Below are 54,573 nucleotides of genomic sequence, written 5' to 3'. Positions count from 1 at the left end.
ACGCCCGGTTACATTCCGAACCCGGAAGCTAAGCCTTACAGCGCCGATGGTACTGCAGGGGGGACCCTGTGGGAGAGTAGGACGCCGCCGAACAAATCTTGAAAAGGGTTGGACCCCGAACTTCGGTTCGGGGTCCAACCCTTTTTTGTTCTGCGTCACTTGAAGTTCACGTTGCGCAACGAGCATCGTTCCCATGGGTACTGCTGCACTGCTCAGGGCCGCCGGTGTCGGAATCGGTGACGAGGTGGTCGTGTCCGCCTTCGGTAACGTGGAAGTCGCCGAGGCCGTCACTCTCGCAGGTGCGTTGCCGGTGTTCGCCGAGATAGATCCGGCGACCTACTGCCTCGCGCCGGCCGCCGTGGAAGCGGCCCTCACCCCCCGCACGGCGGCCGTCGTCGCCGTGCATCGCTTCGGCAGGCACGCCGACCTCGCGCGGTTGCACGCTCTCGGACAGCGACACGGCCTGCTCGTGCTGGAGCTCGGGGAGTCCGAGGCTCCGTACGACGAGGTGGCCCGGCGCAGGGAGCGGGCAGCCTACCTCGATGCGAAACTGCGGGGTGTGCGGACGCCCGACGGGGGCGACGGGCACACCTACCAGCAGTACGTCGTGCGGATTCCAGGAAACGGACGACCTGACCGGGACGCCTTCGCACGAGCCGTGCGGGCCAAGGGAGTCGAATGCAGGGTGCCGGTGAAGACGCCTGTGCACCGGCTGCCGGAGTTCCGGCGGTGCGTGTCCCTGCCCGAGACCGAACGGGCTGCCGATGAGACGCTCGCCCTGCCCGTGGACGCTTCGTTGACCAAGCGGGACATGCAGCGCGTCGCGTCGGCGTGCAACGCACTGGGCGGGCTGCTGCAGCCGGCTGTCTGAACCGCGGCCGAGGACCGGCCGGGGACCGGTGGTTGGGAGCACGGGCTGCTCAGGGTATGATCTACTCCGTTGCCAGGCGGGAAACCGCAGACAGCAACAGGCCCCTATAGCTCAGTCGGTAGAGCGTCTCCATGGTAAGGAGAAGGTCAACGGTTCGATTCCGTTTGGGGGCTCCGAACAGAAAGGCCCCGCCCTCCCGGGCGGGGCCTTTCTCATGCCCGGATCCGATCCGGCACGGCAGGTCTGATCCAGCTCACTCCTGGTGGAGTTCCGGGACGCGCATGGCGAGGATCGCCATGTCGTCGGAGGGGGCGTCGGAGGCGAAGCGTTCCACCGCGCGCATGATGCGGGCGGCGACCGCGCCGGCGGTCAGACCCGTACAGGTCGTCAGGACGTCGGCGAGGCCGTCGTCACCGAGCATGCGCGAGCCCTCACGGCGCTCGGTGACACCGTCGGTGACACACAGCAGGACGTCGCCCGGATCGAGCGTGACCGTCTGCTCGTACAGCTCCAGGTCCTCCAGGACGCCGAGGAGGGGCTGGGGCTCGGCTGCGGGTTCGACGGTGCCGTCCTGGCGCAGGCGCAGCGGCAGCGGGTGGCCGGCGCACACCACTTTCAGGTCCGCGCTGCCGTCCTCCCGCGGGCGCAGCTCGCCGTAGAGCAGGGTGAGGAAGCGGCTGCGGGCGCCCTCGTCGAGGATGGCGGAGTTCAGGCGCTCGAGGACCGCAGGGCCGCTGAGGCCCTCGCGGGCCAGCAGTCTCAGGGCGTGCCGGGCCAGACCGGTGACGGCCGCGGCGTTCGGACCCGTACCGCAGACGTCGCCGATGGCGAAGCCGTAGGTGCCGTCGCTGATCGGGAACAGGTCGTAGAAGTCGCCGCCGACCTCGTTGCCCTCGCCGGCCGCGCGGTAGATGACCTCGACCTCGACGCCGTCGATGTCGGGGAGCTCCGGCGGCAGGAGACTGCGCTGGAGGGACTGGCTGATGGCCGTGCGCTCGGAGTAGAGACGGGCGTTGTCCAGGGCCAGGGCGGCCCTGCGGGAGAGGTCCTCGGCGAGTTCCAGGATCTCCTGGCGGAAGTGTTCGTCGGTCGGCTTGCCGAGCGTCAGCATGCCGATGACGCGGTTACGGGCGACCAGCGGGAGGACCACCGTCTCGCCGCCGACCGCGGAGGCCGTGGTGAGGGTGGGACCGATGCCGGAGGTGACCTGGCCGCTCGGGCCGCTGGACAGGCCCAGACTGCGCATGGACGAGCGCAGGGCCGCCTGATGGGCGACCTCGCCGGGCGCCGACCAGACGCGGGCGCCGGGGGCGGGGACCGGATCGGGCGGGGCGATCTTCGAGAGCAGGGACTTGATGCCGTCGATGAGCTCCTCGTCCTCGTGCAGCACGTAGGAGAGGTACGGCTCGGACGCCTGGTCGGCGATCGTGTAGACGGCACACCAGGTGGCCAGGGTGGGAACGGTCATCTGGGCCATGAGGGCCAGGGTCTGGTCGCGGTCCAGGGTGCCGGCCAGCAGGTCGGACGCCTCGACGAGGAAACTCAGCGAACCCCGGCGCAGTCGCTCCAGCTCGCCCAGGCGGGCCGACTCGACGGCCAGGGCGATACGGTCGGCGGCGAACTGGAGGCGCAGCGCCTCCTCGTTGGAGTACCGGCCGGCCCCCTCCGCGGCGACGCCGAGGGAGCCCGTGAGGCGGCCCTCGACCTTGAGCGGAACCGTGACGACCGAGCGCATCCCGGTGCCGTTGAGGAGCGGGACCGCACCGGGCAGGGAGGAGAGGTCGTCATGGACGGCCGGCATGCGGGCGGAGCCGTAGCGGCCGGATCCGGCCTCCACCGGGACGCGGGCGAAGCGCTGACGGGCGGAGGGCAGGCCGGTGGAGGCACGTACCTCGAGTTCGGTCTCGTCATCGGTGGCGAGGAGCAGGAAGGCGGAGTCACCGTCGAGCATGTCGCGGGCGCGTTCCACCGTGCGCTGGAGGAGGCCGTCGAGGTCGTCCGGGGCGGGCGAGCCGATGAACACCTCGAAGGGGTCGGCGCTCTGGCTCTCGGAGGAGCCGGCCGAGTCGGCGGAGGGACCTCGCAACGGGGTCTGCAGGACCGCCCGTTCGTGCTCCCTGACGAGAAGGCACACGGTTGACGGATCGCCGTCCGTGTCGCGGACACGGAGGTGCGAGGCGTAGACGGGAACCACCCGGCCGCTGGTGTCCCTTATGCCGTAGCTGCCTTCCCAGCGGGAGAGTTGGAGCGCCTCCGCGATGCCGGTGCCGGTGCCGGGAGTGTGCGGCCAGGCGGCGAGGTCGGTGAGCGGCTTGCCGGTGACCTGGTCGGCCGTGTAGCCGAAGAGTTCCTCCGCGTCCTCGTTCCAGGAGGAGATCGCGCCGATCCGGTCGATCTGCACGACGGCGACACGGACCCGGGCGTCGGCGATCGGGAGGAGTTCGGACGGCAGCGCCGGGCCGGCCGAACGGGCGCCCACCGGGCGGTCGGGGACGTCGAGCTGGAACCAGACGGTCTTGTGGGCGGGGGTGTACTCCACGCCCCAGCGGCCGGCCAGGGCCGCGCAGAGCTGGAGGCCGCGCCCGCCCTCGCGGTCGGGGCTGCCCATGCCGGAGGCCGGGCCCTGAAGCGGGACCTCACGCTCCGGATACCGGTCGGTCACCTCGATCCGTACGCCCTCGTCGCAGCGCAGGCACAGCAGGTCGGCCCAGGTGCCGGCGTGGATCACGGCATTGGTCACGAGCTCACTGGTGAGGACCACGGCGTCGTCGATGATGTCGGCGAACCCCCATCCCTGGAGGGTGTCGCGGACGAAGGAGCGGGCACTCGCGACCGAGCGTCCGACGGGCTCGAAGCTGGCGGCCGCGCGCGCGGTGATCACAGAACTCCTCGACCGGTTCTCGACGGGCATGCTCCCATGGCCGACCGGCTCGGGCCGCTGGCGCGGCAGGCCGCTCGCCGGCCGAGGGTCCGGGGGCTGTTCCCCCGGGATCAGTCCGCTGGTCATGTGTGCGGCCGCCCTCCGATGCCCGCTCGTCTCCGTGTCACAGCCCGGACCGGACGGACCGGCGTGGCTGGACAGCCGGATGCAAGGTTACTTACCTTCGCGGTCCGAGCGGAGGCCGGTCCGCTGTGTTTCCGTCGGAAGGTGTCCGACGTCCGGAGAGAGTGCGGACGGTGTGCGAAGCTGCCGAACTGTTATGGCCTGCTTCGGCGGGGGTGAAACACTGGGCAGGCCGGTTGTTGCGAAGGCCGGACAGGGCGGGTGCCCTCCGGGCCGGACGGCGGCCCGGGTAGAGCCCTGGCAGGCAGGGCAGGTATCGCAGTAGTACACGCATATGCACGAGTAAGCACAGTAGACATAAGCAGTCAGCAGTCACAGGTACGCCGTGCGGCGGTACCCGAGTACAGCAGTAACGGTCGACCCCTGCGGGAGGGACACAGTGGAGTCTGGCGCAGCGACGCGGGGCACGAACACGCGCGCGAAAGGCGGACAGTCCCCTGGCAAGCAGGGCAGGTCCCGGGGCGGGACCACCATGGTGGACACCGCGGCCCTGAACCGCCTGATGGTCGCCCTGGTGGCGATGCGGGACGGGAATTTCCGCAAGCGGCTCACGGTGTCCGGCGACGGCGTGATGGCGGAGATCGCGGCGGTTTTCAACGAGGTGGCCGACCGCAATCTCCATCTGACGGGTGAACTGGCGCGGGTGCGGCGCACGGTGGGGCGGGAGGGGAAACTCACCGAGCGCCTGGAGACGGGAGCCTGTGAGGGCTCCTGGTCCAGCGCGATCGACAACTCGAACGCGCTGGTGGACGATCTGGTGCGGCCCGTCTCCGAGGTCAGCCGGGTGCTGTCGGCGGTGGCCGAGGGTGATCTGTCACCGCGGATGGAGCTGCGGGCGCAGCTGGGCGACGGGCAGGGGCAGCCGCTGCGCGGCGAGTTCCTGAAGGTCGGGCGTACCGTCAACAACCTGGTCGACCAGTTGTCGACCTTCACCGACGAGGTCACGCGGGTGGCCAGCGAGGTCGGCACCGAGGGCAAGCTGGGCGGTCAGGCCCGGGTGCGGGGCATGTCCGGTTCGTGGAAGGACCTCACGGACTCGGTCAACACCATGGCCGAACGGCTGACGGCGCAGGTGCGCGACATCGCGCTGGTGACGACGGCGGTCGCCCGGGGCGATCTGTCCCGCAAGGTCACCGTGCATGTCGAAGGCGAGATGCTGGAGCTGAAGAACACCGTCAACACGATGGTGGACCAGCTCTCGGCGTTCTCCTCCGAGGTGACCCGCGTCGCGCGCGAGGTGGGCACCGAGGGTGCGCTGGGCGGGCAGGCGCAGGTGTCCGGGGTGGACGGCGTGTGGAAGGAGCTCACCGACTCCGTCAACACCATGGCCGGGAACCTGACGGCCCAGGTGCGCGGGATCGCGGAGGTGACGACCGCGGTCGCCAACGGCGATCTGTCGCGGAAGGTGACCGTTCCGGCACGTGGCGAGGTCGCGCAGCTGGCCGAGACGATCAACCAGATGACCGAGACGCTGAAGATCTTCGCGGACGAGGTCACCCGGGTCGCCAACGAGGTCGGGGCCGAGGGGCAGCTGGGCGGCCAGGCGAACGTGCCCGGTGCCGCCGGTACCTGGAAGGACCTGACGGACTCCGTCAACACGGTGTTCCGCAACCTGACCACGCAGGTGCGGGACATCGCCGCGGTGACGACGGCGGTGGCCAACGGCGACCTGTCGCAGAAGGTCACCGTGGACGTGGCCGGTGAGATGCTGGAGCTGAAGAACACCGTCAACACGATGGTCGACCAGCTGTCCGCCTTCGGTGCCGAGGTCACACGCGTGGCGCGCGAGATCGGTGTCGAGGGCGAGCTGGGCGGTCAGGCGCAGGTGCCGGGGGCGGCGGGCACCTGGAAGGACCTGACGGACTCCGTCAACACCGCGTTCCGCAACCTCACCGGTCAGGTGAGGAACATCGCCCAGGTGACGACGGCGGTGGCCAACGGCGACCTGTCCCAGAAGGTCACCGTGGACGTGTCCGGCGAGATGCTCCAGCTGAAGAACACCGTGAACACGATGGTGGACCAGCTGTCGAGCTTCGCCGACCAGGTCACGCGTATGGCCCGGGACGTGGGCACGGAGGGCCGGCTGGGCGGTCAGGCCAGGGTGGACGGTGTATCGGGCACCTGGAAGGAACTCACCGACTCCGTCAACTCGATGGCGTCCAATCTGACCGGTCAGGTGCGCAACATCGCCCAGGTCACGACGGCGGTGGCCCGGGGCGACCTGTCGCAGAAGATCGACGTCGACGCGCGCGGGGAGATCCTCGAGCTGAAGAACACCATCAACACGATGGTGGACCAGCTGTCGTCGTTCGCCGACCAGGTCACGCGGGTGGCCCGCGAGGTGGGCACGGAGGGCCGGCTCGGTGGCCAGGCCCAGGTGCCCGGCGTCGCCGGCGTGTGGCGCGACCTCACCGACTCGGTGAACGGCATGGCCGGCAACCTCACCGCGCAGGTCCGCAACATCGCCCAGGTGGCGACCGCGGTGGCCCGGGGCGACCTGTCGCAGAAGATCACCGTGGACGCGCGCGGGGAGATCCTCGAGCTCAAGAACACGCTGAACACGATGGTGGACCAGCTGTCGTCGTTCGCCGAGGAGGTCACGCGGGTGGCCCGCGAGGTGGGTACGGAGGGGATCCTCGGCGGTCAGGCCGAGGTGCAGGGCGTCTCCGGCACCTGGAAGGACCTCACCCAGTCGGTGAACGGCATGGCGAACAACCTGACCCTCCAGGTGCGCAACATCGCCGAGGTCACCACCGCGGTCGCCAAGGGCGATCTCTCGAAGAAGATCACCGTCGACGCCAAGGGCGAGATCCTCGAACTCGTCACCACCGTCAACACGATGGTGGACCAGCTGTCGTCGTTCGCCGAGCAGGTGACCCGGGTGGCCCGCGAGGTGGGCACCGAGGGCATCCTGGGCGGTCAGGCGCACGTGCCCGGGGTCACGGGCATCTGGAAGGACCTGAGCGACAACGTCAACCTGATGGCCAAGAACCTGACCACGCAGGTGCGCAACATCTCCCAGGTGTCCGCCGCGGTCGCCAACGGTGACCTCACGCGGGAGGTCACCATCGAGGCGCGCGGTGAGCTGGCGCAGTTCGCCGACACCATCAACATCATGGTGAAGACGCTGAGGGCGTTCGCCGAGCAGGTCACCAAGGTGGCCCGCGAGGTGGGTACGGACGGCATCCTCGGTGGCCAGGCGCAGGTGCCGGGTGTGGCCGGTACGTGGAAGGACCTCACCGAGTCCGTGAACCGGATGGCGTCCAATCTGACCGGCCAGGTGCGCAACATCGCCATGGTGACCACGGCCATCGCCAAGGGCGACCTGACCAAGAAGATCGACATCGACGCGCGCGGGGAGATCCTCGAGCTGAAGACCACCATCAACACGATGGTGGACCAGCTGTCGTCGTTCGCCGAGGAAGTCACGCGGGTGGCCCGCGAGGTGGGCACGGAGGGGCAGCTCGGCGGGCAGGCACGCGTGCGTGACGTCGACGGCACCTGGCGGGACCTGACCGAGTCCGTGAACGAGATGGCGGGGAACCTGACCCGCCAGGTGCGCGCCATCGCACGCGTGGCGACCGCGGTGACCCGCGGCGACCTGAACCTGAAGATCGACGTGGACGCGTCCGGGGAGATCCAGGAGCTCCAGGACTACATCAACAAGATGATCGCCAACCTGCGCGACACCACGATCGCCAACAAGGAGCAGGACTGGCTGAAGGGCAATCTGGCCCGCATCTCCGGGCTGATGCAGGGCCGCCGGGACCTGGAGGACGTGGCCTCGCTGATCATGAGCGAGCTGACGCCGGTGGTCTCCGCGCAGCACGGCGCGTTCTTCCTCTCGATGCCCCTGGTCGACGGGGAGGACGTGAGCGCCACCGACGACGACCAGTACGAGCTGCGCATGCTCGGTTCGTACGGCTACTCGCTGGGCTCGATGCCGACGTCGTTCCGGCCCGGTGAGGGGCTCATCGGGACGGCCGCCATGGAGAAGCGCACGATCCTGGTGGCGAACGCGCCCAGCGGTTACCTGAAGATCTCCTCAGGGCTGGGGGAGGCGCCGCCCGCCCAGGTGATCGTGCTTCCGGTGCTGTTCGAGGGGACCGTGCTGGGCGTCATCGAACTGGCCTCGTTCACCCCGTTCACGCACATCCAGAAGGACTTCCTCAACCAGATCGCCGAGATGATCGCGACCAGCGTCAACACCATCTCGGTGAACACCAAGACGGAGCTGCTGCTGGCGCAGTCGCAGGAGCTGACCGAGCAGCTCCGGGAGCGTTCGGCCGAGTTGGAGCAGCGGCAGAAGGCGCTCCAGGCGTCCAACGCCGAACTGGAAGAGAAGGCCGAGCTGTTGGCCCGGCAGAACCGCGACATCGAGGTCAAGAACACCGAAATCGAGGAGGCGCGGCAGGTCCTGGAGGAGCGCGCCGAGCAACTCGCGGTCTCCATGCGCTACAAGAGCGAGTTCCTGGCCAACATGTCGCACGAGCTGCGCACTCCGCTCAACTCGCTGCTGATCCTGGCCAAGCTGCTCGCGGACAACCCCGAGGGGAATCTCTCCCCGAAGCAGGTCGAGTTCGCCGAGACCATCCACGGCGCCGGCTCCGACCTGCTGCAGCTGATCAACGACATCCTCGACCTGTCGAAGGTCGAGGCGGGCAAGATGGACGTCTCCCCGACGCGCATCGCGCTCGTCCAGCTCGTGGACTACGTGGAGGCCACCTTCCGCCCGCTGACCGCGGAGAAGGGCCTGGACCTGTCGGTGCGGGTCTCCCCGGAGCTGCAGGCCACGCTGCACACCGACGAGCAGCGGCTGCTGCAGGTGCTGCGCAACCTGCTGTCCAACGCGGTGAAGTTCACCGACTCCGGGTCCGTCGAGCTGGTCATCCGCCCGGCCCGCGACGATGTCCCGCAGGCCATCAGGGAGCAGTTGCTGGAGGCCGGTTCGCTGACCGACCCGGACGCCGACCTGATCGCGTTCTCGGTGTCCGACACGGGCATCGGGATCGCCGCCAGCAAGATGCGGGTGATCTTCGAGGCGTTCAAGCAGGCGGACGGCACGACCAGCCGCAAGTACGGCGGCACGGGGCTCGGGCTGTCCATCTCCAGGGAGATCGCCCAACTGCTCGGCGGTGAGATCCACGCACAGAGCGAGCCGGGCCGCGGTTCGACGTTCACGCTGTATCTCCCGCTGCATCCGAGCGAGTTGCCGCCGCACGGCTACCCGCAGTCCATGCCGGCCCTGGAGGGCGGCACTCCCGCGTCGGCCGATTCCTCCGGTGCGACGGTGGAGGCACCGGCCGAGGTGACGCCGTACCGGGAGGACCGGAACGGCCCGGCCTCTCTGTTCCGGCGGCGCCGCAGGCCCCTGCCCGAGCTGGAGCAGCGGCCCGCGCCGCAGCAGCCGGAGCAGCAGTGGCTGGGCACGCCGGCCACGGAGCGGGAGCAGGATCCGACGTCCCGGTCGCAGCGCGGTATCCGGTTCGGCGGGCAGAAGGTGCTGATCGTCGACGACGACATCCGCAATGTGTTCGCGCTGACCAGCGTCCTCGAACAGCACGGCCTGTCCGTGCTGTACGCGGAGAACGGCCGCGAGGGCATCGAGGTGCTGGAGCAGCACGACGACGTGGCGGTCGTCCTGATGGACATCATGATGCCCGAGATGGACGGATACGCGACGACGACGGCGATCCGCCGGATGCCGCAGTTCGCGGGACTTCCGATCATCGCGCTCACCGCGAAGGCGATGAAGGGCGACCGGGAGAAGGCGATCGAGTCGGGAGCCTCCGACTACGTGACGAAGCCGGTCGACCCCGATCACCTGCTGTCGGTGATGCAGCAGTGGATGCGGGGGGTGTGACCGGGGTGCCTCGGGAGAGAGGGGGGCGTGAGGGTGGTGATCCGGGGCGTGCGATGGTGGAGGAGAGCTTCACCGTTCACGTGAAGCTGCTGACGCGGCATGCGTGAAGCCGTGTAGAAGTACGGGATTCGGGGAACCTTCTGGTCCCGCTCCGCGTTTCTGCTATGTGCACAGTGACATCACGGTGACAGGGTGTGGCGACGGGCGGGGTGCGGCTACGATGACCGGCACAAGGACGGGCGGCGCAAGGGTGCCGCCCCCTGGGACGGCACCCGCCGGTGTCCACCCAGGACCTGCGGACAGGGGAGGCCCCAAGCCGGGGCGAGGAGGGCGGGCCATGGTCCAGAAGGCCAAGATCCTCCTGGTCGACGACCGGCCGGAGAATCTGCTGGCGCTGGAGGCGATCCTCTCGGCGCTCGATCAGACGCTGGTACGGGCATCGTCCGGGGAAGAAGCACTCAAGGCGCTGCTCACGGATGACTTCGCGGTCATCCTGCTGGACGTCCAGATGCCGGGCATGGACGGCTTCGAGACCGCGGCGCACATCAAGCGGCGCGAGCGGACGCGGGACATCCCGATCATCTTTCTCACCGCGATCAACCACGGCCCGCACCACACGTTCCGCGGGTACGCGGCGGGAGCGGTCGACTACATCTCCAAGCCCTTCGACCCGTGGGTGCTGCGCGCGAAGGTCTCGGTGTTCGTCGAGCTCTACATGAAGAACTGCCAGCTGAGGGAGCAGGCGGCGCTGCTGCGGCTCCAGTTGGAGGGCGACGAGAAGGACGCAGGGGAGCAGAAGGAGGCCGCCGGCCTGCTCGCCGAACTCTCCGCGCGGCTCGCAGCCGTCGAGGAACAGGCCGAGGCCCTGTCCAAGCAGCTCAACGACGAATCGACCGACGCGGCCGCGGTGGCCACGGCGGCCCATCTGGAGCGCAAGCTCACGGGATTGCGGCGGGCGCTGGACGCGCTGGAACCGGGCACGGGCGGCGCGTCCCCCATGCCGTCGCAGAACTGACCGACGACGTAAGGGCCTTGCGGCTCGTCCGGCACGCATCGCGGGCCATAGGGCCTGTCCGGCGTCTCATCCCGGAGACGCGGGGGCCGACACGTCCTTCCCCCGGCCCTCCTCCGCCTTGCGGCTGAACGCGCCGGCCCCCACTCGCCCCAGCCGGACAGAAACCGTCGGTCACCTCCGACTTGATCCGCCGGACAGGCCCTCCCCGCGTCAGTTCGGCGCCTCCACGGCAGCGACACGAACGGGTGAAGCGGCTGGCACGCGTGTCCACCGGCGTCTCCAGCGGTAACCTCACCCCCATGGCCTCACGTCCCTCCGCAGCCAAGAAGCCACCCGCGAAGAAGGCGGCTGCTTCCGCGAAGGCTCCGGCGAAGAAGGCCGTCGCCAGGAAGCCGCCTCCCAAGAAGGCCCCGGCCAGGAAGCCGCCCGTCAAGAGGGCTGGGGCGAAGAAGCCCGCGTCCAAACCGGCCCCCAGCCCGACCGGCGGCGTCTACCGGCTCGTGCGCGCCGTGTGGCTGGGGCTGGCGCACGCCGTCGGAGCGGTCTTCCGGGGCATAGGACAGGGCGCCAGGAACCTCGACCCCGCTCACCGCAAGGACGGCCTCGCGCTGCTCCTGCTCGGCATCGGACTCATCATCGCCGCGGGTACCTGGGCCGACCTCAAGGGGCCCGTCGGCGACCTCGTGGAGATCCTGGTCGCCGGTGCGTTCGGCCGGCTCGACCTGCTGGTGCCGATCCTGGTCGCGGTCGTCGCGGTGCGCTTCATCCGGCACCCGGAGAAGCCGGAGGCCAACGGCCGTATCGTGATCGGCCTGTCCGCGCTCCTCATCGGCGTGCTCGGCCAGATCCACATCGCCTGCGGCTCGCCCGCCCGCAGCGACGGCATGCACGCCATAAGGGATGCCGGAGGGCTCATCGGCTGGGGCGCGGCCACGCCGTTGTCGTACACCATGACCGATGTGCTCGCCGTGCCCCTGCTGGTGCTGCTCACCGTCTTCGGACTGCTGGTCGTCACCGCCACCCCGGTCACCGCCATTCCGCAGCGGCTGCGGCTGCTCGGCACCAAACTGGGACTCGTCCACGACCTCGAGCCGGAGGGCTTCGGGGAGGACGACGAGCGCTACGACGAGCAGTGGCGCGAGGCGCTGCCCGCGAGCCGCCGAGGGCGCGGACGCGCGCCTCTGGAGTACGACCCCGACCTCGCGGAACATGAGGCGCTGTCCCGGCGCCGGGGCCGGCCGCGCAGGTCCGCGGTGCCCCAGCCCGACATGAACCGGCCGATGGACGCCGTGGACGTGGCCGCCGCGGCCGCCGCCTCCCTCGACGGCGCCGTCCTGCACGGGATGCCGCCCTCGCCGGTCGTCGCCGACCTGACCCAGGGCGTGCGCACGGGCGACCGCGAGCCGACCACCCCGACACCGGTGCCGGCCGCCCGCCCCCGGCAAGGCGGGCAGGACAAGCCGAGGCCGGGCGTCAGGCAGAACGCGCCGAAGCGGGGCGGGCAGGCGGAGCAGGACCGGGAACGGGCGGGCTCCGGCGTCCTGGACCTCACCAAGACCCCGGCCGAGCCCCGCGACCTCCCCCCGCGCGCGGAGCAGCTCCAGTTGTCCGGCGACATCACCTACTCCCTGCCGGCCCTCGACCTCCTCACGCGCGGCGGCCCCGGCAAGTCGCGCAGCGCCGCCAACGACGCCGTCGTCGACTCGCTCACCACCGTCTTCACCGAGTTCAAGGTCGACGCCCGCGTCACCGGCTTCACGCGCGGGCCCACGGTCACCCGCTACGAGGTGGAACTCGGCCCGGCCGTGAAGGTCGAGCGGATCACCGCGCTGACGAAGAACATCGCGTACGCGGTCGCCAGCGCCGACGTACGCATCATCAGCCCCATCCCCGGCAAGTCCGCAGTCGGCATCGAGATCCCGAACACCGACCGGGAGATGGTCAACCTCGGTGACGTACTGCGGCTCGCGGAGTCCGCCGAGGACGACGACCCGATGCTGGTCGCCTTCGGAAAGGACGTGGAGGGCGGCTACGTCATGCACTCGCTGGCGAAGATGCCGCACATGCTGGTCGCCGGCGCCACCGGCTCCGGCAAGTCGTCCTGCATCAACTGCCTGATCACGTCGATCATGATGCGGGCGACGCCGGAGGACGTCCGGATGATCCTGGTCGACCCCAAGCGCGTGGAACTCACCGCCTACGAGGGCATCCCGCACCTGATCACGCCGATCATCACCAACCCCAAGCGGGCCGCCGAGGCCCTCCAGTGGGTCGTGCGCGAGATGGACCTCCGCTACGACGATCTGGCCGCCTACGGGTACCGGCACATCGACGACTTCAACCGCGCGGTGCGCGAGGGCAAGGTCAAGCCGCCCGAGGGCAGCGAGCGGGAACTCCAGCCGTACCCGTACCTGTTGGTGATCGTCGACGAGCTGGCCGACCTGATGATGGTCGCCCCGCGGGACGTCGAGGACGCCATCGTGCGGATCACGCAGCTCGCGCGCGCGGCCGGCATCCACCTGGTGCTCGCCACGCAGCGGCCCTCGGTCGACGTCGTCACCGGTCTGATCAAGGCGAACGTGCCCTCCCGGCTCGCGTTCGCCACCTCCTCCCTCGCGGACTCGCGGGTCATCCTCGACCAGCCCGGCGCCGAGAAGCTGATCGGCAAGGGGGACGGCCTCTTCCTGCCGATGGGGGCGAACAAACCGACCCGTATGCAGGGCGCGTTCGTGACCGAGGAGGAGGTCGCCGTCGTCGTCCAGCACTGCAAGGACCAGATGACGCCCGTCTTCCGGGACGACGTCGTGGTCGGCACCAAGCAGAAGAAGGAGATCGACGAGGACATCGGCGACGACCTCGACCTGCTGTGCCAGGCGGCCGAACTGGTCGTCTCCACCCAGTTCGGGTCGACGTCCATGCTCCAGCGCAAGCTGCGCGTGGGCTTCGCGAAGGCGGGCCGGCTCATGGACCTCATGGAGTCCCGGAACATCGTCGGACCGAGCGAGGGTTCGAAGGCTCGTGACGTTCTCGTGAAGGCTGACGAACTGGACGGTGTGCTCGCCGTGATCCGGGGAGAGTCCGAAGAGTAGGCAGGGGACGCGGTCGTCGCTCCGGCGCACCCGGATGGCCGATCGTGACCCACCCGTAAGGGATCAGTGCGCAACCGTTTCCCCCGGTCGCACGTCAACCTGGGGGAAACGGTAAACAGCAGTGCCATCATCGGCATGTCGGGCCATTCCGATGGCGTACAAAGTCCGACCGCCCGGTTGCCCCACCCTTTTGTCACCCCCCTAGACTGAACCTCCAGCACAGGTGGCTACACGCTCGAAAGGCGCCCCCGTGTCCATCGGCAACTCTCCTGAAGACGAGCGTCCGTTCGACGACGTATCCGACGTGCCCGACGTGCCCGACGTGTCCGACGACGTCTCCGAGGGAGACCGTCCCTCAGTGGGGCGTGCGCTGAAGCAGGCGCGCATCGCCGCCGGCCTCACCGTCGACGACGTCACCACCGCCACCCGGGTCCGTATCGCCATCGTGCACGCCATCGAGGCGGACAACTTCGAGCCCTGCGGCGGCGACGTCTACGCACGCGGGCACATCCGAACACTGGCCCGGGCCGTGCACCTCGACCCCGCCCCGCTGATCACCCAGTACGACGCCGAGCACGGAGGCCGTCCGGCCCCCACCCCGGCCGCCCCCCTGTTCGAGGCGGAGCGCATCCGTCCCGAGCGGCGCGGGCCCAACTGGACCGCCGCCATGGTGGCCGCGATCGTCGTCGTCATCGGCTTCGTCGGGTTCACGATGGTCAACGGCGGCGACGGTGACAAGACGAACGTCGCCGACGGCGACGCCACTTCGAGTGCGTCCGAATCGTCCACCCCCAAGTCCGAGAAGACCGCCCCCGAGCCGGAACCCTCCGACAGCGCCATCGCGGCCGCGCCGCAGGACAAGGTGATCGTCAAGGTGAGCGCCCCCGACGGGCGCAGCTGGATCTCCGCCAAGGACCACAGCGGCCGGCTGCTCTTCGACGGACTGCTCGCGCAGGGCGACTCCAAGACCTTCGAGGACAGCTCGAAGATCAACCTCGTGCTCGGTGACGCCGGCGCGATCGACCTCTTCGTCAACGGCAAGAAGATCGAGGACGACTGGCAGCCGGGCGCCGTGGAGCGCCTGACCTACACCAAGGGCGACCCGCAGGCCGGATAGCGGGACGGCATCTTGAAGGACGCTTCGTCGACGGGGCCGGCCAAGATCGGTCAACCCCGTCGACGTAGGGCGTCAGTGGGACGAAGTAGTCTTGAGCCCATGCCTGATCGCCGCACCGTCGCACTCGTCACCCTTGGCTGCGCCCGTAACGAGGTGGACTCGGAGGAGCTCGCAGGCCGTTTGGAGGCGGACGGCTGGCAGCTCGTGGAGGACGCCGAGGACGCGGACGTCGCCGTCGTGAACACCTGCGGTTTCGTCGAAGCCGCCAAGAAGGACTCCGTCGACGCCCTCCTGGAAGCCAACGACCTCAAGGGCCACGGGAGAACGCAGGCCGTCGTGGCGGTGGGCTGCATGGCCGAGCGGTACGGCAAGGAACTCGCCGAGGCGCTCCCCGAGGCCGACGGCGTGCTCGGCTTCGACGACTACACCGACATCTCGGACCGCCTCCAGACCATTCTGAACGGCGGCATCCACGCCTCCCACACCCCGCGTGACCGGCGCAAGCTGCTGCCGATCAGCCCCGCCGAGCGGCAGGAGTCCGCCGCGTCCGTCGCGCTCCCGGGACACGCCCCGGTGGACCTGCCCGAGGGCCTCGCCCCGGCCTCCGGCCCCCGCGCGCCCCTGCGGCGCCGGCTCGAGGGCACCCCGGTCGCCTCCGTGAAGCTCGCCTCCGGCTGCGACCGGCGCTGCTCCTTCTGCGCCATCCCGTCCTTCCGCGGCTCCTTCATCTCGCGCCGCCCGAGCGACGTGCTCAACGAGACGCGATGGCTGGCCGAGCAGGGTGTGAAGGAGGTCATGCTGGTCTCCGAGAACAACACCTCCTACGGCAAGGACCTCGGCGACATCCGCCTCCTGGAGTCCCTGCTGCCCGAGCTCGCCGAGGTCGACGGCATCGAGCGGGTCCGCGTCAGCTACCTCCAGCCCGCCGAGATGCGCCCCGGCCTGATCGACGTGCTCACCTCCACACCGGGGGTCGTCCCGTACTTCGACCTGTCCTTCCAGCACTCCGCGCCCGACGTGCTGCGCGCGATGCGCCGCTTCGGCGACACGGACCGCTTCCTGGAGCTCCTCGACACCATCCGGAGCAAGGCGCCCGAGGCCGGTGTGCGCTCCAACTTCATCGTCGGCTTCCCCGGCGAGTCCGAGTCCGACCTCGCCGAGCTCGAGCGGTTCCTGACCCACGCGCGGCTGGACGCCATCGGCGTCTTCGGCTACTCCGACGAGGAGGGCACCGAAGCGGCGACCTACGAGCACAAGCTGGACGAGGACGTCGTGGCCGAGCGGCTGGCGCGGGTCTCCCGGATGGCCGAGGAACTCGTCTCGCAGCGCGCCGAGGAGCGGGTCGGCGAGACCGTGCGCGTGCTGGTGGAGTCCGTCGACGAGGAGGAGGGCGTGTACGGCCGCGCGGCGCACCAGGCTCCCGAGACCGACGGCCAGGTGCTGCTCACGAGCGGCACGGGTCTGCGTCCGGGCCGTATGGTCGAGGCGAAGGTCGTCGGCACGGAAGGTGTCGACCTGGTGGCTGAGCCGCTGTTCCAGGGTTCGCCCGCGCTGAGCGAGGAGGCGGGCAGATGACGGGTGTCCCGGCATCCGCGGCGGGAGGCCCCTCCGGCGCGAGGAGGGCGGCGGCGAGTCCGGCCGGCCGTCCGCGGCCCGGCGGGACCTCGGGTGGTGAAGCCTCCCGGACCCGGACCCCGGCTTCCCAGGGCGCGACCGACGGTGTCGCGGGCGGCGCTCCGGGCAGGGCTCCCGGCAGCACGCCGCACGGTGTTTTCCACGACCTTTCGAGCGGCGACGGCCGTGACGGCGACGGGAACCCGGCGCGGGGCAAGAAGATCGCGGCGGCGGCTGTCAACCAGGCCAGCGTCTGGAACATCGCCAATCTGCTCACCATGCTCCGGCTGGTCCTCGTGCCGGCCTTCGTCGCCCTGATGCTGGCCGACGGGGGATACGACCCGGCCTGGCGCTCGTTCGCCTGGGCCGCCTTCGCCGTCGCCATGATCACCGACCTGTTCGACGGCCATCTGGCGCGCACCTACAACCTGGTCACCGATTTCGGGAAGATCGCCGATCCCATCGCCGACAAGGCGATCATGGGAGCGGCGCTGATCTGTCTGTCCGTGCTGGAAGACCTCCCCTGGTGGGTCACCGGAGTCATCCTCGGCCGGGAACTGGGCATCACCCTCCTGCGTTTTCTGGTCATTCGCTACGGCGTGATTCCGGCGAGCCGCGGGGGCAAGCTCAAGACCCTCACCCAGGGCGTGGCCGTCGGCATGTACGTGCTGGCGCTGACAGGGTGGCTGGCGACTCTGCGGTTCTGGGTGATGGCGGCGGCCGTCGTGCTCACGGTCGTGACCGGGCTCGACTACGTGAGACAGGCCATTGTGCTGCGCCGACAGGGAATTGCGGAGAGGAAGGCCGCGTTGGAAGAGATGGAAGCGTGAGTTCTCCGGCTGCCGAAGTGGTGCGACTACTCACCGTGAGAGGTATGACGCTGGCCGTCGCGGAATCGTTGACCGGCGGTCTGGTGGCCGCGGAGATCACCTCTGTCCCCGGGGCATCCAAGACATTCCGGGGTTCGGTCACGGCATACGCCACCGAACTCAAGCATGAGCTGCTCGGCGTCGACGCCACTCTGCTGGCGCGGAGCGGAGCGGTGGATCCCCAGGTGGCGGCGGAGATGGCGGCCGGCGTCCGCAAGGCGCTGGGCGCGGACTGGGGAATCGCGACCACGGGCGTCGCCGGCCCGGATCCCCAGGACGGACAGCCCGTCGGGACCGTCTACGTGGCCGTGCACGGGCCGTCGGCGGCGCTTTCGGGTTCCGCCGGTGGCAGAAAAGTGGAGCGCCTGCGGTTGAACGGCGACCGGGCGGAAATTCGTATGGAGAGTGTACGGAGCGTACTCGCACTGCTTCTCGGGGAGCTTGCGGGCGAACAGACCGGGAATGAGCGGGCACAGGATACGGAACGGAACGGGGGGTTTTGATGTTTGCAGCCCAGAGTGAAAACGACATCGCTCCCCGCACGGCCGCAGCGCAAGGCGGTACGGTGGGGCGAGAAGGATCCGGATACACGGCCCGAGGAGGGAGCCACCGATGATTCTGCTCCGTCGCCTGCTGGGTGACGTGCTGCGTCGGCAGCGCCAGCGCCAGGGCCGTACTCTGCGCGAAGTCTCCTCGTCCGCCCGAGTCTCACTCGGCTATCTTTCCGAGGTGGAGCGGGGGCAGAAGGAGGCTTCCTCCGAACTGCTCTCCGCGATCTGCGACGCGTTGGACGTACGGATGTCCGAGCTCATGCGGGAAGTGAGTGACGAGCTCGCTCTCGCCGAGCTGGCCCGGTCGGCTGCAGCAACTCCCAGCGAACCCGTACCCACGCCGGTTCGCCCGATGCTGGGTTCCGTCTCGGTGGCCGGTGTGCCACCGGAACGGGTGACCATCAAGGCGCCTGCCGAAGCGGTGGACGTCGTCGCCGCCTGACGCGGTGTGACAGTGTGACAGGCCCCGGTCGGGGCTCTTCCGGGAGATCCGGAGGGGCGTCGCCGGGGTTTTCGCTTGCCCGCGCTGTGGGCCGTGCCGTCCCGGTCCCCACCCATGTGTGTGCGTTTGCCGGTCCGAGGCGTGACCGCCATGGTTGAGGGAACGAGGGACCATGCGGGGGATCAGCCACGGAGGTGCGGATGTACGTCGTGAAGAGCCCATTGTCCGACGAGAACCTGAAGACGGTGTCCGAGGCGCTCCAGGGAGCCCTTGTCGACCTGGTGGACCTCAGCCTGGTGGCGAAGCAGATCCACTGGAACGTGGTCGGGCAGCGGTTCCGTTCCGTCCACCTGCAACTCGACGAGGTGGTGACCCTCGCGAGGACACACACCGACACCGTGGCGGAGCGCGCCGCGGCACTGGGGGTCTCACCCGACGGGCGCGCCGCGACGGTGGCCGTCGGCAGCGGCATCGGGGTGACCCCCGAGGGCTGGGTCGACGACACGGCCGCGGTGGGTGCCATGGTGGACGCCCTGGGCGCGGTGATCACGCGGATGCGCGAGCGGGTCGACGCGACCGGTGAGGCGGACCCGGTGAGCCAGGACCTCCTCATCGCGGTGACGGGGGATCTCGAGAAGCAGCACTGGATGTTCCAGGCCGAGAACGGGTGACGTGGCCCCGGGCGCTGCCCTGAGCGGCAGCGGGCCGGGCCGGGTGCGCGTGTGGCACGCCGGGGCCGTGGGAGCACAGAGACGGCGGCCGGCGCGGGGCGTGGTGCGCCCGTGTGCCGCCGGTGCGCCCTGGTCACCCGGGTGAGCGGCCCCATAGCGTCCGGCCGGAGGGGGAAGGCCATGAGGACGCGGGCGGTTCGCTGGGGCGCTCGGGGCACTGTGCTGGGACTCGGGATCCTGTGGTGGTGGGCTGCGGCGAGGCTGCTGCTCGTCCCCGACGCCGGAGTGCTGGAGGCGGCGGTCGCGGCCAGCGGCTGGGGACTGAGCCTGCTTCCGGTGCACTGCATGCCGAAGGGCCGCGCCGAAGGCGCCCTTGTGGACGGGCGGTGGCGGCGGGCCTGGAAAACGGCCGCCGGAACCCCGGCGGCCGGTACCTCCGCGGCGGTCACTTCGCCGGGGACCGGCCCCACGGCGCCGCCGCGGCCCCGTTCGGGCGAAGGATCCAGCCCGTGGTGAAGACCTCTGCGTCCGGGGCCGGGTACAGGACGGTCCGTGCGACGCCCTCCGGCTCGCCGACCCGCTCCAGGGGCGATGACAGCCGGGCCGTGCGGGCCCTCCGGGTCGGCACGAGCGCGGCCCCGAAGTTCACGTCCAGCACGCGGGCGAGGTCCTCGTCCCGGGTTTCGAGGACGGGCTGCTGCGCATGATCCCTGGACCCTGCGACCGCGGGCAGCGCCCCCGGGCGGTGACATCCGGTGACAAGCGGCGACCGCCCGGACGACCCGGGCGCGGGCGGTGGCTGCTCGCCGCCGCGATAGGGGCCGCTGTCTCGTGCGGGCCCTGTGGGGAACGTACGAGCAGACCTGACGGGACGCCGGCTGAGGGGCCGCCGGTTCAGGAGCCGGGGGCCGGGGCCGGGCCCTGCTGGCAGACGGGGCACCAGTAGGTGGGGCGCTCCCGGGAGCCGTCGCCCTGGTCGGCCCGGCGGACCAGGGCGCGGCAGCGCAGGCAGGGGCGGGCCGCGCGGCCGTAGACGAACAGGTTCTGGTCGCGGCGTCCCGTGGTGCTGCGGACAGGGCGGTCGCGGTTGTACTCCAGCAGCTTCCTGGCGAGTCCGGGCAGCTGAGCGGCGCGTTCGGCAGGCAGTTCGCCGACGGGGAGCCAGGGCGTGACGCCGAGCAGGAAGCAGAGCTCGCTCTTGTACACGTTGCCGACGCCGGCGAGGTTGCGCTGGTCGAGGAGGGCCTCGCCGAGCGGGAGGGCCGGGTCGCGGAGCAGGTTGGCCATTGCCAGGGAGGGGTTCCAGTCAGGGCCGAGGAGGTCCGGCCCGAGGTGGCCGACCACGCGGTCCTCGTGGGTGGTGCGCAGGAGTTCGAGGACGGGCAGGCGGTAGCCGACGGCGGTGCGGTCGGCGTTGCCCAGGATCGCGCGGATCTGGTGGGCGGGACCGCCGCTCCAGCGCTGCCCGTTCGCGTACACACGCCAGGAGCCGTCCATCCGCAGGTGCGAGTGCAGGGTCAGACCGCCCTCGATACGGGTGAGGAGGTGCTTGCCGCGCGGGGTGACGTCCAGGACGGCGCGGCCGGTGAGGTCGGCCGTGGCGAACCGGGGCACCCGGAGGTCGCTGCGGGTCAGCACCGTGTCCGCGAGGGCGCTGTGCAGCCGTTTCGCGGCCTGCCAAACGGTGTCTCCTTCGGGCATGGGTCAAGGGTGGCATGTCGTCGGGCGGGGACCGGGGGAGTGCGGCCGGGCGCTGCGGCCGGGATCAGGGCGGGCCGGGGCAGGGGGACGTGTGTCAGGCGCGGAGGCGCAGGCCCCTGGGGGTGGCGACGAAGCCCGCGGACTCCAGGAGCGCCCCGAGGGGTGAGGTCAGGGCCGAGGCGCCGTTGACCCGCTCCACGGTGACCGTGCCGAGGGAGCCCGCGCGGGCGGCAGCGGCCAGGGCCTCCGCCGCGACGGGAAGGCGGGGATCGTCGGCGGGTTCGCCGTCCGGGTCCGCGGGCCACGCCAGCACCGTCTTGCCGCCGCGCTCCACATAGAGCGTCAGTTCACCGTCGACGAGGACCACCAGCGAGCCCGCCTTGCGCCCCGGCTTGTGCCCGGCGCCCGTCGGGGGCTCGGGCCAGCCCAGGGCCGCACCGTACGCGTTCGCGGGGTCGGCGGCGGCCAGGACGACGGCCCGCGGGGCGCGGTCCGGGCCGGGGCGCCGGCCCGCGAAGGGGTCGTACGACGGGCGCGCTCCCTGATGCCGGGGCGCGGGAGCCTGCGCGGCGAGATCGCGCGGGGAGACGTAGTCGCCCGGCGACGGCCGCGGGTACGGTGCCCGGCCGGCGCCGGCCGGAAGGCGGGGGAAGCCGTCGTGGCCGGGGGCGGGCTCGTGGGAGCCGTCGGCGGGCGGGGCGAAGCCGTGGAGGGCGAGGGGGTCGGGGCCGCCGGGGACGTCAGGGCCGGCGTCGAAGGGGCTGCCCTCGAACGGGGTGTCCGGGCCGGGCCCGGGGAGGGTGTCGCCCCGCTCGCGGGCGTTGGCCGCCGCGCGGAGGCGGTCCACGGCGCCGTCCATGGCGAACTGGGCGGCCCCCAGGCCTTCCACCACGTAGCCGCGACGGGCCTGCCCGGTCTCCTCGAAGGCCGACAGAACGCGGTAGACCGCGGAGAAACCGCCCTCGACGCCTTCCGCGGCGACCGCGCCCCGGGTGACCACGCCGTGCCGGTCGAGCAGGGTGCGGGCCAGCGCGTGGGCGCGGACCGTGGGATCGGCCTCCCGGTCCGGCAGCAGCGACCAGCGACCGGCGACCGTCGGCGGGCCGGTACGGGAGGTGCCGCGGGCGGCTGCCGTGAGTGAGCCGTAGCGTCCGCGCGGGACCTGGCGCTTCGCGCGGTGGGCGGTGGAGCCCGAGGTGCGGCCCGAGCCCAGCAGCGAGCGCAGGGGAGCGAGCGTGTCGTTGGTCAGCCTGCCGGACCAGGCCAGGTCCCAGACGGCGTCGGCCAGCTGGGGATCGGTGGCCTCGGGGTGGGTGGTGGCGCGGACCTGGTCGGCGATCTGGCGGAAGAACAGTCCGTAACCGCCGGAGAGGGCGTCGAGGACCGACTGGTGCAGGGCGGTCGTCTCCAGGGGGTGTGGTGACGGCAGCAGCAGCGGGGCCGCGTCCGCGAGGTGGAGGGAGACCCAGCCGTCCTTGCCCGGGAGGGAACCGGCACCGGCCCACACCACCTCACCGGTGGCCGTGAGCTCGTCCAGCATCGCGGGGGCGTAGTGCGCGACCCGGGAGGGCAGGACCAGCTTCTCCAGGGCGGACGCGGGCACGGACGCACCCTGCAACTGCTCGATCGCGCGCACCAGACCGTCGACGCCGCGCAGCGTGTGACCCTTGCCGATGTGCTGCCACTGGGGGAGGAACTGGGCGAGTGCGGCCGGCGGCACCGGTTCCAGCTCGTGCCGCAGGGCGGCCAGGGAACGGCGGCGCAGCCGGCGCAGCACGGCCGCGTCGCACCACTCCTGGCCGATCCCGGCCGGGTGGAACTCGCCCTGGACGACCCTGCCCGCCGCCGAGAGCCGCTGCAGGGCGCCCTCGGTGACCGCCACGCCCAGCCCGAAGCGGGCCGCTGCCGTGGCCGACGTGAACGGGCCGTGCGTGCGCGCGTACCGCGCGAGCAGGTCGCCGAGCGGGTCCTTGACCGGTTCGGTGAACGCCTCCGGTACGCCGACCGGCAGCGCCGTGCCCAGCGCGTCGCGCAGCCGGCCGGCGTCCTCGATCGCCGCCCAGTGCTCCGTGCCGGCGACGCGGACCCGGATCGCGCGGCGTGCCGCCGCCAGGTCCGCCGCCCACTGCGGCTCGGCGCCCCGCTCCGCCAGCTCGGCGCCGGTGAGCGGGCCGAGCACGCGCAGCAGGTCGGCCACCCCCTCCACGTCCTTGACCCGCCGGTCCTCGGTGAGCCACTGCAGCTCACGCTCCAGCTCGGTCAGCACCTCGGCGTCGAGCAGTTCGCGCAGCTCCGCCTGGCCGAGCAGCTCGGCCAGCAGCCGCGAGTCCAGCGACAGGGCCGCCGCGCGGCGCTCGGCGAGCGGGGAGTCGCCCTCGTACAGGAACTGGGCGACGTAGCCGAACAGCAGAGAGCGGGCGAAGGGGGACGGCTCGGGAGTGGTGACCTCGACGAGCCGCACCCTGCGGGACTCCAGGTCGCCCATCAGCTCGACGAGCCCGGGGACGTCGAAGACGTCCTGGAGGCATTCGCGAACCGCCTCCAGGACGATCGGGAACGAGCCGAACTCGCCCGCCACCTGGAGCAGCTGGGACGCACGCTGGCGCTGCTGCCACAACGGGGTGCGCTTACCGGGATTGCGGCGCGGAAGCAGCAGCGCGCGGGCGGCGCACTCGCGGAAGCGGGACGCGAACAGTGCCGAGCCGCCCACCTGGTCGGTGACGAGCTGCTCGACCTCCCCCTTGTCGAAGGCGACGTCCGCCGCGTCCAGCGGCGCCCGGTCCGCGTCGTACTCGGTGCCCGCCCGCACCGGCTCCTGGTCGAGCAGGTCCAGGCCCATCAGGTCGGCGTCCGGCAGGCGCAGCACGATGCCGTCGTCGGCGTGCATCACCTGGGCGTCCATGCCGTACCGCTCGGAGAGACGGGCTCCGAGCGCGAGCGCCCACGGGGCGTGCACCTGGGCACCGAACGGGGAGTGCACGACGACCCGCCAGTCGCCCAGCTCGTCACGGAAGCGCTCCACGACGACGGTGCGGTCGTCCGGGACATGGCCGCAGGCCTGGCGCTGCTCGTCGAGGTAGGACAGCACGTTGTCCGCGGCCCAGGCGTCGAGTCCGGCGGCGAGGAGCCGCCCACGCGCCTCCTCCCGGGACAGCGAGCCGACCTCGCGCAGGAAGGCGCCCACCGCGCGGCCCAGCTCCAGCGGGCGGCCCAGCTGGTCCCCCTTCCAGAACGGGAGCCGGCCCGGCACGCCCGGGGCCGGGGAGACCAGCACCCGGTCGCGCGTGATGTCCTCGATGCGCCAGGAACTGGTGCCGAGGGTGAACACATCGCCGACGCGGGACTCGTACACCATCTCCTCGTCGAGCTCGCCGACCCGTCCGCCGCCCTTCTTGGGGTCGGAGCCCGCGAGGAACACCCCGAACAGGCCCCGGTCGGGGATGGTGCCCCCGGAGGTGACGGCGAGCCGCTGTGCCCCCGGGCGGCCGGTGATCTCCCCCGTGACCCGGTCCCACACCACGCGCGGGCGCAGTTCCGCGAACGCGTCGGAGGGATAGCGTCCGGCGAGCATGTCCAGTACGGCCGTGAAGGCCGACTCGGGCAGTGAGGAGAAGGGTGCGGCCCGGCGGACCATCGACAGCAGGTCGTCGAACCGCCAGGTGTCCATGGCCGTCATGGCGACGATCTGCTGGGCCAGGACGTCCAGCGGGTTCGCGGGAACGCGCAGCGACTCGATGGAGCCCGTCCGCATCCGCTCGGTGACCACGGCGGCCTGGACGAGGTCGCCCCGGTACTTCGGGAACACCACGCCCGTGGAGACCGCCCCCACCTGGTGCCCCGCGCGGCCGACCCGCTGGAGCCCCGAGGCCACGGACGGCGGCGACTCCACCTGGACCACCAGGTCGACCGCGCCCATGTCGATGCCCAGCTCGAGACTGGAGGTGGCCACCACCGCGGGCAGCCGGCCCGCCTTGAGGTCCTCCTCGACCTGGGCGCGCTGCTCCTTGGACACCGAGCCGTGGTGCGCGCGGGCGATGACGGCGGGCGCGCCCTGGGCGGCTCCGGACCCGCCCATCAGCTCGGCGGGGGAGTGGTGCTCGTCCAGGGTCTCGCCGGTGGCCCGCTCGTAGGCGATCTCGTTGAGCCGGTTGCACAGGCGTTCCGCGAGGCGGCGGGAGTTCGCGAACACGATCGTCGAACGGTGGGACTGGACCAGGTCGGCGATCCGCTCCTCGACGTGCGGCCAGATCGACGGGCGCTCCGCCCCCGGACCGTCCGCTCCCTGAGAGCTGTCCGCCACCGGGGAGCCGCCCAGCTCGCCCAGGTCCTCGACCGGGACCACGACGGACAGGTCGAACTCCTTGCCCGACTCCGGCTGGACGATCTCCACCTTGCCGCGCGGGGACAGGAAACGGGCGATCTCGTCGACCGGACGGACCGTCGCCGACAGTCCGATCCGGCGGGCCGGCCGGGGCAGCAGCTCGTCCAGCCGCTCCAGGGACAGCCCCAGATGTGCCCCGCGCTTGGTACCGGCGACCGCGTGCACCTCGTCCAGGATCACCGTCTCGATGCCCGTCAGCGCGTCGCGCGCGGCCGACGTCAGCATCAGGAACAAGGACTCCGGGGTGGTGATCAGGATGTCCGGCGGGCGGGTGACCAGGGCCCGGCGCTCGGCGGGCGGGGTGTCGCCGGAGCGGATCCCGACCCTCACCTCGGGCTCGGGCAGCCCCAGGCGCACGGACTCCTGGCGGATGCCGGTCAGCGGGCTGCGCAGATTGCGCTCGACATCGACGGCCAGGGCCTTGAGCGGGGAGACGTACAGGACGCGGCAGCGCTTGTGGTGGTCCGCGGGCGGGGGTGCGGCGGCCAGCTGGTCCAGGGCCGCGAGGAAGGCGGCCAGTGTCTTGCCGGAGCCGGTGGGGGCGACCACCAGCACGTCCGAACCCTCCTGGAGGGCACGCCACGCGCCCGCCTGGGCCGCGGTGGGCGCGGAGAACGCTCCCGCGAACCAGCCGCGGGTCGCGGCGGAGAAGCCGTCCAGGGCCGGGTGCGGTGTACTGACCATGCGTCCATCGTGCACCCGGGCACTGACAACAGGGCTGAACCGGGCGGATGCCCGGGACCGGGCGGGTCGCGGTCCCTGGGGCCGGCAGGGAGCACCGGCGGGAACACGTGACAATGGCCGTATGGCGGAAACGGGAAAGGAGCGCGCGCGGCACTGGCAGTACGCAGAGCTGCCCGGCGTCGACCTGCTCCGGGCCCGTTACATCCGCAAGTCGTTCGTCCGGCACACCCACGAGAACTTCGTCATCGCCGCCATCGCCGACGGGGTGGAGATCTTCCATCACGGCGGGGCCGACCAGTACGCGGGCGCCGGAGCACTCGCGCTCGTGAACCCGGACACCCCGCACACCGGACGGGCGGGCGTGCCCGAGGGATGGCGGTACGGCGCGGTCTACCCGCCGCCCGAGGCGGTCGCGGCCATCGCCGCCGAGACCACCGCACTGCGCGGCACCCCGGGGTTCGTGACACCGGTCCTCGACGACCCGTACACCGTCCGCCTGGTGCACCAGGTGCTGCGGGCCACCGACGAGGGCAACGCGCTCGCCGCCGACACCCTGCTGCGGGTGGCCGTGACCCGGCTGCTCCGGCTGAACGGCGGATCGCTGCCCCGGCGCCGGGTGCGCACCGCCGGTGCCCGGACCGCCGCACGCGCGCGGGTGCTGCTCGAGGAGCGGATGGCCGCGCCGCCGACGCTGGAGCAACTGGCCGACGAGCTCGGGACCGGCCCGTTCGCACTGCTGCGGGCCTTCCGCGACACCTACGGGATGCCGCCGCACACCTGGCTCACCGACGCACGGGTACGGCGGGCGCGCCGGCTCCTCGACGCGGGCACACTGCCGTCGGAGGCCGCCGTCGCCGTCGGGTTCACCGACCAGCCGCATCTGAACCGGCACTTCGGCCGGATCGTCGGCGTGCCGCCGGGCGCCTACCAGCGGGAGCGCAAGAACGTACAAGACACCCGGCGAACGTTCCACGTACGGTCCGGGGTGTGGCAGCAGAACAACAGGCAGCACTCGCAGAGGTACGTGACGGAGCAGCCCCGGGCGGAAAGCCGGACGGCGCCGTCGTCCGGGACGCCCTGGGGGTCGGGATCGCCGTCGGACTTTCCGGATTCGCCTTCGGGGTGACCTCGGCCGGCAGCGGGCTCACGCTGCTGCAGACCTGTGCGCTCAGCCTGCTGGTGTTCACGGGGGCGTCCCAATTCGCCCTGGTGGGGGCGCTGGCGGCCGGAGGAAGCCCGTTCACGGCCGCCGCCGGAGCGTTCTTCCTGGGCGTGCGCAACGCCTTCTACGGGCTGCGCCTGTCCCAGCTGCTGGCCCTCCCCCGCGCGGTGCGGCCGTTCGCCGCCCAGTGGGTCATCGACGAGACCGCCGCGGTCTCCCTCGCCCAGCCCACCCGGCGCAGCGCCCGGATCGGCTTCCTGGTCACCGGGCTCAGCCTGTACGTCCTGTGGAACCTCACCACGCTGCTCGGCGCGCTGGGCGCCGAGGCCATCGGGGACACCGACGCCTGGGGCCTGGACGCGGCCGGTCCCGCGGTCTTCCTGGCCCTGCTCGCACCGATGCTGCGGACCGGCACCGAACGGCTGGTCGCCGGGCTCGCCGTCCTGCTGGGGCTCGGGCTGCTGCCGGTCCTGCCCGCCGGTCTACCGGTCCTGGTGGCCGCGCTCGCGGCGCCGGCCGTCCTGTGGGCACAGGGCCGCCGCGGGGGCGCTCCGCGGGGTGACGTGAAGGAACGGAGCGATGCGCCGGCGCGCGGCGGCATACCGGAGGAGGACCGTTGAACATCTGGATCGCGATCGGCGTGACCGCCCTCGGGTGCTACGCCGTCAAACTGGCCGGGCTCCTGGTGCCCGCCGGTGCCCTCGAACGGCCGCTCGTCCGGCGGCTCGCCGCCCTGCTGCCCGTCGCCCTGCTCGCCGCCCTGACCGCCCAGCAGACCTTCGCCGACGGCCGGACGCTCGTGCTGGACGCGCGGGCGGCGGGACTCGCGGCCGCCGCCGTGGCGCTGGTGCTGCGCGCCCCGTTCCTGGTCGTCGTCGGGGCGGCCGTGGCCGTGACGGCGGGAGTCCGGGCCCTGGGCGGGTGAGGCGGCGCCGGGCGGCCCACCGGGCGCCCGGGCGCTGTCGGGCGGTGGCGGTCCCGGTCAGCCGGCCGGCGGCGGCCTGCGCGCCCGGGGTGCACGGGGAGCGGGAGACGGGTCCGGGTCCGGGTGTGGGCACGGGCCGACCGTAGGCGCACAGCGGTGCCGGCAGGCGGTCCCCGCACCGGCTCTCCCCCGTGGACGGGATACTGGGGGCATGCGGTTGACGGTCTTCTGGGAACGGATGGCGGAGCACTTCGGCACGGGCTACGCCGACACCTTCGCGCGCGATCACGTCATGTCGGAACTCGACGGGCGCACCGTGCACGGGGCGCTGGAGGCCGGCTGGGCCGCCAGGGACGTCTGGCAGGTGGTCTGCGCGGTGATGGAGGTTCCCCGGGAAAAGCGCTGATCGTCACAGAGATCGTCAGAGGGCAGACGGCTGCCGGTGGTGTGGGCGAGACTTGCCCCGTGGCACCCACTGAAGAGACCGGACAGGCAGCCCAGCACCCCTCCGCGCCGGGCACGCCGCCGCCGCCCGGTCCTCCGGTGGACGGTGCGGCCCCGCCGCCCGGCTCCCGCATGCCGCGCTGGCTGCCGCGTGCCATGCTGCTCGCGCTCACACTGGTCGCGCTGTTCCAGCTGGGCAGCTGGGCCTTCCACGAGCTCACCGGTCTGCTGATCAACATTCTCATCGCGTTCTTCCTGGCGCTCGCCGTCGAGCCCGCGGTGAGCTGGATGGCCGTGCGCGGGGTGCGCCGGGGGCTGGGCACCTTCCTGGTCTTCCTGGGGGTGCTGATCGTGGCGGCGGGCTTCGTCACGCTGCTCGGATCCATGCTGGCGGGACAGATCATCAAGATCGTCGAGGACTTCCCGGAGTACCTCGACTCCGTCATCAACTGGATCAACACGCACTTCCAGACCGAGCTGCGGCGGGTGGACATCCAGGAGGGTCTGCTCCGCTCCGACTGGCTGCGCAACTACGTGCAGAACAGCGCCACCGGCGTCCTGGACGTCTCCACGCAGGTCCTGGGGGGCCTGTTCCAGCTGCTGACCATCGGGCTGTTCTCGTTCTACTTCGCCGCCGACGGCCCGCGGCTGCGCCGCACCATCTGCTCCGTGCTGCCGCCCGCGCGGCAGGCCGAGGTGCTGCGCGCGTGGGAGATCGCCGTGAACAAGACCGGCGGCTACCTCTACTCGCGCGGACTGATGGCGCTGATCTCCGGCATGGCCCACTACGTGCTGCTGGAGATCCTCGAGGTGCCCTACGCGCCCGTGCTCGCCGTGTGGGTGGGCCTGGTGTCGCAGTTCATCCCCACCATCGGCACGTATCTCGCGGGCGCCCTGCCCATGCTGATCGCCTTCACGGTCGATCCCTGGTACGCGCTGTGGGTGCTGATCTTCGTGGTGATCTACCAGCAGTTCGAGAACTACGTGCTGCAGCCCAAGCTGACCTCGAAGACCGTGGACATCCACCCGGCGGTCGCCTTCGGCTCGGTCGTCATGGGAACTGCCCTGCTCGGCGCCGTCGGCGCGCTGATCGCCATTCCCGCGGTCGCCACCCTCCAGGCGTTCCTGGGCGCGTACGTGAAGCGCTACGACGTCACCGACGATCCCCGTGTGCACGGCCACCGCGGGACGGGTTCCGACAACGGCGGTCCCGGCCCCGGCGAGCGGCGGAGCCTCGCCGGCCGGGCCCGGCACCTCTGGGCGCGCCGGCCGGGCCCGGCGCGCCCCCGGGGCCGGGACGCCGAGGACTCCTGAGCCCGGCAGACCGCTTCACCGTCTGCTCGGGACCGACGGTGTGAAACCGTCGGTCCCGAGCAGACGGTGAAGGGTGAACGACTCGTGAGGGTGCCGGGGGATGCGCTTGACACAAAAATCGAACATCTATTCTTATAGGGGTGCCAGTGAGTCCCGGGCGTGGGTGCTATAGCCCGATTCGGGCAGGAATGGGCCCTGGTTGTCCACAGGCTGGAGGTGCGTCGGGGCGCGTTGTCAGTGGCAGGCGCTAGCGTCATTGACGTGAAGCGATCGACTCAAGCAAATCGGGTGGAACCCATGGCAGGAACCGACCGCGAGAAGGCGCTCGACGCCGCACTCGCACAAATTGAACGGCAATTCGGCAAGGGCGCGGTCATGCGCATGGGTGACCGGACGAATGAGCCCATCGAGGTCATCCCGACCGGGTCGACCGCGCTCGACGTGGCCCTCGGCGTCGGCGGCCTGCCCCGCGGCCGTGTGGTGGAGGTCTACGGGCCGGAGTCCTCCGGCAAGACGACCCTGACCCTGCACGCGGTGGCCAACGCGCAGAAGGCCGGCGGCCAGGTCGCCTTCGTGGACGCGGAGCACGCCCTCGACCCCGAGTACGCGAAGAAGCTCGGCGTCGACATCGACAACCTGATCCTGTCCCAGCCGGACAACGGCGAGCAGGCGCTGGAGATCGTGGACATGCTGGTCCGCTCCGGCGCCCTCGACCTCATCGTGATCGACTCCGTCGCGGCGCTCGTCCCGCGCGCGGAGATCGAGGGTGAGATGGGTGACAGCCACGTGGGTCTGCAGGCCCGCCTGATGAGCCAGGCGCTGCGGAAGATCACCAGCGCGCTCAACCAGTCCAAGACCACCGCGATCTTCATCAACCAGCTCCGCGAGAAGATCGGCGTGATGTTCGGCTCGCCGGAGACCACGACCGGTGGCCGGGCGCTGAAGTTCTACGCCTCGGTGCGTCTGGACATCCGCCGGATCGAGACGCTGAAGGACGGCACCGACGCGGTCGGCAACCGCACCCGCGTCAAGGTCGTCAAGAACAAGGTGGCGCCGCCCTTCAAGCAGGCCGAGTTCGACATCCTCTACGGCCAGGGCATCAGCCGCGAGGGCGGCCTGATCGACATGGGTGTGGAGCACGGCTTCGTCCGCAAGGCCGGCGCCTGGTACACCTACGAGGGCGACCAGCTCGGCCAGGGCAAGGAGAACTCCCGCAACTTCCTCAAGGACAACCCCGACCTCGCCAACGAGATCGAGAAGAAGATCCTGAAGAAGCTGGGCATCGGCGTGCAGGCCGAGGAGCCGGCCGATGAGAAGAGCGCGGATGCCGCCGCTCCGGCCGAGACGACCGCGACTCCGGCTCCGACCTCGGCGGCCAAGACCGCCAAGCCCAAGGCCGCCGCGGTCAAGAGCTGACCCGTGACCCGACGAACCGACTGGGCCGAGTACGAATGCGCCGCTTCCGGCGCCCCACGGGGGGCGGGCACCGGAAGCGGCGACGACCCGGCCGCGAACGGTGACCGGGCGTACGGGGACGCCGGCGGCGAGGACGGCTTCTTCGGCGACTTCTCCAGTGAGGACCCGGGGGGTGGCCGGCGCCCGCGCGGCGCCGGGTCCCGTCGTGCAGAGGGCTCACGGGGGAGCGGCTCGCGTGACGGCGGGCCGCGTGGTGGACGCAGACGCCGGGCTTTCGGCGAGGCGGCCGCAGCGGACGGGGACGACTCCTCCTCACCGAGGGCCGAGCGGGAGGAGTCTCCGGGGGACCCGGTCGAGCGGGCGCGGGCGATCTGTCTGCGTCTGCTCACCGGGACCCCGCGCACCCGGAAACAGCTCGCCGACGCCCTGCGCAAACGGGAGATCCCGGACGAGGCCGCCGAGGAGGTGCTGTCCCGGTTCGAAGAGGTCGGACTGATCAACGACAGCGCCTTCGCGGACGCCTGGGTCGAGTCCCGGCACCACGGCCGGGGCCTGGCACGGCGCGCCCTTGCCCAGGAGCTCCGGACCAAGGGCGTCGACTCCACGCTGATCGACGCGGCCGTCTCCCAGCTCGACTCCGAACAGGAAGAGGCCACCGCGCGCGAACTCGTCGCCCGCAAGCTGCGCTCCACCCGCGGACTCGACCGCGACAAGCGGATCCGCCGCCTCGCCGGCATGCTCGCCCGCAAGGGCTACCCCGAGGGCCTCGCCCTGCGCGTGGTCCGGCAGGCGCTGGAGGAGGAGGGCGAGGACACGGAGTTCCTGGAGGGCGGCGGGTACTGAGAGCCCGCTCTACGTCTGTACCGGCAGCCCCGCCGCCCGCCAGGCCTGGAAGCCGCCGATCAGGTCGGTGGCCCGGCGGAGCCCCAGCCGGTGCAGGGATTCCGCGGCCAGGCTGGAGGCGTAGCCCTCGTTGCAGATCACGACGACGCGCAGGTCATGGCCGGTCGCCTCGGGAAGGCGATGGCTGCCCCGAGGGTCGAGACGCCATTCCAGTTCGTTGCGCTCGACCACGAGGGCGCCGGGGATCGTCCCGTCCCGGTCGCGCAGGGCCGCGTAGCGGATGTCGACCAGCAGGGCTTCCCCGTCGCCGGCGGCCTTGTGAGCGGGGACCGCCTCGATGCGTTCGTAGCCCGCGCGGACCCGCTCCAGAAGTTCGTCGATCCCCGGGGCGTCGGCGGCCCCCTCCGGTGCCGTGCTCACTGCCAGTCCGCCGGACGCTCGACCTGCTCCAGGCGCAGTGTCGGGCCGGTACGGCTGTAGCGGCGCATCAGGGGGAGCGGCGGGTAGTAGGCGTGCACGGAGACCGCGTGCTGCGCAGGGGACTCGTTGAGCACCTCGTGCACGTGGTGCCGGCCGAAGGCACGGCCCTGGCCGGCCGCCAGCCGGCGCTCCCGGTCCACGCCGTCGTTCAGCTCCAGCGTCTTCCAGCCGTCGGTGGGCAGCCGCACGGAGAGCGCGTTCTCCGTCAGCTCACCCGACGCGGTCATGAAGGCCCCGAGGGATTCCCCGTGATCGTGCCAGCCGGTGCCCGTGCCGGGCGGCCAGCCGATCAGCCAGGCCTCGCTGCCCGCGGGACCGTCGAGCCGTACCCATGTGCGGCCCTCCGGATCGAGCGGCAGTGAGGCGACCAGCTCGGCGTCGGCGGCGACGCGTCGTACGAAGTCGAGGAGGTCCGCCTGCGAGGGGCGGGTGGCAGCAGTGGAGGCCGTGCCCGGGGCAGCGGCCGGGCCGGGAGCCGCACCGGACGCGGAGACCGCGGGAGACGTGGGGAGGGCAGGGGGGAGCGCAGGGGAAGCAGACACGTGGCACCGTCCTGAGGAAAGGTTCGCGGAGCGCGCACGGCAGCAGCGGCATGGAAGCGGCGCGCGGCGCGCGGGAGGAAAACGCGAGTTCAGAAGGACGGGCGACACACGCAGCCCGCATAGCGGAGGAGGTCCATATGGACCCTCCGCCACAGGCGCACACAGGTGTCGGTCACGGACCGGAGTACACCACGACGTCGCGCGCGTATCAACTCGCCGTCAGCATGCGGACGGCCACGGACAGCCACGGACACAGTGACGGCGATGAGTCGACAAGGCGACGCCGGGGCAACGCGTCGGAACGCCGGCCTCAGCGCGAACCCGCGCCGGTACCGGCGTTGACTTCGGCTCCCGGTTCCGCTTCCGCTCCGGCATCCGTCCCGGCGGCCCCCGCCCCGTTCTCCGCCGGAGCCGGTCCGCCGAGCGCCGTCTCGGCCGCCGTGTACAGGGACGCCGGACGGACCCCGCTCAGTGCCGTGACCAGGTGCCCGTCGGGGCGTACCAGCAGCACGGTGTGGGCCGCCGCCCCCGGATAGCTCTCCGCGACCAGAAGTTCGGCCGGCTGCGGCAGTGCCGCCACCGCCGACGCCAGCCGGGGCATGATTCCGGCGGACACCCAGTGCCTGCGCTCCCACACCCCGGTGCCCGGCGCGACCAGCACCACCAGCAGTGCCCCCCGGCCGAGCCGGCCCCGCAGCCGGACGAAGGTGCCGTCCTCCGCCGTGACCCGTACGTCGGTGACCGGTGCCCCGACCGGCGTGTCCACGGGGACCTCGCCCTCGAGAGGCGGGGGCGTGAGGGGCGAGTCGGCGTGCACGCCCGGTGCGCCCAGCGTCCCCTGTCCCAGGTGCCCCTCCACCAGGAACGCGTCATGACCGCGGGCGGCACCGGGGACGTAGGAACGCAGGCCTCCACCACCCCGTACCAGCGGCAACGCCTGGTCGGCGGCGCGCAGCCGGGCGGCGACGATCGCCCTGCGCTCCGTCTGGTAACTGTCGAGCAGCGCTTCGTGCGGACCGTGGTGCCAGGCCAGGGCCAGCTTCCAGGCCAGGTTGTCGGCGTCGCGGAGCCCCTCGTCCAGCCCGTGCGTGCCCAGGGCGCCGAGCAGATGCGCGGCGTCCCCGGCGAGGAAGACACGGCCGGCCCGCCAGCGCCGGGCGAGCCGGTGGTGGACGGTGTGCACCCCGGTGTCGAGCAGTTCGTACGGCGGTGTCGGGCCCTCGGCCCAGCCGGCCAGGGTCTCCCCGACCCTGTCGAGGAGCAGTTCGGGGGTGACCAGTTCCTTGCCCGGAGGCATCAGCCAGTCCAGCCGCCACACGCCGTCCGGCAGCGGGCGCGCGCTGATCTCCCCGGCGAAGGGGCCGGAGGTGCGCCACGGCGGCATCCGGTGCAGCAACGCTTCTCCGGGCCGGGGCAGCTCCGTACGCAACGCGGCCACGGCGTGACGTTCCACCGCCGTGCGGCCGGGGAAGCGGATGTCCTGGAGCTTGCGCACGGTGGAGCGGGGTCCGTCGCAGCCGACCAGATAGCTGCCGCGCCACCAGGTGCCCCTGGCGCCGCGGGTGTGCGCGGTGACGCCGGAGGGTTCCTGTTCGAGGGAGTCCAGACGGCTGTCCATGGCGACCTCGACGAGCGGTTCGCCGACGAGAGCCGCGCGCAGGGCACCGGTCAGGACGTGCTGGGCGATGTGCACGGGGCCGGGTTCGGTGTCGTCGAAGGCGATCTCATGTGTCACCTGCTTGCGCCGCATCGACCGCCATCCGGCCCAGGGTGAACCGGCGGCGGCGAGCGGCACCCCGGTCAGCCGTTTCACGAGTTCCGTGGTGTCCTCGCGGAGTACGACGGAGCGCGCGGGACGCGGTTCGTCCGCGCCCGGCCCCTCGTCGAGGACCACGCACGGCACCTCCTGGCGCGCCAGAGCCAGGGCGAGCGTGAGCCCGACGGGCCCCGCTCCGACGATGATCACCGGGTCCACGGCGCGACGCCCCCTGCTCGAAGTGACGTCCGGAGGGACGGGGAGGAACAGGAAGAGGGAGCAGGGTGCACGATCACAGAACGTATGCAACCTATTGCCGGTGCTTGCGTCAAGTGACCGAAGGCCGGTGGCGATCATGAAGTGGGGCGGGACTCGTCACACCACTTGACTGCTCATCACATCAGTCCGGTTCGCACCGTTCGTTCGCACCGCTGTTGCGGGCCGGCCCCCGGCATGACTGTGGCCCGCCGGGCAACGGCGGGCCACAGTCATGGCGTACGGCAGGCGCACGGTGGGGCGTGCGTCAGGTGTTGTCCGCGCCGGTCCCGCGGGTGCCCCCGACCTCGGCCGCGTTGAGGTCGTGGACGTCGTCGGGGCCGAGCACCGCGCCCGTGCTGCGCTTGCTGCGGCGCAGCCGCGCCTCGAGCCAGGAGGCGAAGGAGGTGAGGAGGAAGTTCAGGACGATGAAGATGATCGCCACGACGATGAAGCTCGGGATGACGTTGGCGTAGTTGGCCGCGAGCGTGCCACGCGCGTTCAGCAGCTCGGTGAAGCCGAGCATCACGCCGCCCAGCGCGGTGTCCTTCACGATGACGACCAGCTGGGTCACGATCGCCGGGAGCATCACCGTGACGGCCTGCGGCAGCAGGATGCTGGACATCGTCTGGCCCTTGCGCAGGCCGATCGCCTGGGCCGCCTCCGTCTGCCCCTTGGGCAGGGCCAGGATGCCGGCCCGGACGACTTCGGCGAGGACCGACGCGTTGTAGAGCACCAGACCGGTGACGACCGCGTACATGGGCCGGTCCGCGGTGCTGACGTCCGTGGAGCGGGCGAAGAACTCGTTGGCGAACAGCATCAGCAGCAGCACCGGGATGGCCCGGAAGAATTCCACCACCGTGCCGGCCGAGCCCCGCACCCACCGGTGGTCGGACATCCGGGCGATGCCGAGGACCGCCCCCAGCGGCAGCGCCATGACCATGGCCAGTCCCGCGGCCTTGAGGGTGTCGCCGAGGCCGGGCAGCAGGTACGTCGTCCAGGCCGCGGATTCGGTGAACGGCTTCCACAGGGCCCACTCCAGCTGGCCCTTGTCGTCCATCGCCAGGTAGACCCACCACAGGAAGAGGGCCAGGAGGACGACGAATACGACCGAGAAGATGACATTGCGCCGCTTGGCCCGGGGGCCGGGGGCGTCGTACAGAACGGAGGTCACCGCTTCACCGCCAGTCGCTTGCTCAGCCAGCCGAGGAACAGGCCGGTGGGCAGGGTCAGTACCACGAATCCGAAGGCGAAGACCGCGCCGATGAGCAGCGTCTGTGCCTCGTTCTCGATCATTTCCTTCATCAGCAGAGCGGCCTCCGCCACACCGATCGCGGCCGCCACCGTCGTGTTCTTGGTCAGCGCGATCAGCACGTTCGCGAGCGGTCCGATGACCGAGCGGAACGCCTGCGGCAGCACGATCAGCCCGAGCACCTGGGAGAAGTTCAGACCGATGGCGCGGGCCGCCTCGGCCTGCCCGACGGGCACGGTGTTGATGCCGGAGCGCAGCGCCTCGCAGACGAAGGCCGCGGTGTAGGCGGACAGACCGAGCACCGCAAGGCGGAAGCCCTGGAGCGCGAAGTCGTCGGGCGCGCCCATGGTCATGCCGAAGATGTCGGCGAGGCCGAGCGAGGTGAAGACGATGATGACCGTCAGGGGGATGTTCCGGACGATGTTCACATAAGCAGTGCCGAACCCTCGCATCAGGGGGACGGGGCTGACTCGCATCGCCGCCAGCAGGGTGCCCCAGACCAGGGAGGCGATGCCCGAGAACACGGTGAGCTTCACCGTCATCCAGAAGGCACCCAACAAGGTTGGATCGTTGTAGTCAGAAATGAAGTCGAACACGATCTCCCGCGCTTCCGGGTGTGTGGCGTACGTGGCGGACGCGGCGCGCCGCCGCCCTGATCGCGACGGACGGCGGCACGCCTTCAAGACCCCGCGTTACGGACGGCCCTGGGCTTACTTGACGATGTCGCCGATCTTCGGGGCCGGCTCGTTGTTGTACTCGGCCGGGCCGAAGTTCGTCTCGACCGCCTTGTCCCAGGCCTTGTCGCCGACCATCTTCTCCAGCGCGTCATTGATCTTGTTGACGGTCTCGGTGTCGCCCTTCTTGACACCGATGCCGTAGTTCTCGTTGCTCAGCTTCAGGCCGGCGAGCTTGAACTTGCCCTTGTACTGGTCCTGCGAGGCGTAGCCGGCGAGGATCGAGTCGTCGGTGGTCAGCGCGTCCACGGCGCCGCTCTGCAGGGCGGCGACGCACTCCGAGTAGGTGGGGAGCTGCTTGAGCTGCGCCTTCGGGGCGTCCTTCTTGACGTTCTGCGCCGAGGTCGACCCGGTCACGGAACAGAGCTTCTTGTCGTTCAGGTCCGTGGCGTCGGTGATGTCCGAGTCGCTCTTGACCAGCAGGTCCTGGTGGGCCAGCAGGTACGGGCCGGCGAAGTCGACCTTCTGGGCGCGCTCGTCGTTGATGGAGTAGGTCGCCGCGATGAACTTCACGTCACCGCGCGCGAGGGCGTTCTCGCGGTCGGCGCTCTTGGTCTCGACCCACTCGATCTGGTCGGGCTCGTAGCCGAGCTCCTTGGCGACGTACGTCGCCACGTCCACGTCGAAGCCGGTGAAGGAGCCGTCCGGCGTCTTCAGGCCGAGACCGGGCTGGTCGTACTTGATGCCGATCTTGATCTTGTCGCCGCCCCCGGAGCCGGAGGACGAAGCGTTGTCGCCGCTGTCGTCGCCACCGCAGGCGGTGGCGGTCAGGGCGAGGGCGAGCACGGCGGCCGAGGCGGCGGTGACCTTGCGGAGCTTCATGGTGCACATCCTTTTGACTGGTGAGGTGATGCGGCCCGTGTGTGGGTGAGGTGATGCGGCCCCGGCCATCCGGTGACGCACGTCGTCCGAGCGCCAGGCGCAGGACGACGTCAGTGGTGAAGGATCTTCGACAGGAAGTCCTTGGCACGGTCGCTGCGCGGGTTGCTGAAGAACTGGTCCGGCGTCGCCTCTTCGACGATGCGGCCGTCCGCCATGAACACCACGCGGTTGGCGGCAGAACGGGCGAAGCCCATCTCGTGGGTCACGACGATCATGGTCATGCCGTCGCGGGCGAGCTGCTGCATGACCTCCAGAACCTCGTTGATCATCTCCGGGTCGAGAGCCGACGTCGGCTCGTCGAAGAGCATGACCTTGGGCTCCATCGCCAGGGCCCGCGCGATGGCGACACGCTGCTGCTGGCCACCGGAGAGCTGCGCGGGGTACTTCTCGGCCTGCGAGCCCACGCCGACCCGGTCGAGCAGGGCACGGGCCCGCTCCTCAGCGGCCTTCTTGTCCTTCTTGCGGACCTTGACCTGGCCCAGCGTCACGTTCTCGAGCACGGTCTTGTGCGCGAAGAGGTTGAAGGACTGGAAGACCATCCCCACGTCGGCCCGCAGCCGGGCGAGCTCCTTGCCCTCGTGCGGCAGGGGCTTGCCGTCGATCGTGATCGACCCGTCGTCGATCGTCTCCAGCCGGTTGATGGCGCGGCACAGGGTGGACTTCCCGGACCCGGAGGGCCCGATGACGACGACGACTTCACCGCGGGCGATCGTCAGGTCGATGTCCTGGAGTACGTGCAACGCGCCGAAATGCTTGTTGACGCTCTTCAGGACGACCAGATCGCCGGTCGCGGCCACATCTTCCTTGGCCACCGATACTTCGGTCATCGCTCTCTGGCTCCGTCCTCCTCGGTTTGGGAGGACAGTAGTAACCCTTCAGACCTGCGTCATCACATCTGAGGGGAATCTGAGCATCACGATCCGATAGCAATCGGACACGTGTCGTAGCACTTGTGAGCAGGGCTCGTTTCGGCCGGATAACGGTACCGAAGAGCAACCGGAACCCTCTTGACGCCGTCCTCGTTCATCGGCGTCACTGCAAGGTGCGCCCGCGCGTGCACACGTTTTTTCTCCACCGCTTTTCTACACACTCGGATGGTACGGCCGATGAACCGAAGGGGGACCGGATGAGACTGCTTCTCGTCGAAGACGACAACCATGTCGCCGCCGCCCTGTCGGCCGTCCTGACGCGGCACGGTTTCGACGTCACCCACGCGCGCAACGGCGAGGAGGCTCTCCGGGCGCTCGTCCCCGAGGCCGACCGCTTCGGGGTCGTCCTCCTCGACCTGGGCCTGCCCGACCAGGACGGCTACGAGGTGTGCGGAAAGATCCGCAAGCGCACCGGCACCCCGGTGATCATGGTCACCGCCCGCTCCGACGTGCGCTCCCGTATCCACGGCCTCAACCTCGGCGCCGACGACTACGTGGTCAAGCCGTACGACACGGGTGAACTGCTCGCCCGGATCCATGCCGTGAGCCGGCGCACCGTCCAGGAGGAGACCCCGAGCAGTGGCGAGGCCGAGCTGCGGATCGGCTCCGTGCGCATCGACCTGCCGACCCGGCAGGTCAGCGTGAACGGTGCGGTCGTCCCGCTGACCCGCAAGGAGTTCGATTTGCTGGCCCTGCTCGCCCAGCGCCCCGGGGTTGTCTTCCGCCGCGAGCAGATCATCAGCGAGGTGTGGCGCACCAGCTGGGAGGGGACCGGACGCACCCTCGAGGTGCACGTCGCCTCCCTGCGCGCCAAGCTGCGCATGCCGGCCCTCATCGAGACCGTGCGCGGAGTCGGCTACCGGCTCGTCGAGCCCGTGGTCTAGGGCGGGCCTGACCAGGTGCACACACGTCTGCTGCCGCTGCTCATCGTCCTGATGGCGGCCGTCCTGCTCGCTCTCGGCGTTCCGCTCGCGGTCAGTCTGGCGGGCGCGCAGCAGCAGCAGGTCATCGTCGACCGGATCGACGACACGGCACGCTTCGCGGCCCTCGCCCAGTTCGTCACCGAACCCGCCGACCCCGTCACCGGGGACGTCAACGAGCGCCGGGAGACCCTCAGCAGCGAACTCCACAGCTACTACGAGGTGTACGGCATCCGGGCCGGCGTCTTCCACCGCAACGACGCCCCGATGGCGCACGCGCCGGACGACTGGTTCCTGCCGGGGACCGGTGAGGTGCGCGACGCCTTCCAGGAGGCGCTGCTCAGCCGGCGCAGCCACGACCCGGAGCAGGTGTGGCCCTGGGAACGGCGCAGCCTCGTGGTGGCCTCGCCGGTCATCCGGGACGGTGACGTCGTCGCCGTCGTCGTCACCGACTCGCCCACCGGGCAGATGCGGTCCCGCATCCTGCGGGGCTGGCTGTTCATCGGGGCCGGCGAAGCGGCCGCGATGCTGCTGGCCGTCGGCGCGGCCCTGCGGCTGGCCGGCTGGGTGCTCAAGCCCGTACGGGTCCTGGACGCCACCACCCACGACATCGCCACCGGACGGCTGAAGTCCAGGGTCGCTGCGGCCGGCGGACCGCCGGAACTCCGCAGGCTCGCCCGGTCTTTCAACGAGATGGCGGACAACGTCGAGAACGTGCTGGAGCAGCAGCGCGCCTTCGTCGCCGATGCCTCGCACCAGCTGCGCAACCCGCTTTCGGCACTGCTCCTGCGCATCGAACTGCTCGCCCTGGAGCTGCCCGAGGGCAACGAGGAGATCGCCTCCGTCCAGGCCGAGGGCAAGCGGCTGGCGCAGGTCCTGGACGACCTGCTCGGCCTGGCGCTGGCCGAACACAGCGAGGCTCAGCTCCAGATCACCGACATCGGCGCCCTGACCGCCGAACGCGTGGCGGCGTGGTCGCCCACCGCCGGGGCCAAGGGCGTCCTGCTGACCGGGGACTGCCCGCCGACCACGGCATGGGCCGACCCGGTCGCCCTGTCCAGCGCGCTGGACGCGGTCATCGACAACGCGGTCAAGTTCACGCCCGAGGACCGGAGCGTCGAGGTGGCCGTCGCTTCCAACGGCGACACCTCCACCGTCGTCGTCACCGACAACGGCCCCGGTCTGACCGACGAGGAGCTGGTCCGCGTCGGCGACCGCTTCTGGCGCAGCTCACGGCACCAGAACGTCAAGGGCTCCGGCCTCGGCCTGTCCATCTCCCGCGCCCTGCTCACGGCGGGCGGCGGCTCGATCGCGTACGGCCGGCACGAGCCGCACGGGCTGACGGTGACGGTGACGGTGCCCAGGAGCGCGCCCACGGGCGAGGCGACGGTTCAGGGCTTGACGGACCGGTAGTACCGGCGCGCGCCGTCGTGCAGCCGGAGCGGATCGGTGTAGATCGCGGTGCGTACGTCGACGAGCTGGGCGGAGTGGACGTGCGCACCGATGCCGTCCCGGCTCTTGAGCACGATCCGGGTCAGCCACTCGGTGATGCGCGGGTCCGTGTCCGTCCGTGTGATCAGCAGATTGGACACGGCCATCGTCGGGACGGTCGAACCGTGCTGGCTGCCGGGGTAGGCCGACTCCGGCATGTTGGTGGCACGGTAGTAGCGCGTGGCCCCGCCCTGATCGTGCAGCCGGGCGACCAGATCGGCCGGGATCGGCACGAACCTGAGGCCGGCGTCCTCGGACAGGGTGCGCAGGCCGTCGGTGGGCAGCCCGCCCGACCAGAAGAACGCGTCCAGCCCCTGTCCGAGTCGTCCGGGGCCGGTGTCGATGCCGTCCGCGAAGGGCCTGATGTCCTTCTCCGGGTCGATGCCGGCAGCCCTGAGCACCCGGTTGGCGATGAGCCGGACACCCGACTTGGGCGGCCCTATGGCGACCCTCTTGCCCCGCAGATCGGCGATGGAACGGATGCCGGAGCCGGGAGGGACCACGAGCTGCACGTAGTCGTCGTAGAGACGGGCGACCCCGCGCAGCCCGTCGGCGTTCTTCGCGCCGCTCAGCCTGTACGTCTGCACCGCGTCGGCCGCGGCGATCGCGAAGTCCGCCTGCCCGGTCGCCACGCGCCGCACGTTCTCCTGCGAACCGTCGCTCGTCAGCAGCCGCACTTCGAGGTCGGGCATGTCCTTGCTCAGCGACGTGCGCAGAAGCTCCCCGTACTTCTGGTAGACCCCCGCGTGCGTGCCCGTGCTCAGCGTGACCGTCCCGCGCGGCGGATCCTCGGTCCAGGGCGCCAGCCACCACAGCAGCAGTCCGAGCGCCACGAGGCCGGCGACCGCGCCCCGCAGGACCCGGCGCCTGCCGATACGGGACGGCGCGATGGACATGTGCGCGATCCTGCCAGCCCGTCCGCCCCCTGACCAGGCCGGGAGAGTCCAGGGAGACGGCCGTTACCGTCACGGCATGAGTGCTTCGCCCGCCGACCTGGTCCGCGAGTTCCACCGTGCCTTCGGGCTGGACGCGCGCGAGACACCGGCCGAGGTCCCACCGGAACTCGCCGCCCATCGCGGCGACCTGCTCGCCGAGGAGGCCGCAGAGGCGGCGGAGGTGGCGGTGCACGGCCCCCTCGACCGGCTCGCGCACGAACTCGCCGACGTCGTCTACGTCGCCTACGGCACGGCGCTCGTCCACGGCATCGACCTCGACGCCGTGATCTCCGAGATCCACCGCGCCAACATGAGTAAACGCGGCCCCGACGGCGAGATCGCCCGTCGCTCCGACGGCAAGGTCCTCAAGGGGGAGTACTACGAGGCACCGGACGTGTCCCGGGTACTGCGCAGGCAGGGGTGGACGCCGGGTGCGGAGCCCCGGGACGCCTGACCGGAGTCCCGGGCGAGGGCTTGAGCAGAGCCCTCGGTGCAGGCCCGGGCCCGGTCCCGGGCGGAGTCCGGGGAGTGTCGTGGCGACCGCCTACCCTGTAGGGCATGAGCAGCATCGACCGGAGCCAGTCAGTGGGCGGCACGCGCACCTATGAAGTACGCACCTACGGGTGCCAGATGAACGTCCACGACTCCGAGCGATTGTCCGGGCTGCTGGAGGACGCGGGCTACGTCCGCGCTCCCGAGGGCGCCGACGGCGACGCCGACGTCGTCGTCTTCAACACCTGCGCCGTGCGCGAGAACGCCGACAACAAGCTCTACGGCAACCTCGGCCACCTCGCCCCCAGGAAGGCGCAGCGCCCCGGCATGCAGATCGCGGTCGGCGGCTGCCTCGCGCAGAAGGACCGCGACACCATCGTGAAGCGGGCCCCCTGGGTGGACGTCGTCTTCGGCACGCACAACATCGGCAAGCTGCCGGTCCTCCTGGAGCGCGCCCGCGTCCAGGAGGAGGCCCAGGTCGAGATCGCCGAGTCGCTGGAGGCCTTCCCGTCCACGCTTCCGACCCGCCGCGAGAGCGCCTACGCGGCCTGGGTGTCCATCTCCGTCGGCTGCAACAACACCTGCACCTTCTGCATCGTCCCCGCGCTGCGCGGCAAGGAGAAGGACCGGCGCCCCGGGGACGTCCTCGCCGAGATCGAGGCACTGGTCGCCGAGGGCGTCTCGGAGGTCACCCTGCTCGGCCAGAACGTCAACGCGTACGGCTCCGACATCGGTGACCGGGAGGCGTTCAGCAAGCTGCTGCGGGCCTGCGGGAGGATCGAGGGCCTGGAGCGCGTCCGCTTCACCTCCCCCCACCCGCGCGACTTCACCGACGACGTCATCGCCGCCATGGCCGAGACGGCCAACGTGATGCCGCAGCTCCACATGCCGCTCCAGTCCGGTTCGGACACGGTCCTCAAGGCGATGCGCCGCTCGTACCGGCAGGAGCGCTACCTCGGCATCATCGAGAAGGTCCGCGCCGCCATCCCGCACGCGGCGATCAGCACCGACATCATCGTGGGCTTCCCGGGCGAGACCGAGGAGGACTTCGAGCAGACCCTGCACGTGGTGCGCGAGGCCCGCTTCGCGCAGGCCTTCACCTTCCAATACTCCAAGCGTCCGGGAACCCCGGCCGCCGAGATGGACGGCCAGATCCCCAAGAAGGTCGTCCAGGAGCGTTACGAGCGGCTCGTCGCCCTCCAGGAGGAGATCTCCTGGGAGGAGAACAAGAAGCAGGTCGGCCGCACCCTGGAGCTGATGGTGGCCGAGGGCGAGGGCCGTAAGGACGGCACCACCCACCGCCTCTCCGGCCGTGCCCCGGACAGCCGCCTGGTGCACTTCACCAAGCCGGAGCAGGAGGTCCGTCCCGGTGACGTCGTCACCGTCGGGATCACCTACGCGGCCCCCCACCACCTCCTTGCCGAGGGCCCCGCCCTCGACGTGCGCCGCACCCGCGCGGGCGACGCCTGGGAGAAGCGGAACGCTCCCGGGGCCTCCGGGCCGGCGGGTGTCATGCTCGGCCTGCCCAAGGTGGGCGTGCCCGAGCCACTGCCCGTGGCCACCGGAGGCTGCGCCATCGACTGACCGGACCGCGACGGGGGCGGACGCATGGCTCATCGGGTCGTAGTGGAGGAGCGGGAGGACACACTCCAGCCGGTCGCACGCTTCGAAGGCACGCGCGAAGAGGCGCGCCGCAGGCTGTACGAGACGGCGTGCACGCACAGGTTCGCCGGAGGACTGCTGCAACAGCGTCGCGAGGTGTACCGCGTGGACGACGACACGTACTTCGTGCAGGTCAAGGGCGGGCTGGGCACCCACCGCCTGCGGTACTGCCTCGCGGAGCGCGTCCGGGGCACGGACGACCGGCGAGACGTGGATGCCGTCCCGGGCCGCGGCAGTAGGCTGCTGATCATGCTTGTCGCCGCCGCAGTCTGCCCGTGCCCGCCCCTCCTCGTGCCCGAGGTGGCCGCGGGCGCCGCACCCGAGCTGGACGCCGCGCGGGCCGCGTGCACGGACGCGGTCGGCGTGCTCGCCGCCGCCCGGCCCGACCTGCTGGTGGTCGTCGGCCCGGTGGCCGGCGACGTGGGGCCCGAGCGCTACCCGGAGGGCAGCACGGGGTCCTTCCACGGCTTCGGCGTCGGTCTCGGCGTACGGCTCGGAGCGGACCGGGACACGGCGACCGGCCGGGCCCTGCCCACCGCGCTCGCGGTGGGCGCCTGGCTGCTGGAGCGGACCGGGTGGGCGGACGCGCCCGTCGAGGGGGTCGGCGTGGGCGAGTCCCTGACGGCCGAGCGGTGCGCCGGACAGGGACGGGACATCGCCGGCAGGGCGGAGCGGGTCGCCCTGCTGGTGATGGGCGACGGCAGCGCCTGCCGCACGCTCAAGGCACCGGGCTACCTCGACGAGCGGGCGGCGCCCTTCGACGCGGAGGCCGCGCGGGCGCTGGGAGCGGCCGACACGGCGGCCCTGCAGGCACTGGACAGCGGTCTGGCGCGCGGCCTCAAGGCGTCCGGCCGGGCGCCCTGGCAGGTCCTGGCGGGGGCGGCCGAAGCGGGGGGGACCGCTCTGCGGGGCACGCTGCTGTACGAGGACGCTCCGTACGGGGTGGGCTACATGGTGGCCACCTGGTCGTAGGAGCCGGCTCCGCACGACGCCCGCCCGGCACGTCGGACGGCGTGGAACGACGGAAGGCCCGGAACGACCGAAGGCCGGGAACGCCCCATGCGGTGTGCGTTCCCGGCCCTATGCCGATCCAGTGCCCAGTGCTCAGTGCGCGGGCGGCGGCCCCGCCGGGGGAGTGGTGCCGCCCGCGTCCGGGCCGGGTTCGTTCTTGTGGGCGAGCCGGTCCATGGCGCCCTTGGCCCTGCCGGTGCCCTTCTGGATCCTGTCGCTGTACTTGCCCTTGGTCCGCTCGTCGGCGGTCTTCGCGGCCTTGTCCAGCCCGTGCTGGATCTTGCCCCCGTGCTGCTGTGCGAGGTCCGAGACCTTGTCCTTGGCAGGCCCCAGCTTGGCCTTCATGTTGTCCAGGAGACCCATGGTCCACCTTCCCTCGCGGTACGGTTCGTGTGCACTCCTGTGCGAAAACACCCATATCCACTCCATACGGTACTCGCGCGAACGCGGTCCCGCCCCGCCGCGCGGCCCCTCCGTGGCCGAAACCCGCCCCCGGGTGCGGCCCCGCACCCGTCGCGTCACGCCACTCGATGGAGGGCCGACTGTGGGGTTTGCGAGACTGGACCGGTGAGCAGCGCACTCCCCACCCCCCAGGTCATCGCCGTCGTCGGCCCCACCGCAGCCGGAAAGTCCGATCTGGGCGTTTTCCTGGCCCGAGAGCTTGGCGGTGAAGTCGTCAACGCCGACTCCATGCAGCTCTACCGGGGGATGGACATCGGAACCGCCAAGCTGACGCCCGAGGAGCGCGGGGGCGTCCCGCACCACCTCCTGGACATCTGGGACGTGACCGTCACCGCGTCCGTCGCCGAGTACCAGCGCCTCGCCCGGGAGCGGATCGACGCCCTGCTCGCCGCCGGACGCTGGCCCGTCCTCGTCGGGGGCTCCGGCCTCTACGTCCGCGGGGCCGTCGACCACCTCGAGTTCCCGGGCACCGACCCCGACGTACGGTCGCGCCTGGAGGAGGAGCTCACCCTGCGCGGATCCGGCGCGCTGCACGCCCGCCTCGCCGCCGCCGACCCCGAGGCCGCGCGGGCCATCCTGCCGAGCAACGGCCGCCGGATCGTCCGGGCGCTCGAAGTGATCGAGATCACCGGCCTGCCCTTCACCGCCAACCTTCCCGGCCACGACTCGGTCTACGACACCCTCCAGATCGGTGTCGACGTCGCCCGCCCCGAGCTGGACGCGCGGATCGCCGACCGGGTCGACCGGATGTGGGACGCGGGTCTCGTGGACGAAGTGCGCGCACTGGAGGCGCAAGGGTTGCGCGAGGGGCGTACGGCCTCGCGCGCGCTCGGCTACCAGCAGGTGCTCTCCGCGCTCGCCGGAGAGTGCACCCTGGAGGACGCGCGGTCCGAGACCGTCCGCGCCACCAAGCGCTTCGCGCGCCGCCAGGATTCATGGTTCAGGCGCGACCCGCGGGTGCATTGGTTGAGTGGGGCCGCGGCGGACCTGACGGAACTTCCGCAGCTCGCGTTGTCGTTGGTCGAACGACCGGTTACAGCCTGATCACGTCATGGCATCGGGACGCCCAGGCCGTCATCCGGGCCTCTGACGCCGTGCCATCATCGAGCTTCGATCGACCAAGTGGAGTCCAAGTTGGGAGGGCGCGTGGCGATGGAGGCCGGCCCTCGCGACACCGCACACGGCACCGAACACCTCACCACCGAGCGAGGTGTACCGGAGCAGGACCCTGACCTTCTCAGCCCCGACGGGCCGGACGAGACACAGGGCGGAGTGACCGACGACGGCCCCGAGCCGGACGAGATGTTCGCGGGCGGCGACGAGGTCGAGGTCGAGCTGCGCCCGCAGCGCCGGCTGCGCATCTGGCAGCTCGCCCCCATCGTCGGCCTGGCCGCGGTCGGCTCCCTGATGTTCGCGTTCCCGCTCGCCTTCGACTTCGGCGACAGTGGCGCCGTGATCGCCATGCTGGGCCTGCTGATCTGCTCCTGCGCGGCCGGCTGGGGCATGATGGCGGCCCGCAGGGTGGGCTACACCTGGCCCGGCCTGCCGGCCCGGAACTCCGGTCGCAGACCCGACTGGAGGGTCGTGATCGCCTACGCCGTGGTGGTCGCCGTGGTGGTCGCCCTGGCGGTCTGGCGGGTCGCCCGCCTCCGCTGACGCCCGCCGGCCCCGTGCGCTGCGAGGGCCGGGGCGCGCTGTCGTGGGAGCCCCGTACGATCGAGGGATGAGCACGCGGATCGCCTTCCTCAAGGGGCACGGCACCGAGAACGACTTCGTGATCGTTCCGGACCCCGAGAACGCCATCGACCTGCCCCCCGCCTCCGTCGCGGCCCTCTGCGACCGCCGCGCGGGTATCGGCGGCGACGGGCTGCTGCACGTGGTGCGGTCCGCCGCGCACCCCGAGGCGCGGCACCTGGCGGCCGAGGCCGAGTGGTTCATGGACTACCGCAACGGCGACGGTTCCATCGCCGAGATGTGCGGCAACGGAGTGCGTGTGTTCGCGCGCTACCTCCAGCGTGCGGGACATGTGGCCGAGGGGGACATCGCGATCGCCACGCGCGGCGGCGTGAAGGCGGTGCGCATCGCCAAGACCGCGTCCGACAGCGGCTCCGCCGCGGGTGACATCACCGTCGGCATGGGCCGGGCACTGCTGCCCGGCGACGGCGTCACCGTGAGCGTCGGCGGACGCAGCTGGCCCGCGCGGAACGTGAACATGGGCAATCCGCACGCCGTGGCCTTCGTGGACGACCTCGACCACGCCGGCGACCTGCTCACCGCACCCCCGTTCAGCCCCGCCTCGGTCTATCCGGACGGCGTCAACGTGGAGTTCGTGGCCGACCGCGGCCCGCGGCACGTGGCGCTGCGCGTCCACGAGCGGGGGGCCGGTGAGACCCGCTCGTGCGGCACGGGCGCCTGCGCGGTCGCCGTGGCCACGGCCCGCCGGGACGGCGTCGACCCGCGGGTCACCAAAAGCCCGGTGACGTACACGGTGGATGTGCCCGGCGGCACTCTGATGATCACCGAACGGCCCGACGGGGAGATCGAGATGACGGGGCCCGCGGTGATCGTCGCCGAGGGCGTGATCGAGAGCGAGTGGCTGGAGAACCTGCCCCGCTGAGCCCGGTACCGGCTTGGTATCCAAGAACAGCGCGTGCCGGCCGACCGCATCCGTGGGGTGCGGGGCCCGGTTCGGCTTCGAGAGCATGGCGTGCCTCTGATCCCGTGGCGTGAAATCGCCGCTGTGACGGTCTTCGCTCGAAGGAGTGATCCGTTTCACGCTCGGAGGGAGGCGGTCGGTCGCACGTGCTGGGCTCGGTAGCATCAAGCACCGGCCCGGACGGGGACGAGCACCGTCTCCTGAGCCCGAGTCCGCCCTGGGCATGCGTCCGCCGGTCAACGCCGCCGGAGGTGCCCATGAATGCGGAGGCCGCGAAACCTGCGACCCCAGGCCCCGTGACAACGGGGTCTGCGACACCAGGTCATGTCACGCCCACAGGGACACGGAGGAAGGCCCGCTCCCGGCTCGACCTGCGTCGGCTGGGCCGCGCCGCATTCCTCGGACCCGCCTCCCGCGACCGGCTCCCCGACGCCATCGGCCATGTGGTCGAAGCCCACCGTGCCCACTATCCCGACGCCGGTCTCGACCCGCTGCGCCGCGCCTATCTCCTGGCCGAGTCCTCGCACCGGGGACAGATGCGCAAGAGCGGCGAGCCGTACATCACCCATCCGCTCGCCGTGACCCTCATCCTCGCCGAACTCGGGGCCGAGACCACGACCTTGACGGCCTCCCTGCTCCACGACACCGTCGAGGACACGGAGGTGACGCTCGATCAGGTCCGTGAGCAGTTCGGCGAGGAGGTGTGCTATCTCGTCGACGGCGTCACCAAGCTCGAGAAGGTCGACTACGGTGCCGCGGCCGAGCCCGAGACCTTCCGCAAGATGCTGGTCGCCACCGGCAACGACGTCCGCGTGATGTCGATCAAACTCGCCGACCGGCTGCACAACATGCGCACCCTCGGGGTGATGCGCCCCGAGAAGCAGGAACGCATCGCCAAGGTGACCCGGGACGTCCTCATCCCGCTCGCCGAACGGCTCGGCGTCCAGGCGCTCAAGACGGAACTCGAGGACCTGGTCTTCGCGATCCTGCATCCCGAGGAGAACAAGCACACGCGCGAGCTGATCCTCCGCAACGCCTCCCGCGCGGACGACCCGCTCGCCGAGGTCGCCGACGAGGTGCGCAAGGTGCTGCGCGAGGCGGACCTCACCGCCGAGGTCCTCATCCGCCCCCGTCACTTCGTCTCCGTGCACCGCGTGTCCCGCAAACGCGGCCGGCTGCGCGGCGCCGACTTCGGCCGGCTGCTGGTGCTGGTGAACGAGGACGCCGACTGCTACGGCGTCCTGGGCGAGCTGCACACCTGCATGACACCCGTCGTCTCGGAGTTCAAGGACTTCATCGCGGTACCCAAGTTCAACCTGTACCAGTCGCTGCACACCGCCGTCGCGCGCGACGACGGGCAGGTCGTCGAAGTCCTCATCCGTACGCACCTGATGCACAAGGTCGCCGAGGCCGGTGTCGTCGCCCTCGGCAACCCCTATGCCGTCCCGGGGGAGGAGCAGTCGACGAGCGACGGCGAACGCGTCGACCCGACCCGGCCCGGCTGGCTCTCCCGGCTCCTGGAGTGGCAGCGCGGCGCGCCCGACCCCGACACCTTCTGGTCCACGCTGCGCGAGGACCTCGCCCAGGACCGCGAGATCACCGTGTTCCGCCCGGACGGCGGCACGATCGGCCTGCCCGACGGCGCGACCTGTGTGGACGCCGCGTACGCGCAGTACGGCGAGGACGCGCACGCGTGCATCGGCGCCCGCGTCAACGGCCGCCTGGCGACACTGCGCACCGTGCTGAAGGACGGGGACACCGTCCAGCTCCTGATGGGCCAGGACCCCGCCTCCGAGCCCTCCAGGGAGTGGCTGGAGCACGCCCGTACCCCGGCCGCCCGGATCGCCATTCAGCGGTGGCTGACCGCCCACCCCTCGCACCCCGTCGATCCCGCCGAGCCGCCCGAGGGGGGCCGGGCCGGGTCCGGGGAGACCCGGGCGGCCACGCGTCCCGCCGCGGGCGAGCCCGCCGCCGCACCGGCTTCCGGGACGGTGTCCGGTTCCTCCGGCGGTGCCCAGGTCCTGGCCGACCGGCCCGGCGCGCCGGTGCGGCTCGCCGGCTGCTGTACGCCCGTACCGCCCGACGAAGTGACCGGATTCGCCGTGCGCGGAGGAGCGGTCGCCGTGCACCGGATCGAGTGCGCCGTCGTGACGCGCATGAAAAGCGCGGGGCGTGCGGAGGTCGGCGTGCGCTGGGGGGAGGGCGCCGAGTGCCGGGTCACCCTGGTCGCCGAATCGTTCGTCCGCCCCCATCTGCTCGCCGACCTCACCGAGGCCATGGCCGCCGAAGGCGCCGAGATCGTCTCCGCGACCGTCGAACCCCCGACCCACCAGCAGGTGCGGCACACGTACACCGTGCAGCTGCCGGACGCCGCCCACCTGCCCGTCCTCATGCGCGCGATGCGCAAGGTGGCGGGTGTGTACGACGTGAGCCGGGCCAAGCCGCAGCCCCAGAGAACCTGACAGCGAGGCGCGCGGGGACACCACCCGGCCGGAGGCCTCCTCGGACACCCCCTCGGCCATCGGCACACCCGATCGGGTGGACCGGGAGCGCGCCGCCGTAACCGCGCACGCGCGCGCTGATAGCCGTGGGCCCATGCTGCGCACTCCCCACGGCCCGGCCGTCCCCGAACCGGCCCCCGAACATCCCGCCCCGCACGGCCCGGTCTCCGGCCGTCCGGCCCCCGTCCGTCAGGCCGCCCCCGTACCGGCCGCCCGTACGCCGGCCCCCCGGGGCCGCCGTCGGCGGACGTCCGCGGCGCTGCTCGCGTCGGCCGTCTCCGTCTGCCTCCTCGCCGCGAGCGCCCCCGCCACGCCGCTGGGCATCGGCGACCGTCTCTTCCCGCACCTGGGCAACCCCGGGTACGACGTGGCGTCGTACCACCTCGCCCTCAGCTACCCCGGCACGAACGACACCCCGCTCCAGGCCACCACGAGGATCGAGGCCCGGACGACCACGGACCTGGACCGGATCAACCTCGACTTCGCCCACGGCACGGTCCACTCGGTCGAGGTCGACGGCACCCCAGCCGCCTTCACCACCGCCGGTGAGGACCTCGTGATCACGCCCGTGAGCGGCCTGGACGCCGGCGAACGGACCCGTATCACCGTGCGCCACACCAGCGATCCGGTGGCCGCGGAGGGCCGTGACGGCGGCTGGGTGCGCACCGCGGACGGTCTCGCCATGGCCAACCAGGCCGACGCCGCGCACCTGGTCTTCCCGTGCAACGACCACCCGTCCGACAAGGCCTTCTTCACGTTCCGCATCACTGCCCCCGACGGTCACACGGCCATCGCCAACGGCGTGCCGATCCATGTCGACCGCACGCGCGCGGCGACGACGACCTGGACGTACCGCACCCGGCACCCCATGGCCACCGAACTCGCCCAGGTGTCCATCGGCCGCTCCACGGTCCTGCACCGCACCGGCCCGCAGGGGCTGCCGCTGCGCGACGTCGTCCCCACGGCCCACCGCGAACAGCTCGAACCGTGGCTGGCGAAGACCCCGGACCAGATCGCCTGGATGGAGAACAAGGTCGGCAGCTACCCGTTCGAGACGTACGGCCTGCTCATGGCCGACGTCTCCACCGGTTTCGAACTCGAGACCCAGACGCTGTCCCTCTTCGAGCGGGAACTCTTCACCGACCCGGCCTACCCCGCGTGGTACGTCGAGTCGATCATGGTGCACGAGCTCGCCCACCAGTGGTTCGGCAACAGCGTCAGCCCCAGCACCTGGTCCGACCTGTGGCTCAACGAGGCCCATGCCACCTGGTACGAGGCGCTGTACGCGCAGGAGAAGGCCGGCCGGTCCCTCGAGGCCCGGATGAAGACCGCCTACGAGGCCTCCGACCGCTGGCGCGCGGAGGGCGGACCACCCGCCGCTCCCAAGGCACCGCGGCCCGGCCAGAAGATCAGCATCTTCCGGCCGATCGTGTACGACGGTTCCGCACTCGTGCTGTACGCCCTGCGCGAGGAGATCGGCCCTACCGCGTTCGACCGCCTGGAACGGCGCTGGGTGACCCGGCACCGGGACGGCACGGCTTCCACGGCCGACTTCGTCCGGCTCGCCTCCGACACCGCGAGACGCGACCTGACCGGATTCCTGAACGCCTGGCTCCACGACGTGAAGACCCCGCCGATGCCCGGCCACCCGGACTGGAAGTCCACGGAGCGGGCCCCGGAGAAGTCCACGGCCTACAGGTTCACGGGCCACCGGCCCACGGCCCCCGAATCCGCCGCACAGCCCACGGAACGTTCCGGCCCGGCCGCGCATCGACCGGGCGCGAGCCGGGAACAAACACGGTGACGAGACGTGTCGTGCCGTGCCACCATCGTCAGGACGCCGCCGCACGGGGCACGGGAATCTCCCGGGAGACTCGTGCGTTGTGAGGGGTGACGGACGGACTCCGTCACCCCTGCGATCTCCCATCGACGTATCGACGTAAGGACCCAATGACCTCCTCTTCTTCCCCTTCCCAGGACACCAAGCGCTTCGCGCGGACCTACCCCGAGGGCCTCCGGGCCGATGCCCTGATGGAAGCGGACGTCGCCTGGAGCCTCGAGATCGACGGAGAGCGGGACGGCGACCAGCTCGACCGCTCCGAGCGCGCGGCTCTGCGCCGCGTCGCCGGCCTCTCCACCGAACTCGAGGACGTCACCGAGGTCGAGTACCGGCAGCTCCGCCTGGAGCGCGTCGTACTCGTCGGCGTGTGGACATCGGGAACCGTGCAGGACGCGGAGAACTCCCTCGCGGAGCTCGCCGCCCTGGCGGAGACGGCGGGCGCCCTCGTGCTCGACGGCGTGACCCAGCGCCGCGACAAGCCCGACGCGGCGACCTTCATCGGCTCCGGCAAGGCCCAGGAGCTGCGTGACATCGTGCTCGAAACGGGCGCGGACACGGTCGTCTGCGACGGTGAGCTGAGCCCCGGCCAGCTGATCCACCTCGAGGACGTCGTCAAGGTCAAGGTCATCGACCGGACGGCCCTGATCCTGGACATCTTCGCCCAGCACGCCAAGTCCCGGGAGGGCAAGGCGCAGGTCGCGCTCGCGCAGATGCAGTACATGCTGCCGAGGCTGCGCGGCTGGGGCCAGTCGCTGTCCCGGCAGATGGGCGGCGGCTCGGGCGGCGGACTCGCCACCCGTGGCCCCGGTGAGACCAAGATCGAGACCGACCGGCGCCGGATCCGCGAGAAGATGGCGAAGATGCGCCGGGAGATCGCGGAGATGAAGACCGGCCGCGACATCAAGCGCCAGGAACGCAAGCGCAACAAGGTGCCGTCCGTCGCCATCGCGGGCTACACCAACGCCGGCAAGTCCTCGCTGCTCAACCGCCTCACGGGCGCGGGCGTGCTGGTCGAGAACGCCCTGTTCGCGACCCTCGACCCGACCGTGCGCCGGGCCGAGACGCCGGGCGGACGGCTGTACACGCTGGTCGACACCGTCGGCTTCGTCCGGCACCTGCCGCACCACCTCGTCGAGGCGTTCCGCTCCACGATGGAGGAGGTCGGCGACGCCGATCTGATCCTGCACGTGGTGGACGGTTCGCACCCCGTCCCGGAGGAGCAGCTGGCCGCCGTGCGCGAGGTGATCAGGGACGTCGGCGCCACCGGCGTACCCGAGATCGTCGTGATCAACAAGGCCGACGCGGCGGACCCGCTGACGCTCCAGCGTCTGCTGCGGGAGGAGAAGCGCTCCATCGCGGTCTCGGCCCGCACCGGCCAGGGCATCGACGAACTGCTCGCCCTCCTCGACAACGAGCTGCCCCGCCCGGCCGTGGAGGTCGAGGCACTCGTGCCGTACACGCACGGCAAGCTGGTCGCCCGCGCCCACGACGAGGGCGAGGTGATCTCCGAGGAGCACACCGCGGAGGGCACCTTGCTCAAGGTGCGGGTGCACGAGGAACTGGCGGCGGAGCTCATGCCGTTCGTGCCCACGCCGACCGCCGGCTGAGTCCACGGCCCGCGGCTTCGCGGGGCCCCCGGGCCGGCCCCCCCCCCCCCCCCGCGGGGGGGGGGGGGGGGGCGGGGGGGGGGCGGGGGCCCCCCCGGGGCCGGGCCCCCCGCGGCCCCCCCCCCCCGCC

General features: G+C 71.3%; 41 protein-coding genes, 1 tRNA gene, 1 rRNA gene and 1 pseudogene. 30 read left to right on the top strand and 14 right to left on the bottom strand.

The window, feature by feature from the left end; all coding sequences use genetic code 11:
- The 3 genes from rrf to ACIF80_RS24390 all read left to right on the top strand — a co-directional run.
- Positions 1–93: ribosomal RNA gene (gene rrf, locus ACIF80_RS24400) — 5S ribosomal RNA — on the top strand; the annotation flags it as partial.
- Between the two features lie 115 nt (positions 94–208).
- Entirely contained in the window at positions 209–871 is a 663-nt protein-coding gene (locus tag ACIF80_RS24395) for a DegT/DnrJ/EryC1/StrS family aminotransferase (protein ID WP_399808260.1), read from the top strand.
- A gap of 100 nt (positions 872–971) precedes the next feature.
- Positions 972–1,044: transfer RNA gene (locus ACIF80_RS24390), tRNA-Thr, on the top strand.
- An 80-nt stretch (positions 1,045–1,124) separates the two neighbouring features.
- Here the strand turns inward: ACIF80_RS24390 and ACIF80_RS24385 are convergent.
- On the bottom strand, positions 1,125–3,878 hold the full coding sequence (locus tag ACIF80_RS24385; protein ID WP_399808227.1) for a SpoIIE family protein phosphatase: 2,754 nt from the start codon (positions 3,876–3,878) through the stop codon (positions 1,125–1,127).
- Between the two features lie 436 nt (positions 3,879–4,314).
- Between ACIF80_RS24385 and ACIF80_RS24380 the strand changes: the two genes are divergently transcribed.
- The 9 genes from ACIF80_RS24380 to ACIF80_RS24340 all read left to right on the top strand — a co-directional run bounded on the left by ACIF80_RS24380 (position 4,315) and on the right by ACIF80_RS24340 (position 19,166).
- Positions 4,315–9,798, top strand: coding sequence for a HAMP domain-containing protein (locus tag ACIF80_RS24380; RefSeq protein WP_399808224.1), 5,484 nt, complete (start codon positions 4,315–4,317; stop codon positions 9,796–9,798).
- Between the two features lie 337 nt (positions 9,799–10,135).
- Positions 10,136–10,813 carry a two-component system response regulator gene (locus ACIF80_RS24375; protein ID WP_399808222.1) on the top strand — a complete coding sequence of 226 codons (678 nt, stop codon included), beginning with the start codon at positions 10,136–10,138 and terminating at the stop codon, positions 10,811–10,813.
- Positions 10,814–11,112: 299 nt separating this feature from the next.
- Entirely contained in the window at positions 11,113–13,902 is a 2,790-nt protein-coding gene (locus ACIF80_RS24370) for a DNA translocase FtsK (RefSeq protein WP_399808219.1), read from the top strand.
- Between the two features lie 250 nt (positions 13,903–14,152).
- Entirely contained in the window at positions 14,153–15,019 is an 867-nt protein-coding gene (locus ACIF80_RS24365; protein ID WP_399808217.1) for a helix-turn-helix domain-containing protein, read from the top strand.
- A 99-nt stretch (positions 15,020–15,118) separates the two neighbouring features.
- Complete coding sequence (gene rimO / locus ACIF80_RS24360; protein ID WP_079048195.1) at positions 15,119–16,594, top strand: 30S ribosomal protein S12 methylthiotransferase RimO; 1,476 nt, start codon at positions 15,119–15,121, stop codon at positions 16,592–16,594.
- Positions 16,591–17,463, top strand: coding sequence for a CDP-diacylglycerol--glycerol-3-phosphate 3-phosphatidyltransferase (gene pgsA / locus ACIF80_RS24355; protein WP_399808214.1), 873 nt, complete (start codon positions 16,591–16,593; stop codon positions 17,461–17,463). Before rimO ends, pgsA begins: the two co-directional genes overlap by 4 nt.
- Entirely contained in the window at positions 17,460–18,005 is a 546-nt protein-coding gene (locus ACIF80_RS24350; RefSeq protein ID WP_399808211.1) for a CinA family protein, read from the top strand. The genes pgsA and ACIF80_RS24350 overlap by 4 nt, the downstream gene beginning before the upstream one ends.
- 109 nt (positions 18,006–18,114) lie before the next feature.
- On the top strand, positions 18,115–18,495 hold the full coding sequence (locus tag ACIF80_RS24345) for a helix-turn-helix domain-containing protein (protein ID WP_042173101.1): 381 nt from the start codon (positions 18,115–18,117) through the stop codon (positions 18,493–18,495).
- 200 nt (positions 18,496–18,695) lie between these two features.
- Positions 18,696–19,166, top strand: coding sequence for a Dps family protein (locus ACIF80_RS24340; RefSeq protein WP_399808208.1), 471 nt, complete (start codon positions 18,696–18,698; stop codon positions 19,164–19,166).
- A gap of 445 nt (positions 19,167–19,611) precedes the next feature.
- Here the strand turns inward: ACIF80_RS24340 and ACIF80_RS24335 are convergent, their stop codons facing one another.
- From ACIF80_RS24335 to ACIF80_RS24325, 3 genes are all read right to left on the bottom strand, one after another.
- Positions 19,612–19,824, bottom strand: a complete 213-nt coding sequence (locus tag ACIF80_RS24335; RefSeq protein ID WP_399808207.1) for a hypothetical protein — start codon at positions 19,822–19,824, stop codon at positions 19,612–19,614.
- A 236-nt stretch (positions 19,825–20,060) separates the two neighbouring features.
- Positions 20,061–20,867 (bottom strand): DNA-formamidopyrimidine glycosylase family protein, encoded by an 807-nt coding sequence (locus ACIF80_RS24330; RefSeq protein ID WP_399808206.1) that lies wholly within the window; start codon positions 20,865–20,867, stop codon positions 20,061–20,063.
- Positions 20,868–20,961: 94 nt separating this feature from the next.
- Positions 20,962–25,932, bottom strand: a complete 4,971-nt coding sequence (locus ACIF80_RS24325) for an ATP-dependent helicase (protein ID WP_399808204.1) — start codon at positions 25,930–25,932, stop codon at positions 20,962–20,964.
- On the opposite strand from ACIF80_RS24325, the pseudogene ACIF80_RS24320 reads away from it, so the two are divergent.
- The 7 genes and pseudogenes from ACIF80_RS24320 to recX form a co-directional block, all read left to right on the top strand.
- Positions 25,931–26,806, top strand: a pseudogene (locus ACIF80_RS24320) (AraC family ligand binding domain-containing protein); the annotation flags it as partial. The gene ACIF80_RS24325 and the pseudogene ACIF80_RS24320 sit on opposite strands and share 2 nt — an antisense overlap.
- Before the next feature lie 113 nt (positions 26,807–26,919).
- The gene (locus tag ACIF80_RS24315) at positions 26,920–27,714 is read left to right on the top strand and encodes an AzlC family ABC transporter permease (RefSeq protein ID WP_399808202.1); all 795 of its coding nucleotides are present in this window, start codon (positions 26,920–26,922) and stop codon (positions 27,712–27,714) included.
- A complete protein-coding gene (locus tag ACIF80_RS24310; RefSeq protein ID WP_257848072.1) occupies positions 27,711–28,019 on the top strand; it encodes an AzlD domain-containing protein in 309 nt (102 codons plus the stop codon). The genes ACIF80_RS24315 and ACIF80_RS24310 overlap by 4 nt, the downstream gene beginning before the upstream one ends.
- 211 nt (positions 28,020–28,230) lie before the next feature.
- Positions 28,231–28,425, top strand: coding sequence for a DUF3046 domain-containing protein (locus ACIF80_RS24305; protein WP_399808199.1), 195 nt, complete (start codon positions 28,231–28,233; stop codon positions 28,423–28,425).
- A gap of 59 nt (positions 28,426–28,484) precedes the next feature.
- Complete coding sequence (locus ACIF80_RS24300; RefSeq protein ID WP_399808197.1) at positions 28,485–29,777, top strand: AI-2E family transporter; 1,293 nt, start codon at positions 28,485–28,487, stop codon at positions 29,775–29,777.
- A 297-nt stretch (positions 29,778–30,074) separates the two neighbouring features.
- A complete protein-coding gene (gene recA, locus ACIF80_RS24295) occupies positions 30,075–31,193 on the top strand; it encodes a recombinase RecA (protein ID WP_399808196.1) in 1,119 nt (372 codons plus the stop codon).
- Positions 31,194–31,196: 3 nt separating this feature from the next.
- On the top strand, positions 31,197–32,036 hold the full coding sequence (recX, locus tag ACIF80_RS24290; protein ID WP_399808194.1) for a recombination regulator RecX: 840 nt from the start codon (positions 31,197–31,199) through the stop codon (positions 32,034–32,036).
- A gap of 9 nt (positions 32,037–32,045) precedes the next feature.
- Here the strand turns inward: recX and ACIF80_RS24285 are convergent, their stop codons facing one another.
- The 8 genes from ACIF80_RS24285 to ACIF80_RS24250 all read right to left on the bottom strand — a co-directional run bounded on the left by ACIF80_RS24285 (position 32,046) and on the right by ACIF80_RS24250 (position 38,764).
- Entirely contained in the window at positions 32,046–32,456 is a 411-nt protein-coding gene (locus ACIF80_RS24285) for a rhodanese-like domain-containing protein (protein WP_399808191.1), read from the bottom strand.
- Positions 32,453–33,058, bottom strand: a complete 606-nt coding sequence (locus ACIF80_RS24280; protein ID WP_399808189.1) for a cysteine dioxygenase — start codon at positions 33,056–33,058, stop codon at positions 32,453–32,455. Before ACIF80_RS24280 ends, ACIF80_RS24285 begins: the two co-directional genes overlap by 4 nt.
- 89 nt (positions 33,059–33,147) lie before the next feature.
- Entirely contained in the window at positions 33,148–33,219 is a 72-nt protein-coding gene (locus ACIF80_RS24275) for a putative leader peptide (protein WP_324618291.1), read from the bottom strand.
- 149 nt (positions 33,220–33,368) lie between these two features.
- A complete protein-coding gene (locus ACIF80_RS24270; protein WP_399808186.1) occupies positions 33,369–35,033 on the bottom strand; it encodes an FAD-dependent monooxygenase in 1,665 nt (554 codons plus the stop codon).
- Between the two features lie 304 nt (positions 35,034–35,337).
- On the bottom strand, positions 35,338–36,243 hold the full coding sequence (locus ACIF80_RS24265; RefSeq protein ID WP_399808183.1) for an amino acid ABC transporter permease: 906 nt from the start codon (positions 36,241–36,243) through the stop codon (positions 35,338–35,340).
- Positions 36,240–36,917: an amino acid ABC transporter permease gene (locus tag ACIF80_RS24260; RefSeq protein ID WP_399808181.1), complete on the bottom strand. Its 678-nt coding sequence runs from the start codon at positions 36,915–36,917 to the stop codon at positions 36,240–36,242. Before ACIF80_RS24260 ends, ACIF80_RS24265 begins: the two co-directional genes overlap by 4 nt.
- 114 nt (positions 36,918–37,031) lie before the next feature.
- The gene (locus ACIF80_RS24255) at positions 37,032–37,877 is read right to left on the bottom strand and encodes a glutamate ABC transporter substrate-binding protein (protein WP_399808179.1); all 846 of its coding nucleotides are present in this window, start codon (positions 37,875–37,877) and stop codon (positions 37,032–37,034) included.
- Positions 37,878–37,987: 110 nt separating this feature from the next.
- A complete protein-coding gene (locus tag ACIF80_RS24250; protein ID WP_399808177.1) occupies positions 37,988–38,764 on the bottom strand; it encodes an amino acid ABC transporter ATP-binding protein in 777 nt (258 codons plus the stop codon).
- Between the two features lie 299 nt (positions 38,765–39,063).
- On the opposite strand from ACIF80_RS24250, the gene ACIF80_RS24245 reads away from it, so the two are divergent.
- A complete protein-coding gene (locus ACIF80_RS24245) occupies positions 39,064–39,750 on the top strand; it encodes a response regulator transcription factor (RefSeq protein WP_399808174.1) in 687 nt (228 codons plus the stop codon).
- 15 nt (positions 39,751–39,765) lie between these two features.
- Positions 39,766–41,199: a sensor histidine kinase gene (locus ACIF80_RS24240; RefSeq protein WP_399808171.1), complete on the top strand. Its 1,434-nt coding sequence runs from the start codon at positions 39,766–39,768 to the stop codon at positions 41,197–41,199.
- Here ACIF80_RS24240 and ACIF80_RS24235 read toward each other — a convergent pair.
- A complete protein-coding gene (locus tag ACIF80_RS24235; protein ID WP_399808169.1) occupies positions 41,178–42,173 on the bottom strand; it encodes a TAXI family TRAP transporter solute-binding subunit in 996 nt (331 codons plus the stop codon). The genes ACIF80_RS24240 and ACIF80_RS24235 overlap by 22 nt on opposite strands.
- 76 nt (positions 42,174–42,249) lie before the next feature.
- On the opposite strand from ACIF80_RS24235, the gene ACIF80_RS24230 reads away from it, so the two are divergent.
- From ACIF80_RS24230 to ACIF80_RS24220, 3 genes are all read left to right on the top strand, one after another.
- Positions 42,250–42,666 (top strand): MazG nucleotide pyrophosphohydrolase domain-containing protein, encoded by a 417-nt coding sequence (locus ACIF80_RS24230; protein ID WP_399808167.1) that lies wholly within the window; start codon positions 42,250–42,252, stop codon positions 42,664–42,666.
- 104 nt (positions 42,667–42,770) lie between these two features.
- Complete coding sequence (miaB, locus tag ACIF80_RS24225) at positions 42,771–44,288, top strand: tRNA (N6-isopentenyl adenosine(37)-C2)-methylthiotransferase MiaB (protein WP_399808164.1); 1,518 nt, start codon at positions 42,771–42,773, stop codon at positions 44,286–44,288.
- Between the two features lie 327 nt (positions 44,289–44,615).
- Positions 44,616–45,338, top strand: a complete 723-nt coding sequence (locus tag ACIF80_RS24220; RefSeq protein WP_399808257.1) for a class III extradiol dioxygenase subunit B-like domain-containing protein — start codon at positions 44,616–44,618, stop codon at positions 45,336–45,338.
- 132 nt (positions 45,339–45,470) lie between these two features.
- Here the strand turns inward: ACIF80_RS24220 and ACIF80_RS24215 are convergent, their stop codons facing one another.
- Complete coding sequence (locus ACIF80_RS24215) at positions 45,471–45,740, bottom strand: antitoxin (protein WP_399808161.1); 270 nt, start codon at positions 45,738–45,740, stop codon at positions 45,471–45,473.
- 204 nt (positions 45,741–45,944) lie between these two features.
- Between ACIF80_RS24215 and miaA the strand changes: the two genes are divergently transcribed.
- The 6 genes from miaA to hflX all read left to right on the top strand — a co-directional run bounded on the left by miaA (position 45,945) and on the right by hflX (position 54,443).
- Positions 45,945–46,883, top strand: coding sequence for a tRNA (adenosine(37)-N6)-dimethylallyltransferase MiaA (miaA, locus tag ACIF80_RS24210; RefSeq protein ID WP_399808158.1), 939 nt, complete (start codon positions 45,945–45,947; stop codon positions 46,881–46,883).
- A gap of 108 nt (positions 46,884–46,991) precedes the next feature.
- A complete protein-coding gene (locus tag ACIF80_RS24205) occupies positions 46,992–47,495 on the top strand; it encodes a hypothetical protein (protein WP_399808254.1) in 504 nt (167 codons plus the stop codon).
- A gap of 67 nt (positions 47,496–47,562) precedes the next feature.
- Positions 47,563–48,456 (top strand): diaminopimelate epimerase, encoded by an 894-nt coding sequence (gene dapF, locus ACIF80_RS24200; protein ID WP_399808156.1) that lies wholly within the window; start codon positions 47,563–47,565, stop codon positions 48,454–48,456.
- A 296-nt stretch (positions 48,457–48,752) separates the two neighbouring features.
- Positions 48,753–50,957: a RelA/SpoT family protein gene (locus ACIF80_RS24195; protein WP_399808153.1), complete on the top strand. Its 2,205-nt coding sequence runs from the start codon at positions 48,753–48,755 to the stop codon at positions 50,955–50,957.
- Positions 50,958–51,090: 133 nt separating this feature from the next.
- Positions 51,091–52,800 carry a M1 family metallopeptidase gene (locus ACIF80_RS24190; protein WP_399808150.1) on the top strand — a complete coding sequence of 570 codons (1,710 nt, stop codon included), beginning with the start codon at positions 51,091–51,093 and terminating at the stop codon, positions 52,798–52,800.
- 146 nt (positions 52,801–52,946) lie between these two features.
- Positions 52,947–54,443, top strand: a complete 1,497-nt coding sequence (hflX, locus tag ACIF80_RS24185) for a GTPase HflX (RefSeq protein WP_399808147.1) — start codon at positions 52,947–52,949, stop codon at positions 54,441–54,443.
- Positions 54,444–54,573: the final 130 nt, after the last annotated feature.

The organism is Streptomyces sp. NPDC085927 (genome assembly GCF_044540975.1).
GTDB classification, from domain to species: Bacteria; Actinomycetota; Actinomycetes; order Streptomycetales; family Streptomycetaceae; genus Streptomyces; species Streptomyces hirsutus.
This window is presented reverse-complemented; position numbering and strand designations above follow the sequence as displayed.

Coding starts and splice junctions, on each gene's coding strand:
- ACIF80_RS24190 (WP_399808150.1), top strand. CDS start 51,091: ATGCTGCGCACTCCCCACGGCCCGGCCGTCCCCGAACCGGCCCCCGAA.
- hflX (WP_399808147.1), top strand. CDS start 52,947: ATGACCTCCTCTTCTTCCCCTTCCCAGGACACCAAGCGCTTCGCGCGG.
- ACIF80_RS24250 (WP_399808177.1), bottom strand. CDS start 38,764: ATGACCGAAGTATCGGTGGCCAAGGAAGATGTGGCCGCGACCGGCGAT.
- rimO (WP_079048195.1), top strand. CDS start 15,119: ATGCCTGATCGCCGCACCGTCGCACTCGTCACCCTTGGCTGCGCCCGT.
- ACIF80_RS24345 (WP_042173101.1), top strand. CDS start 18,115: ATGATTCTGCTCCGTCGCCTGCTGGGTGACGTGCTGCGTCGGCAGCGC.
- ACIF80_RS24255 (WP_399808179.1), bottom strand. CDS start 37,877: ATGAAGCTCCGCAAGGTCACCGCCGCCTCGGCCGCCGTGCTCGCCCTC.
- recA (WP_399808196.1), top strand. CDS start 30,075: ATGGCAGGAACCGACCGCGAGAAGGCGCTCGACGCCGCACTCGCACAA.
- ACIF80_RS24325 (WP_399808204.1), bottom strand. CDS start 25,932: ATGGTCAGTACACCGCACCCGGCCCTGGACGGCTTCTCCGCCGCGACC.
- ACIF80_RS24220 (WP_399808257.1), top strand. CDS start 44,616: ATGCTTGTCGCCGCCGCAGTCTGCCCGTGCCCGCCCCTCCTCGTGCCC.
- ACIF80_RS24215 (WP_399808161.1), bottom strand. CDS start 45,740: ATGGGTCTCCTGGACAACATGAAGGCCAAGCTGGGGCCTGCCAAGGAC.
- ACIF80_RS24245 (WP_399808174.1), top strand. CDS start 39,064: ATGAGACTGCTTCTCGTCGAAGACGACAACCATGTCGCCGCCGCCCTG.
- dapF (WP_399808156.1), top strand. CDS start 47,563: ATGAGCACGCGGATCGCCTTCCTCAAGGGGCACGGCACCGAGAACGAC.
- miaB (WP_399808164.1), top strand. CDS start 42,771: ATGAGCAGCATCGACCGGAGCCAGTCAGTGGGCGGCACGCGCACCTAT.
- ACIF80_RS24205 (WP_399808254.1), top strand. CDS start 46,992: ATGGAGGCCGGCCCTCGCGACACCGCACACGGCACCGAACACCTCACC.
- ACIF80_RS24385 (WP_399808227.1), bottom strand. CDS start 3,878: ATGACCAGCGGACTGATCCCGGGGGAACAGCCCCCGGACCCTCGGCCG.
- ACIF80_RS24375 (WP_399808222.1), top strand. CDS start 10,136: ATGGTCCAGAAGGCCAAGATCCTCCTGGTCGACGACCGGCCGGAGAAT.
- ACIF80_RS24230 (WP_399808167.1), top strand. CDS start 42,250: ATGAGTGCTTCGCCCGCCGACCTGGTCCGCGAGTTCCACCGTGCCTTC.
- ACIF80_RS24235 (WP_399808169.1), bottom strand. CDS start 42,173: ATGTCCATCGCGCCGTCCCGTATCGGCAGGCGCCGGGTCCTGCGGGGC.
- ACIF80_RS24330 (WP_399808206.1), bottom strand. CDS start 20,867: ATGCCCGAAGGAGACACCGTTTGGCAGGCCGCGAAACGGCTGCACAGC.
- ACIF80_RS24195 (WP_399808153.1), top strand. CDS start 48,753: ATGAATGCGGAGGCCGCGAAACCTGCGACCCCAGGCCCCGTGACAACG.
- ACIF80_RS24340 (WP_399808208.1), top strand. CDS start 18,696: ATGTACGTCGTGAAGAGCCCATTGTCCGACGAGAACCTGAAGACGGTG.
- pgsA (WP_399808214.1), top strand. CDS start 16,591: ATGACGGGTGTCCCGGCATCCGCGGCGGGAGGCCCCTCCGGCGCGAGG.
- ACIF80_RS24305 (WP_399808199.1), top strand. CDS start 28,231: ATGCGGTTGACGGTCTTCTGGGAACGGATGGCGGAGCACTTCGGCACG.
- ACIF80_RS24370 (WP_399808219.1), top strand. CDS start 11,113: ATGGCCTCACGTCCCTCCGCAGCCAAGAAGCCACCCGCGAAGAAGGCG.